The organism is Cryptosporangium minutisporangium, assembly GCF_039536245.1.
Taxonomy (GTDB): domain Bacteria; phylum Actinomycetota; class Actinomycetes; order Mycobacteriales; family Cryptosporangiaceae; genus Cryptosporangium; species Cryptosporangium minutisporangium.
In genome coordinates, this window is the sequence record NZ_BAAAYN010000008.1 from 6,223 (window position 1) to 61,488 (window position 55,266).

Consider the following 55,266-nt stretch of genomic DNA (forward strand, 5'->3'; position numbering starts at 1 on the left):
TCTCTCCTGGGACACATCGATGGAGCCGCGTACCGGGTGCCCGTTCAGTACGGGCACCACCGATGCGTTTCCCGCCGGCCGCGCCGACCGGTGTTCCCACCGATCGGCGCGCCGACTGACCTTCGCCGACTGTCCTTCGCCGACTGACCTTCGCCGACTGTCCTTCGCCGGCTGTCCTACGCCGGCTGTCCTACGCCGGCCCGGGGCGGTGGGTCAGCCCGTCGCCGCCAGACGACGCCCGTCCCGGGACAGGACTCCGGTCGGCACCTGCACCGGCTGCCGCGGCGCCGAGAGCTCGAAGCGCGGCTTGCTGTAGAGCAGCTCACGCGCGACCGTGACGAACTCGGTCGGGGCGTTCACCGCCACCACACCGACCAGGTCCTTACCTCGGTAGTGGCAGGTCAGCACACCCGTACGGGCGGGCTTGCGGTGCCCCGGCCGCCGGTCGAGCCGACGGACCTCGGTGTCGTTCCCGATGTCACCGCAGACCTGGATCCGCAGGCCCAGCTGCTGCGTCCAGTACCGGGGCAGCAGGATCGCGGACTCGGTGGGCGCGTCGCCGGCGAGCAGCGAACGAGCCGCCGCCTGCCCCTGCTCCAGCGCCGCGATCCACTGGCCGCACCGGCTGTTCTTGCCGTTCATCCAGCGGTTCGGCCACTTCGCCAGCGCCCCGGCCGCGACGACGCCCGGCACGACCGCGCCTTCGTCGTCGAGCACGCGGAGGGCGTCGTCGCAGACCACGCCGTCGGAGATGTCGATGCCGGTGCCGGCGAGCCAGGCGATGTCGGGCTTCTCGCCGGCGGTCATCACGACCATGTCGGCGCGGATCCGGCTGCCGTCGTCGAGGGTCAGCGTCCAGTTGGCGCCGATCCGGTCGGCTGCCTTGACCCGGCGGCCCAGCCGCAGGTCGACGCCGTCCTCGGCGTGCTCGTCGGTCATCAGCTTGGCGGCGACCCCGTCCAGGACGCCGTTCATCAGGACGTCCCGCGGGTGGATCAGCGTGACGTCCTTGCCCATACCGCGGATGCTGCAGGCCAGCTCGCAGCCGGTGAACCCGCCACCGACGATCGCGACGCGGTTCGCGTTACGCAGCCCGCGCCGGATCTCCCAGGCGTCGTTGATGTCGTGGACGATGTGCGGAACCGCCGCGCCCGACCACATGCTGTTGAGCATCGGGCGGGCACCGTTCGCGATCACCAGACCGTCGAACCGGAAACCCTCGCCGGTCTGTGCCCAGACGACCCGCTCGTTCATGTCGCAGGCGATCGCGGTGCGGCCGAGGCGCCAGTCGATCTCCCAGCGCTTGTCGGTGACGCCGATCCGCGCGTCCTTGGGGCGCTGGGCGCCGGTGATCAGGCCCTTGGAGCAGGCCGGCCGGTCGTAGGAACCGCCCGGGTCGGCGCAGAGCAGCTGGATCTGGCCGCGGAAACCGAGTCGCCGCAGCTCCTCACCGGCCGCGGTCCCGGCGGGGCCACCGCCGACGATCACGATCCGGTCTGCTGGTCCCAGGGTCGCCAGCGACCTCTGGGGCGCGAGGCGGGTGATGTTCGCCGCTCGCCTCTGCATCAGGCACCTCCTCGCGGGCGAAGCCCGGTGACGTTGTCGTATCGGTTGGGTTCTGCGCCGATGCCCTTGCGGGGGCGGGCGCCTTCCGGCCGGTTGGGCACCGAGCGCAGCGGCGGCGGGGGCGGTGGTGCCACCGGCTGGCCGTGTCGGCGCCCGGGGCCGCCCGGCGGGAACGGACCGAGCCGTCCGGTCGATCGTGGTGCACCGGGACCACTCTGGACGCCCGCCGGGACCGGGGTCGGGCCGGTCGGGATCGCCGGGCTGGTCGGGATGTTCTGCGGTCCGGTGACCGGGGAGACCGGTGCCAGGTGCGGCACCACGGTCGTCTCCCGGTTGTCGGCGGCGGGGCTGACCGGACCGGCGACCGGTGCGGGGCCCACGCCGACCGGGGCGCCGGTCTCCTGGGCGCCGGGCGGGACCGTCAGGTCGAACGGAACGCCAGGGCCCGTCATCGAGATCGCGCGGGCCGGGCAGATCTTGATCGCCGAGTACACCTGGTCGACCTCGTGCGGTTCGACCGTCGTGCGGTAGGCGAGCCGCCCGTTCCCCTTCAGCTGGAACACCTCGGGCGCCTCGTGCTCGCAGAACCCGAAGCGGGCGCAAGCGTGCGGGTTGACGTTGACCGTCGTGGTGCTGGCCCGCTTGTCCGCGATGTCCATCGCGGCAGCACCGACCTGCTTGCCGAACTTGCCGCTGGTGCTGAACCAGAGACCGATGATGACGAGCCAGCTCGCGACGACCGCCCAGGTCACCCAGCCCTTGACCTCCGAGCCGGCGAAGATCAGGTGGCCGGCGGTCACGGTGTAGGCCATGTACGCGGTGGAGTGGATCATCCGCCAGCGAGCGTGGCCCAGCTTGCGCTGGATCGGGACCGAGAGCGCGATCGCGAGGAACATCTGCAGGCAGAGCGTGCCGAGCCCGACGCCGATCGGCTTCGTCGGGTTCAGGAACGGAATGAACTGGTCGATCCAGCGGACGTAGGTGCCGGGTGCCGCCAGCTGCGCCAGACCGTGCACGATGCCGAGCGCCAAGCCGCCGATCGCGAACGTCATGTGCAGGTTCTTCAGCGACGTGTGCTTGATCCACGGCAACGACCACGAGCGGCCGAGCACGATGCCGATGATGATGCTCAGCCACAGCGCGATCGTCGAGGCGAAGCCCACTGCTGCCGCGACGACGTGTACCGCTGCCGCAGCTGCGGCGTCGTCAGCGGCTGCCGCCAGAGCGGGTTCCATTCACGTCCTCCTCGTTGTCCCAACCGGGATGCTGAGCACTCTGAGCGCCGTAGCCCTCGGACCGACTCCGGCCGACCGGACTGGCGTCCGATCGGCCGGGGCGTCCCGATTCGCTCGGGCGTGCGCACCGTCCTATCCGTGTGACGGGTGTGGTGGCGCGCCGGTTCAGAGGTTTTTTCTCAGCAGCGACGACCCGTGTTGATGCACTGCACCATGCGGTTCATCACGTTCTGCGGGATGAGGTTGAAGAAGTCGTTGTGCGAGCTGCTCGGTTCGTGGGTCGACTCCGGGAAGCTGTCCAGACGGAACGTCGGGCCGGGCTTCACGTTGTAGGTCAACGTGATGACGAGCTTCGGCACGACGACCGGGTTGCTCGCCGGGCAGTTGCCCGCCGCGTCCGGGTAGACGATGTGCGTGCGGTGGTTCGCGCTGTCCGTGTTCTTGCCGTCCCAGCAGCTCGGGAACTCCGAGATGTGGGTGAAGCCACGGCCGTTCGGGCAGAGCGTGTACTTGTCGACCGAGATCCGGTTGGTGAAGCCCTGGCAGGTGAACGCCGACTTCTGGTTCGCGCCACCGTTGACCGGCGCCTTCGCGTCACCGGCAAGGACCCGGATGTTCTGCGGCATCGCGGCCACCTTGGCGCGCGGGTTGCCCTCGAAGCGGATCGTGAACCGCGGCTTCAGCAGCGCACCAGTGTTCAGGTCTTCCTCGAGCTCGCCGGGGAAGCGAGCGGTGGTCTCCTGGGTCACGTCCCGGTACACCGGCCAGAAGTACGCCGACTTGTCGCCCTGGTTGCAGGTGGTGCCGCCGGCCGCGAGGCTCTCGTCGGTGGAGTTCGCGTCGGTGGTGGTGTTGCCGACGTAGTCGTGCACGTGGTGCGCGGCGTTGACGACGCCGGGCGCGGCGATGAAGTTGTCGGAGTTGTGCCGGTCCTGGAGCGTGCAGCGGATGCTGTTGAACGATCCGCGGGAGCCGCTACGGGCGAAGCGCGGGGCCCGGGTCGTCGGGACCTGACGGATGTTGATGTAGTCGGTCTCGTCGATGCCGTTGTCCGGTGCCTCGGTCTCCTCGCCCTCGCCGGGCTCCTCGCTCTGACCGGGGTCGGTGGCCGACGGGTCCGCGCTCGCGGTGTCGGAGGGGTCGGCGCTGGCCGTCTCGCCCGGCTCACCGCTCGTGGTGGCCGACGGGTCCGCGCTGGTCGTCGCCGACGGATCGGCGCTCTGGCTGCCGTTGTTGTGCCCGTGCCGCCCGGACGAGTTGCGCCACCCGTCCCGGCCGTCCCGGTCGCCGCGGAGCCCGGCGGACGCGGTGCCGACCCCGAGGGCAACCACCATCGTCGTGAAGACCGCCATGATGATCAGCGATCGGCGACGGAACTGGTTGGGGGGCCGCTTGTGCCTCTTCGGTCCAGTCATGCGGGTGTTGTCTCCTCGGTTGGGGCGGGCAGGGACGTTCCGCTATGCCCACCAGGTCGGTTCACAGGCCCCTCGTAGGTCTCGCCCTCACTACGCTCCGCAGGCTCGACCGGTTCAGCGCTATCGGCGCTGTACACCAGCCGAAGCGCGCGGGGCGCTCGATGGCGACCGCCGTCACCGCTGCTCAGAGGCGTGCGGCGGGCAGAGTATTCAGGTGCGCCGACGGGCGGCGCGGCGGCGTCCGTGGCCCAGCCGGCGTCGAGCTGGGCCTCGTCCGGCCACGGAGCGTCGTCCGACCACGGCGCGGCTGCAGCCGGCTCGGCCGTGGCGGGCTCCGGCGTGGTGTGCTGCCGGGCCAGGTGCGCGCCGTGGCGGCCGCGGGGGGCGTCCGCCCGCCGGGCCTCGGCGGCGAGCATGCTCGCCGCCCACGCCCCGGCGTCCACGTGCTCGGCGGCCGGTGCGTCGTCGGCGCGGGCGTCGTCGTTCCACGACCCGCCGGTCCAGGCTTCCTCGGTGAGAGCCCGATCGCTGCTGGGCCGCTCGGCCCGGGAGGCCGTCTGCACCCGGGCGACGCCGACCCAGGCGCCGGACGCCCGGGGAATCCGTGACCGGGTTCGCCACGCGCCGGGGTCGGAGAACTCGTTCACGGGGCTACTCACCTCGCCGCACTCGACGGATGCTGACCATGCCGATGAGTGCGGCGGCAGCGAGCATCGCAACGATCAGGACGGTCCGGACGCCGGGCATCTCCTCGGAGGCGTTGGAGCCGTTCGAGGACGCCTGGGAGAGCACCGGGGCGGGCAGATCGTTGAAGGTGACAAGCCCGGTGCTCTCCAGCAGCGTCATGTGCCGCATCACGACGAGGTTCGCGATCTGCGCGTACTGCCGGATGATGGGGTTCCGGGTACCGGTGCGAACCTGGGCGATGACGTTGAAGACCGCGCCGTGGGCGGCGCGCAGCCGGTCGGCGAACAGCCGGTCGTAGTCCGCACCGCTCGCGCGGGACAGCTCTTCCATCCAGCCCAGCTGCGCCTCCGAGGCCGTGCTCGGGAGGATGACGTCGAGATCAGCGGCGAGTTTGCGGACGGAGTCGTCGAGCTTGCGGTGATCGGCGGCGAGCTGCCGGCCGACCGCCTTGACGATCGGGCTCTCCGCCTTCTGCTGGGCCTGCTCACCCGTGGGGATCTCCCACAGGCCGGCCTGCCGGACCTTGATCAGCAGCTGCTTGTCCGCCTCGGTGAGGGGGACCGACCGCGCGGTGGTCAGGTCGGGCAACGGCGGGGACGGCTCCGGGCTGGCGCTGGTGACCACCGCGTCTTCCGGGCTGTCCTGAGTGGTGTCCCGCACCGAGCCGGTGCCTTCACCGGCGTCCGTGCCCTCGCCGGCGTCGGTGCCCTCGCCGGCTTCGGCGCTGTCCGTACCCTCGCTGGACTCCGCAGCGGGCACAGCGGCGAAGTTGCCCTGGTTCGTGCGTAGCGCGGGGTCGTTCACGCCGAGGTCGGCCGCGACCGCGGCGGAGCTGCCGCCGGGCCACCCGCCGAACGCGGTGGCCCCGATCGCGATCGCGCCAGCGGCGATCAGCGCGAGGAAAACCGTGAGTGATTGCCCTGGCAGCGCCTCGGCGACAGTGCTCAGCACCCGCCGGTCGCCCGGAGCCTTGTCTTTCCGACCGGTCATCGACCGCTCCCGAAACGTCGCGAAGAAAGAATCCCGTCCGTCCCGGAAGCTCCATCCGTGCGCGACGGGTGGTGCTAGCGGGACTCGATCAGCGCGACGGCGCGGAAGGAGGGCCAGTTCACCGCTCGGCGATCGTTAAGCCACAGATAACGTTCGGCTGACCCGCGGTTAAAGGCCTGCCGGTGACCCGGAACTTTCTCCGTCGATTCTGAACCGGCTGTCCTGCTCGTCCGTGTTCTCGGTCGCGGCTCACCGGTCGCCACACGATTTCTGACGCCGGACACTCGCCTCCGATACACGGGAGACCAGACCATGAACGCGAGCATCCGCTCGGTCACGACACGCTCCGCCGCGGCGGCCGCCGGCCTGCTCCTGGCGTGCGCGCTGACAGCGTGCGGCTCGACGTACTCGGCCGACCCGCAGAACGCCGCCGCCACCGGCGACCCGGCGACCGCCGCTCCCGCGGCCGAGCCGGTCGAGGCCGCCCCGGCCGCCCCGGATGTCCAGGACTCCGAGGCCGCGGGCGACGCCGGCGCCGCGGACGACGTCGGCAAGAAGCCGACGACGCTGAAGCGGGTCCGGACCCCCAAGATGGGCGACGTCGTCACCGACGAGCGGGGATGGATCCTCTACCGATTCGACAACGACACCGCGAAGCCGCCGAAGTCCAGCTGCAACGGTGACTGCGCCAAGGTGTGGCCGCCGGTGATCGCGGACGACCAGGAGATCGTGGGTCTGGACGCCGCCAAGGTCGGCGAGGTCACCCGGGACGACGGCTCCAAGCAGGTGACGCTCGGCGGCTGGCCGCTCTACTACTACCTGGGCGACAAGAAGCCCGGCGCCTGGACCGGGCAGAACGTCGGCAAGGTCTGGTTCGCGGCCGCGCCGGACGGCACCAAGAACATCACCTGTCTTCCGGAGAACCCGCCGGCACCGCCGAAGCCTCCGGCCGACGCCGAGTCGGACGCCGAGACCGGCGGCGATGCCGGCGACGGTGGCTACACGAACTGATAGGCCACCCCACCACTGTCGGAGTTCGCCCTGGCGGCTCGCACCCGGTGCTGGCGCGGACTCCGGCCCAGCCCACCCGATCGCCGAGTCGACTCGCGGTCGGGTGGGCCGCTGGCTCGGTGACGCCACCACCGGGCTCGGGTCAGGGATAGTCCGAAGGGGATAGCTGAATGGCGCGGAAGAACATGTGGTCGGCCACCGCAGCGGTGGGCGACGCCGAACTCCGGGGTCTGCCGGAGGGGTACGCGCCAGAGCGTGACGGCACGATGGAGCTGCCGAGGGCGCTGCCGCGGCCGTCGTCCAACGTGTACACGGTAGGACGCCTGGGCGGGGCCCACCGGCGCAGTGAGCGCAACCCCAAGGGCGCGAGCCCGAAGGGTTCGCCCCCCACGGGATCCAAGAAGCCCGGCCGGTCGTCCCGGGACCAGGAGCCCGCCGACGAGTGGACGAGCATCTGGCCGGACGAGCAGCCGACGGTCGAGCGCACCTCGCCACTGCCCCGCACCGCGCCGCCGCCACACGCCGCCGCCGATGACCGCTGGACGACCACCGGAGGCCGGATCGGATACGACGTGGGCCCGTCGGCCTACGATGCCGGTCCCTCCGCCTACGACGCGGGCCCGTCGGCGTACGACGCCGGTCCCGCCGCCTACGACGCCAGCCGGCCGACGTCGGGGAGCCGCCCCACCTCGGGCAGCCGCCCCACCTCGGGATCGCGGACCGGCGCCAGCGGCGGCCACGCGGCGGGCAAGCGACGCCGCACCGGCTCCCGGCGCAGCCCGTCCCGCCCGATGCGCTACACCGGCGCGCGCCGCAAGTTCTCCAGCTGGGCGCCGCTCGCGGGCGGCGTCCTGATGCTCGTTCTGGTGCTCGGCGCCACGATGCTCGCCGAGGCCGACCGCTACACCGGCTCCTCCAGCTCGGCGCTGGACAGCAGCGCCCCGGCCAGCCAGCCCGCGGTCGGCACGGATCCGCCCAGCGCACCGTCGGACACCCGCTCGTCGGACCAGGCGAGCCGCAGCGGCGGCGCGGACGCGCCGGCGGCCGAGGCCGTCGCCGCGGCGATCAACAAGGAGCTCGACCTCCTCGGCTGCGGCCGGGTCAAGGTCGACCAGTCCCTCGTCACTGCCGCCAGCGACCACGTGGACGACATGCTGTCGCGGGGATACTTCGACACCGCCTCGCCGGACGGGGGGGATACGCTGACCCGGGCCAAGAGCGCCGGCTACCCGGGGAAGAAAGTGGTGGAGTCGGTGGTCTCCGGCGCGGGTAACCCAGCCGAAGCCGCGCGCGCTGCGTTCCCCGGCCCGGAGTCGGCCGCCGCTCTACCGGCCACCGTCAAGGTGGTCTCCGGTGGCAAGCTGACCTGCGGCTGGACCGCCGTCGGGGCGGAGGCGCGGATGAACAGCAAGAGCGTCGCCTACTGGTCGATCGTGATGGGCCAGTGACCGTACGAGAAAGAGGAGAAGGGTTTCACCCCGGTGGCGGACCGCACTACGTTGTGCGTCCGGCCGACTGGGTTCGTGCCGTTGACCGTCAGTGCCTTCGAAGTCGGGGCTGAAGGAAGTTTTGGTTCGGGCTGAACCGGCTCCGGAAGGCGTGCGTGTGAGAGTTGGGGCTCGTGTGCGACCCGATAAAGGATCACGGTCGGAGGCGTCAGTGCACATAGCTGTTCCCGCTTCGCGGTTACCCGGAGCGGCTGTTCCGCCAGGCCGGACGTTCGGTGGTCCCGACGTCCGGCAACGCACTGCATCCGGACCTCGGGACGGAGTGGGGAGCGGGCCGGGACACGCGCCGCCGGTCAACGGTGTCGCCGGTGCCGAGCGGGCATCCGCGGCCGCCCGACAGCTTCCACCCGCTCAGGGTGAGGAGCTGATTCGCCAGATTTACGTAGAACACGGTCGTGCGCTGCTGGCCTACGCGACCCGGCTCACCGGAGACTCCGCGGCCGCCGAGGACGTGGTCCAGGAGACGCTGGTCCGAGCGTGGAAGCACAGTGAAGCGCTTTCTGACGGATCCCGGTCAGTTCGAGGCTGGCTCCTGACGGTCGCGAGGAACATCGTGACCGACCGGGCACGTGCGCGCCGGGCTCGTCCGACCGAGGTCGCGGAGAACCCCGCGACCCCGCCGATGGAACGGGACCACTCCGACGGGGTGGTCGACACGATGGTGGTGCTCGACGGCTTGGGAGCACTCTCCGCCGAGCACCGGAGGGTACTGATCGAGGTTTATTACCGTGGACGGACGACTGCCGAGGCAGCTGAAGTGCTCGGCGTGCCGGCAGGCACCGTCAAGTCACGGACTTACTACGCGCTGCGCGCTCTCCGCGCGGCGCTCGGAGATGTGGTCGGGGTGACACGATGACCGAGATACGCTGCCGCGAACTCGTCGGCGCCTACGCGGTCGGAGCACTCGAGCCGCCGGAAGCCGCGATGCTCGCCGATCACCTGCTGACCTGCACCCGCTGCCGGCACGAGTTGGACGAGGCCGAGCAGACCGCCGCCGCGCTGGCCGCAGTGCCGCCGGAGGCGTTCATCAACGAGCCCGCCGACCCGAACGACGCACTGTTCATGCGGACGCTGCACGCGATCCGCTTGGAGGCCGCAGCGCCGGCTCAGGCGTCCGCGCCTCCGCCTCCGCAGCTGCGTTCCGTGCGCGGCGCCGAGCGTCCGGCTGGTGAGCGGACGCCGGACGGCGGCTTCCCGGGCTGGTCCGGGCGGACGGCCCGGTCGCACCGCGCCCGTCCGCGGGCGTCCAGCGCCACCCAGCAGCGACGTCACCTCGCCTACGCCGGTGCGGCTGCCGCCGCGGTCCTGGTGCTCGGTGGTGGGGTACTGCTCGGGTCGAACCTGAACGACAAGGACACGACGCGCACCGAGCCGGTGGCCGAGAAGACCATCGCGCCGACCGGTCCCGCGTCGCCGAGCCTCGCGCCGGCGAACAACGTGCTCAGCAGCGACACCACGGTGTCCGGGCCGGTGCTGCGGGTCTCGGCCACCGAGCTGGACGGCGACTACGTGCGGCTGGACATCGAGGCCAGCGAGCTGCCGCCCGGCGTCGAGGTCGAGGTGGTCGGGACGACCGAATTGGGCGAGCCGGTCGTGGGGGACCGCCGTGTCAAGGCTGACGGGTCCGGTGTCATCGACGACTCGGTCGTCGTGCCGCTGGATCAGGTCGTCACCGTGGCACTTCGTACGACGGCCAGTCAGACGCTGGTGACCGCGAAGAAGTAGTCCTGACCCCGCGGCGCCGCCCAGACACCTCCGCATCCGTTCGAGGGTGGGTGGGGGCGTAGGGCTGGAGCCGATGGCCGGGCAGCGGCACTCCTCGGGTTGTGGGGATCGGTGGTTTGTCGCGGCCCCCGTACGGGCCCCGTACCGTTTCGACGGTGCGGGGCCCGACGCGTTTCCGCCCTGTTCACCACCGTTGACGGATGAACCGGGTGCGGCCGGGAGCCGTCTGGGAAGTATGAGCCGACCGCAGTCCGCGTACCCCCAGCAGGCTGGCCGCCGTCCAGCCGACTCCTCTCGTGCCCCCAGTGGCTACCGCGACTATCCGGGGGCCGACGACCGGGACCCGCCCGGCCGGTACCCGGGTTCCGGGTCCGGCGGCCCCGGCGCTCCCCGTCGCTCGAAGCGCACCGTCGTGCTGGCCACCGCGGCCGCTGCGGTGGTCGGTGGTTCGGTCCTGGGCTTGGCCGGCGCCGAGTGGTACACCAGCCGGAACGCCGAGCCGGAAACGGCACCGGTCCGTTCGATGAACGAGATCGCGGACAAGATCGGCTGCAAGCCCGCGGACGTCCACAAGAACAGCGAGTTCCAGCAAGCCGCCTGCGTGATGGGCGACAAGCGGATGACGATCCTGACGTTCATCTCGAACCAGAAGATGTACGACTGGATCAAGGAGGCCGAGGGGTACGGCGGCGCCTACCTGGTCGGCACGCAGTGGCTGGTCACCTCGAGCAAGGCTGAGACGCTCGACCCGCTGGTCGACGAGCTCGGTGGCGAGATCATGCTCGACTCGCACTACTGATACTCGAACAGCAGGGTCGGACATCCCGCGTCGCCGTTCCGGCGGCGCGGGTTCGTGCTTTCGGGGTCCCTACGACTCGAGCTGCTCAGCAGATCCTGCTGCTCAGCGAGGACGGACACCCGGCGCGAAGTGTGGCGAGGCCGGACAGCTGAACGCGCGGGCAACCGCTGCCCGCGTCGCGTCCAGATTGTGCAGTTGAAGCAGTGCAGTGCGGGAGCTGGGCCGTCAGCGGCCGCAGCTGCGGGTCCAGCGACGCGCACTGCGGGCAGCGCGCGCGGGGCGCGCGCCCAGGACCAGCGGACGGGGACTGACGCGGTGGGTCTCGGTGACCGGCTCGACGAGCACCGACGGGGCGGGAGGTGCGCTCGGCACCGGCGCCACCCGCCGAGATGGCGGAGCGGCCGACGGGAGCCAGGGTAAGCCAGCGGGGGCGGCCGACTCGGTGGCGCGTGCGCCGCTGGCGGCGCGGCGGTCGGCGCCAGCGCCCAGGCCACCACGGCGTCCGAGCCGCCCCGGGCGGAGCGCGGCGCGGCCCAGGTTCCCGCGGCCGATCGTGCTGCGGACGGAGGCCGCACGGTTGGCGCTGTGCATCGTCGCCCGACCGAGCACGGTCAGGGAACCGGTGGCGACGACGACCGCGGTGCCGGCGCCGTGCACGATCCGGCTACCGGCGTGGACCATCGAGCGACGGTCGGCGACCGGGGTCCAGCCGTTACCCACCGGGGCGACGCACCGAGACGAGGCGAGCTCGCCACCGGTCAGCGGCTCCTCGTCCACGCGGAGCTCGACGACGTCCAGCAGTCGGGCGTCGGCCGGGATCAGGTCGCCCTGCGCGAGCAGCACGATGTCACCGGGGACCAGGTCGACGGCCGGGACCATCAGCACCCGGTCGGAGCGGAGCACGCGGGCTTGGAACTGCTGCCGCCCGGCCTCGACGTCGGTCAGCGTGTGGTCCGGCGCGGTCCGGCGGCCGCGAACCGCGTCGACCATGGCCTGGACGCCGGTCCACTGGGCCAGCACGACCCACCAGGGCTGCGCGGCGGCGGCGGTGTCGGCGGGGGCGGGATCGACCAGGTTCGGGCCGAGCGCACCACGGCGACGCGCCGCCTCCTCCACGGTCAGCCCGGTCAGCGGGTTGACGTCGAAGCGACGGAGGACCTCTTCGTGCGGATAAGTCCACGGGTGGACCGAAACCGGACCGCGGGTCTCGGCGGGGGCCGGGCTCACAGCTGGGCGCATGGCCGTCTCCTGTCAAAGGTCGGGTTGGGCACTGTCAGCGCTGTCGGTCCGTTACGACGAGGCCTGCGGCGGCTGACCTTAAGTTCGGCTTGTGTGTTCCTGTTGCTAGGACGGCTCGTCGCGGGGGATGGTTCAACACCGGTCCGGCGAGGTTGACGATGTTGTGGGAGGGGCTTTTGTGACGGATGTGCCAGGGGTGCCCCCGAGATGGCCATCCCCGCGCCGACCGGGCACGATAGGCCTGCGATGACGCTCACCGACCTGCTGCCCGCCGACACTGTGCCCGCTGGGCCCGACGCGATTTTTGACGCGTTCGCCACCTGGGCGGAGAAGCAGGGCCTCACCCTGTATCCGCATCAGGAGGAGGCGCTGATCGAGATCGTCTCCGGCGCGAACGTGATCCTGTCCACCCCGACCGGCTCCGGAAAGAGCATGGTCGCGGCCGGTGCCCACTTCGCCGCGCTGGCGGGTGGGCGGCGCACGTTCTACACCGCGCCGATCAAGGCGCTGGTGTCGGAGAAGTTCTTCGCGCTCTGCGAGATGTTCGGTCCGGAGCAGATCGGCATGATGACCGGCGACGCCGCGGTGAACGCGGACGCGCCGATCATCTGCTGCACGGCCGAGATCCTCGCGAACATCGCGCTCCGCGACGGCGCCAGCGCCGACGTCGGCCAGGTCGTGATGGACGAGTTCCACTTCTACGCCGAGCCGGACCGCGGCTGGGCGTGGCAGGTGCCGCTGATCGAGCTACCGCACGCCCAGTTCCTGCTGATGTCCGCGACGCTCGGCGACGTCACACGGTTCGTGGACGACCTGACCCGCCGGACCGGACGGTCCACGGCGGTGGTCAGCTCGGCGGAGCGCCCGGTGCCGCTGTTCTACGAGTACGTCACCACGCCGCTGCACGAGACCCTGACAGAGCTGTTGGAGACTCGGCAGGCGCCGATCTACGTCGTGCACTTCACCCAGGCCGCGGCGCTGGAGCGGGCCCAGGCCCTGATGAGCATCAACGTCTGCACGCGGGCGGAGAAGGACGCGATCGCTTCGGCGATCGGCAACTTCCGCTTCAGCACCGGGTTCGGCAAGACGCTGTCCCGGCTGGTCAGGCACGGGATCGGCGTCCACCACGCGGGGATGCTGCCGAAGTACCGGCGGCTGGTGGAGACGCTCGCGCAGGCCGGGCTGCTCAAGGTGATCTGCGGAACCGACACGCTCGGCGTCGGGATCAACGTCCCGATCCGCACCGTGCTCTTCACCGGGCTGTCCAAGTACGACGGGGTTAAGGTCCGGCTGCTCAAGGCACGCGAGTTCCACCAGATCGCCGGGCGCGCCGGGCGCGCCGGGTACGACACGGTCGGCACGGTCGTCGTCCAGGCGCCCGAGCACGTCGTGGAGAACGAGCGCGCGCTGGCGAAGGCCGGCGACGATCCGAAGAAGCGGCGCAAGGTCGTGAAGAAGAAGCCGCCGGAGGGTTCGGTCGGCTGGGGCAAGCCGACGTACGAGCGGCTGATCTCCGCGGAGCCCGAGCCGTTGACGTCGTCGTTCACGGTGTCGCACGCGATGCTGCTCAACGTCATCGGCCGGCCGGGTGACGCGTTCGCCGCGATGCGTCACCTGCTGACCGACAACCACGAGGACCGCACCGCGCAGCGCAAGCACATCCGGCGCGCGATCGCGATCTACCGCGCGCTGCTGGCCGGCGGCGTCGTCGAGAAACTGCCCGAGCCGGACGAGGAGGGCCGGCGGGTCCGGCTCACCGTCGATCTGCAGCTGGACTTCGCGCTCAACCAGCCGCTCTCGCCGCTGGCGCTGGCCGCGATCGAGTTGCTCGACCGCGAGTCGCCGAGCTATGCGCTGGACGTGCTGTCGGTGATCGAGTCGACGCTCGACGACCCGCGGCAGGTGCTCTCCGCGCAGCAGTTCAAGGCGCGGGGCGAGGCGGTCGCGCAGATGAAGGCCGACGGGCTGGAGTACGACGCCCGGATGGACGCGTTGGAAGAGGTCACCTACCCCAAGCCGCTTCTCGAGCTGCTGGAGGCGGCGTACCAGACCTACCGGCGGGGACACCCGTGGGTGGCCGACCACGAGCTGTCGCCGAAGTCCGTCGTGCGCGACATGTACGAGCGTGCGATGACGTTCACCGAGTACATCTCGTTCTACTCGCTGGCGCGGTCGGAAGGCCTGGTGCTTCGGTATCTGGCCGACGCCTACCGCGCGATGCGGCAGACCGTGCCGGAAGAGGCCCGCACCGAGGACCTGTCCGACCTGATCGAGTGGCTGGGTGAGCTGGTCCGCCAGGTCGACTCCAGCCTGATCGACGAGTGGGAGCGGCTGACCAATCCGCAGGATCCGGCCGTGGAGGTGGTGCCGATCGACGAGCGGCCGCCCGCCGTCACCCGGAACACCCGGGCGTTCCGGGTGCTGGTGCGCAACGCGCTGTTCCGGCGCGTCGAGCTGGCTGCGATCCGGCAGTACTGGCAGCTCGGCGAGCTGGACGGGGACTCCGGCTGGGACGCCGAGGCGTGGGAAGCGGCGCTGACGCCGTACTTCGAGGAGTACGACTCGATGGGCACCGGGCCGGACGCGCGCGGGCCCGCGCTGCTGAGCATCGACGCCGAGCCGGGGCGGTGGCTGGTTCGGCAGACGTTCGACGACCCGGCCGGTGACCGGGACTGGGGGATCTCGGCGACCGTCAACCTCGACGCGTCCGACGAAGCGGGCGTGGCCGTCGTCGAAATCACCGACGTAGGCCCCCTCACGGGCTGACCCCGGGTACGCGGGCCGTAGCCCGGGGCGCGCGCCGTTGCGGGGGCGGTTTTCCCGAAAGGCCGCCTCTGCGGCGCGGCTGAGAGGTGGTCTTCCCGAAAATTCGCCGCGCCGCCGCGGCGTTCGCTACCCGGCCGGCAGGAGTACGGCGAAGAGGCAGCGGAACGCGGTCACGCCGGCGAGACGGCCGCCGCGCAGCTCGTCGACGCGGAGCCCGGCCACCCGCCCGCCGGCCGGGTTGTAGATGAGCACACGGTCGTCCCGGTGCGCGACGACCAGCAGATAGTGGGCCGGGTAGAGGTTCCCGACCAGCAGCGGCACGGGGCGGCCGGCGTCGACCGCTGCGAGCACCCGGTCGACCGTCCGTGCGCGGGCCCGGCGGCCGGTACGGATGGTCCAGCGGACGACGTAACGGTCGCCGGTCTCCTCGGCCAGCCCGCGCCGTACACCCCACGGAGTCGTGCCGAGCGCCCGCGGCCAGACCGTGTTCGTCCGGTGCCGCACCCGCAGCTGCTCGGTGACCAGGCGCTGCCCGAACGCCTCGGGACCACCGCCGGAGGTGAGTTCCCGCGCGTACTCCGGATCGGCCAGCACCCGGGCCAGCAGAATCGCGGTGGTGCCGCAGGTGGTGCCGTCCGTCTGCGCGAACGGCCGTCCGGCGTAGGTGACCGGACCCACCCGCAGCGGGTCGAACCACGCGTCCACGGCCGGCACCTCCTCGTCCTCGTTCGCCCGCCGTCGTCCCCGCGGCGTGGCCCGGCTCAGCCGGCCGGTGGCGACAGCGTGCCTCCCGGTCCGAGCCGGACGGCCGTCTGGCCGAAGTCGGCGGCCGACACTCGCCGGACCAGCGTCAACGCCCTGCGCTCCGGGTCGCGGGCGGGCAGCCCGCCGCGCACCAGACGGGTGCTGACCAGCGTCCCGCCCACCCAGCTGCCGTCCGCGCGCAGCTCGACCCGCACCACCCCGCCGACGCCGAGCGGACCGGCGGTCGACAGCGTCCGGTACCCGGCGAAGTTCCCGGTGCTGTACGCGATCAACCGGCCCCGGTAGAACTCCATGCCGCGCAGGACGTGCGGGCCGTGGCCGACGACCAGGTCCGCTCCGGCGTCCACCACCGCGTGGGCGAACCGGATCGGGTCGCCGCGCTGTTCGTCGAGGAACGTCTCCGGACCGGGCCGCACGTGGGTCCGGTCGGAGCCTTCCGCGCCGATGTGCATGTTCACCACGACGACGTCGGCCCCCACCGCCGCGCGCCGCACCAGCGCGGCGGCGGCCCGGACGTCGAGCACGCTGTTGGTCCAGCCGTAGGGGGAGAACCCGAGCACCGCGACCCGGACGCCGTTCGCCGAGACCCGAGTGATCTGGCCGGCGAAGCCGGTGTGTGCGACACCATGACGGCGCAGCGCGGCGGTGGTGTCGTGGAGGCCGCCGGTGCCGTAGTCGCGGGCGTGGTTGTTGGCGACGTTCAGCACGGTGAACCCGGCGTCCGCGAGCCAGCGGGCGTAACCGGGCGGTACCCGGAACGCGAAGCAGCGGTTCGGCGGCTCGCTCGGCTTCGCCGTGGTCTTCGACGACGAGGAGGACGACGGCCGCGCGCACTTCGCCGAGTACGTCCGGTCGGTGAGCGGGGACTCCAGATTGCCGGTCACGACGTCGCCGGTCAGTACCGGGCGGACGTCGTCGAAGAAGGTACGGCCGCCGTCCGGCGGCAGCTTCGGCGTCGAGCCGAGGATGACGTCGCCCACCGCGGCGACCCGGACCGTCGGCTCCGGTGGCGCGGTGGACGCGGCGGGAGCGGCCAGCCGAAGGAACGTCCCGTCGTCGGTGCCGCTCGGGCCGGACGTCGTGACGCCGGCGGCCACGCCGAGTAGCGCGACGGCGACGCTGAGAGCGCCGATCGCGATCCACCGGCCCCGGACCCCGGTCTTCACAGCCGGAACAATAGGGAACGTCGGCTAGTCTGCCCGGGACTTCGCCGAGGTCAGCGCGTCCCAGTAGGGTCTCGGTCGCCCGCCCTGTCGGCAACCCGTCTCGGACCGATCGGCGCCGGACCGCGGGCTATACACTCCAGCGGCGGACGACTGGGCGGACGCCTGAGTGAACGGATCGAGCGGGGAAGGGGAGCGCAGCCACGATGAGCGGCTGGTCGAGCGACCCCGGCCGGACGCCGTCCGGCGGGCACAGCAGCGGCACCGAGGGCGGCCCGACGCTCACCGAACCCCAGCTGGTCGTCGGCCGGGCGGTGCGGTTACCGGTCGGCACCGGGCCGGACGTCCGGATCCTGCTGCGCGAGCGCATCTCGAAGAACACCGGTCAGGCCACCGTGTTCATCGCCGAGTTGCTCGATCCGCTGGCCGAGGCCGGTGAGCCCGGTGACCCGGTCGCGGTCCGGGTCGTGCTGGAGCGGCGGGGGCGGCCGGATGTCCTGCAGCGCATGCGCCGCGAGCAGCGGTACGCGACCGCGCTACGGCACCCGTTCCTGCTGCCGGTGTTCGCGCAAGCCGAGATGCCGGAGTTCCGGCGCGAGTTCGACGGCGTCTGCCTCGCGCTCGTCCAGGTCATGCCCCTGTGCGAGCTGGAGGACCTGGAGGACCAGGTCGTCAAGGCCAATCCGCCGCGGCTGACCGCGGACCAGCTCCTCTTCGACCTGGTCGGTATCGCGGACGCACTGCACCATCTGCACACGCCGACCGGCCAGCGCGGCGTCCTGGTGCACCGGGACGTCAAGCCGGCGAACATCCTGCGCTGGGACCGCCGCAGCGTCCTCGGTGACCTCGGGACCCTCCGCGACCCGCAGACCGGGAACCCGACCGGCGGTGTCGGGACCATCCCGTACATGCCGCCGGACGAGGGCACCAGCCCGACCCCGGCCTGGGACATGTTCAGCTTCGGTGTGGTGCTGGCCGAGCTGCTCACCGCGCGGCGTCCGCACGACGTCGCGGAGAAGACACCGCTGGCCTACCTGCAGGCGCACCTGCGGCACAGCCTCCGTCCGGACCTGGACGAGCTGCTGGCGGCCGAGGTCGGGCCGGAGCGCGGCCGGGTGGTCGCGAGCTTGGTGCGGCGCTGCACCGACCCCGAACCTCAGGGCCGCCCGACCGCGGCTGCGGCACGGGACGAACTGCTGCCGCTGCTGGTGCCCGAGGAGCAGCTCCGGCTGCACGAGCTGGTGGCGTTCGACACCGTTCCGGCGCTCGACGTCATCGCGGTGTCAGCGCTCGGGCTCTACGGCGATCAGCACCCGGTCACCCGGTCGGCGGCCGAGCGGCTGGCCGCGACGCTGGTGGCGTCCGCGGCCGGGCTGATGGAGGAGGGCAGGCCGACCACGGCCAAGGACTACCTGGAGCGGGCGCGGCGGATCCAGGCGGCGCTCGCCGAGGGCGGGCCGACGCCGATCGAGCAGTCGACCGACGAGCCGACCCGGGCCCAGCACTGGGCCCGGACCCACCCGGCTCCCGCGGTGCTCTCCGCCCCGCCGGCGGCGCCTGGCCCGTCGGCCGCGTCGGTCTCCGGTGCGGCGGGCACGTTTCCGGTCTCGGGGACGCCGGTCTCCGGCTCCTACCCCGTCTCCGGTCACCCCGTCTCGGGGCACCCGGTGTCGGGGCACCCGGTGTCGGGGCACCCGGTGTCGGGGCATCCGGTGTCGGGGCACCCGGTGTCGGGGCATCCGGTGTCGGGTCACCCGGTGTCGGGTCACCCGGTGTCGGGTCACCCGGTGTCGGGTCACCCGATCTCGGGCAGCCCGCACTCGCCTGTCACGCCCTGGCAGAGCAACCCACCGGGTGGCCCGTTCGTCTACGGCGCGCCCTATCCGCCCGCGGGGAGCGGCGCGGTTGCACCGGCCCCGCCGAGCGCGTCACCCGCCCGGCGGCGTCGGCCGCTGATCGCCGCCCTGGCGGTGGCCGTCGTCCTCGCGGTGGTCGGTGCCGGCGTGTTCTGGCTCCGCGGCATCGGGGGCGGAACGTCCGGCGAGGACTCCGCCACGCCGCGCGTCACCGCGACGCCGCTCGCGATCGGCCCGTCGCCGGCGATCCAGCACAAGTTCTCCGGGCACACCCAGTGGATCAACGCGGTGGCGTTCAGCCCGGACGGTCGGAAGATCGCGTCCGGCAGCGGCGACAGCACGGTGCGGCTCTGGGACGTCGAGTTCCGTAGCCAGATCGGCGACCCGCTCAAGGGCCACACCGGCACCGTCTACCGAGTTCGGTTCAGTGTCAACGACCTCCTCGCCTCGGTCGGCGGCGACGGCGCGGTCCGGCTGTGGAACGCCGACACCGGCACCAAGGTCGGCGTGCTCACCGGCCACGCCGGCGACGCCTACGGGCTCGCGTTCTCCCCGGACGGGATGGTGCTCGCGTCGTCCGGCGGCGACCGCACCGTGCGGCTCTGGGACGTGGCGAAGCAGAAGGAGATCGCGGTGCTCAGGGGGCACACCGACGAGGTCTACAGCGTCGCGTTCTCCCCGGACGGCAGGACGCTGGCCACCGGTGGCGCCGACGACACGATCCGGCTCTGGGACGTCGAGACGCGCAAGCAGATCGGTGACCCGCTGCAGGCGACGCCCGGTGACATCGACTCGGTCGCGTTCAGCCCGGACGGGCGGCTGGTGGCCGGTGGGGGCTCCGACAAGGTCGTGCGGCTCTGGGACACCGAGACCCGGGCTCTCCGCGACGGTCCGTCGGCGCTGCGCGGCCACACCGACAACATCTACAGCCTGGCGTTCAGCCCTGACGGTCGGACGCTCGCCACCGCCAGCATCGACGACACCACCCGGCTCTGGGACGTCGCGTCGGGCAAGCAGATCGGGAAGCCGCTGAAGGCCGGCGGCGACGTGGACGCGGTGGCGTTCAGCCCGGACGGTCGGACGCTCGTCGACGGCGGCGACGAGAAGGTCGTCCGCCTCTGGGATCTCGACGCCCGGCCGGTGCCGACGCCCAGCAACTGACCTCGCCGGGTGCCCTCGGGTGCCACAGTGGGTCGGTGAACTGGTCGCCGTCGGGTGGAACGTCGTGGTTGGAAGGCCTGTCGGCGTTCGCCGTACTCGCGTTCTTCGTCGCGAGCTGGGTCCGGTCGCGGCGGCGCCGCCGCCGGAACGACAACCGAGCGCCGGACTGACCCCGGCGACGCGCGGCCGATCGCGCGGGGCCGCGGCGAGGGCGGGCCGTCGACGCGGCCCGCCCCACCCGAGCGACTCAGCGTTGCGCGGAGAGTCCCCACTCGGTGTTCGCCGCCGTGTCCTGCGAGCCGAGGAAGCCCTCGCTCGGATTGAACACGTCCTCGCCGAAGTCGACGTCCAGGTCGTCGTCCGTGCCGCCGTGCCCGTCCTCGCCGACCCCCCAGAGCATCGCGAAGTTCCCGCCCTGGTCCATCAGGTCCGAGGTCTCGTCGAACGCCGCGGTGTGCCAGCTGCCGAAGAAGTGCCCGGCCTCGTGGGCGACCGCGTTACCCACGGCCTGACCGACGAACCGCACCCGGTCGCTCTTCGACGTCAAGTACGCCACCAGTGACGGGTTCGCGGTGTTCCGCGCGCCGCCGGGGTTCGACAGATCGTCGAGCAGGACGAGCGCCGACTCCTCGGTGTCGAAGTTGCCGGGGTCGACCGACTGCGAGATACCGACGGTGGACAGGCCGGACTCGTCCGCGGTGCCCCCGATGACCACCCTGCTGACGTTCGGCTGGCCCCAGGAGTCGCGGTTGTCACGGCTGTTCAGCACTCGGATCGCGACCCGATCCCCGAAGTCGTGTTCCAGGTTCTCCCGCACGGTCCGGACGACCGCGTCGAGCGCGGCGTTCTCCTCCTCGCTGCGCAGGCCCCAGCGGCCGAGGAACGCGCGGAACGGGGAGAGCGTCCGCACCCCGGTACCGCCCCAGATGCGGGTGTTGACCTGGGCTCCGTCGAAGTCGAGGAAGATCGTCTGGACCGTGCTGGCCCCGCGCTCCTCCGGCCCCGGTCGGTAGACCTGCAGGGTCAGGTCGTAGCGTCCGGCGCCGCTGCTGATCGCGATCGTGTGCGGGCCGGCGGCGTCGGCGACGTGCGCGAGCACCGCGTTGCCCCCGCCGGGCAGCGGCGAGGTCGGCGGGTAGATCCCCGACTGGTCCTGCCGGGAGGTGAGCCGGAGGTGGTGTTCGGGATCACGGACCGACAGCTCGCGCCCCGACCCGGTGATCGACGCGCCGAGGACGTCGCCCGGCCGGAGGTCGAGCTGGTAGAAGTCGACGTCGTCGGCGTCGAGGCCGAACGTGATCGAGTACGCGCCCTCGGAGCCCACGCCGCGTCCGCTGCCGGAGTCGAACGGGTCTTCCGGGACGGCGGAGTCGTACGCACCGACCGAGATGAAGTACTCGCCGTCGGCCGGGATGTTCACCGCGAGGCGGCTGTCGAGCGTCTCGCCGTCGTCGTCGTTGAGCGCGATCGCCTTACCGGCCTTGTTCCAGAGGACGACCACCGAGTCGAGCTTCGCCACCGTGGCATCGTTCGTGCTCGGCGTGTCCAGGTCGACGAGCAGCCGTTGACCGGCCCTGGCGGTGGTGATCCGGTAGAAGTCGAAGTCGCCCTTCTTGTCCCCGGCCGAACCGTGCGGGCCGTCACCGATCCGCCCGGTGGTGATCCGGCGGGTCTGCGGGCCGGGCAGCACCACGAGCGCGGCCTTGCCGATCGATCCGTTGTCCTCGGCCGGCGGGTCGAACTGGACCGCGGCCGGACCTTCGGCGAGGGTGCCGACCACCCGGGCCGACGGCACCCGCCCGTCGGCCGTCCCGAACCGCTCGAGCTGCTCGGCCGTTCCGATCCGGTCGTTGCCGCCGAGGGTGCGGGCCGGCTCTTGCTCGTCGACGAACACCGGTTCGACGCCCTGCACCGCGATCGCCCGCGGGTCAGCGGGGCGGGAGTTCTTCAGCCCGGCCGCTCGGCGCTTGCCGTCGGCAGCCAGCTTGCCCCGCCAGTAGGACCAGTCGACCTTCTGGGGCTCCGGCACCAACCCGAGGTACGGGTTCGCGCCGCGGCCCGGATGTTCTCCGTGCGCGTTCTTGGCTACCTGCGGCAGGCCCAGCTGTTGGGCGGCGTTCGGCTCCGGTGGGCCCGACGGGGAGTCCGCACCCGATGCGGCCGTCGGCCCGCTCAAGAGCAGCGATCCGGCCAGTGCACCCGCGGTGCCGAGGGCAGCCCAAATCCGACGATGTCTCATGTCCCGGTTCCCCGTTTCCCGTTCGTATGCGCCCGGTGCACACACCGCGGCACAGGCTCGAACAAAGGGAACATAACGTATTAATCGTTCATAATGACTCGTTACCCCCCTGGTGGCGGTCGGTCGAGCTGTGATCGACGCAGGAGCCGTGAGCGGGGTGTGACCTGCCCCACTCAGGTGGCAGACTGCAGCCGACGACCAGCCCTCTCTGTCCTGTGGAGACGTCGATGAACGAGGCAACGGCGCCCGATCGTCCCTTCGCGGCCGGGATGTACGACTACTTACTCGGCGGAACAGCGAACACCGCCGTCGATCGGGCGACGGTCGAACAGATGATCAAGGTCCTCCCCGAGATGCGGGAGGGAGCCTGGGCGAATCGCGGTTTCCTTCAGCGCGCGGTTGCCCGGATGGCGGGCGAGTGGGGCATCAACCAGTTCCTCGATCTCGGAGCCGGGTTACCGACCCAGCGACACACCCACGAGGTGGTGCGTGAGCTGCGCCCGGACGGCCGGGTCGTCTACGTCGACATCGACCCCAGGGTGATCGAGCGCGGGACGAAGCTTCTCGCCGACGAGTCCGGCGCGGCGGTCTTCCAGGCGGACATCCGGGACGCCGAGCGGGTACTGGCCGCTCCGGAGACCCGTGCGCTGATCGACTTCGACCGGCCGGTCGGGCTTCTCATGGTGGCCGTCACCCACTTCCTCAAGGACGAGGACGATCCCTGGGATCTCGTGCGGCGTTACGTCGACGCGGTTCCGTCCGGCTCCTACCTCGCGATCTCCGCACCGACCGCCGACAAGCAAGCGGCCCGCATCCGGGATGCGATGCTGGCCGGCCTCGCGAAGACACCGACGCCGGCCGTCGAGCGGAGCATGGAAGAGTTCAGCCGGTTCCTGGACGGTCTGGAGATCGTTCCGCCCTATTCCGGTGCGGATCCGGTCGTCGCGCACATCGGACAGTGGGGCGCGGAGGACCCGGTCGAGGCCGACGACGACGGATCACGGTGGTGGTACGCGGCTGTTGCGCGCAAGCCCTGAAACGAGCGCTAGCCTGAAGCATGTGTCCGTACCTCGAAAGCCGACCGTCCAGGAGTTGCGTATCGACGTCGCTGCGCAGAGCTGGCAGCGTTCGGGCTCCGGGCGGGGATCGATAGAGGTCGCGTTCGCCGACGCCATCGGCGAACAGTGGGTGTTGATGCGGGTCGCCGGGGACCCGGAGGAGCGAGTGCTGGTCTACGACCGGTTCGAGTGGGAGTGCTTCGTCGACGGAGTACGCAACGGTGAGTTCGACGACGCGATCTGACGGTTCCGGGGCGGCATCGGCTCCGCCTCCACGAGTGACACGGTAGTACCCCCGGTGAGCGAGCGATGCTGACCTGTGGAGGAGCGGAGTGACCACGTACGGCGCGACCGTCGCGAAGCGACGTCTGGCGCGCCGACTGGTCGAACTGCGGGTGGAGAACGGTTACACCGCCAACCAGGTCTGCGACAAGCTGAACTGGGGCCGCGGGAAGGTGGGCCGGTTCGAGGCGAACGTCTGGAAGCGGCCGGAGATGAGCGACGTCCGCGACCTCCTGCGGATCTACGGCGTACCGGACGCCGAGCGCGAGGAGCTCGAGGGCCTCGCGATGCTCGCCCGGGGCCGCGCGTGGTGGCGTGAGTACGGTGACGTGTTCGAGGACGGCGAGTACGCGGGCTTCGAGTCGGACGCCGAACGCATCTCCGTCTACATGCCCCTGATCCTTCCCGGCCTGCTCCAGATCTCGGCGTACACCGAGGCGCACATGCACGTGGGAACGAAGTCGGCGCAGTGGCGGGCCCGCGCGCTGGAGGCGCGCCAGCGGCGTCAGCAAGTGCTCGAGCCGAACGAAGACGGACCCGGCGTCGAGCTGGTCGCGGTGCTCACCGAGGCGTCGCTGCTCTACCGCTGGGGTACCCGCGACCAGCGGCGCGCCCAGATCGCCCACCTGGTGGCGATGAGCCAGCGGCCGAACGTCGAGCTGCGGTTGCTGCGGTTCGCCGACGGACCGCACCCCGGGATGAGCAGCCTGATCAGCATCTTCGACTTCCCCGGTGACGAGCCGGGCATCGCCTTCCTGGAGAACGACGCCGCGGTGCAGCAGATCGATTCGGTCCCCGAGGTCGACGTCTACAAGAAGATTTTCGCGGACATCCGCTCCGCCGCACTGGAGCCGGCCGCGACGACGTCGTACCTCACACGGCTCGGCGACACGCTGGACTGACGTCCGGCAGGGCCTCGCGCTGGCGGACGGAGCAGGCTCAGCGGAGGTGGGCGACCGCCGCGAGCATGCCGGCGAGCGGCTGTCCGGCCGACTCCGGACCCGACGACGCGGGGTGCCAGCGGTCGACCGGGACCAGGCCGGGGCTGACCAGGCGGAGGTCGCCGATCGCCCGGCGCAGTTCGCTCTCGCTGCGCAGGGTGAGCGGCGTCAGCGTGCAGTCGTAGATCAGCCGGACGATCGTCGTCTGATCTGGCGCCGTCGGCCGGTACGTTTCCTGCGTGCGCGTCCGGCCCACGGGGGCGGGGGAGACGGGGGAGGGCAGTGTCGGCGCGTCCGCGGATATCGGTGCGGCCGCCGTCGCGTGGGAGAACGCGAACAGGCTCCCCGGCGCCGCCGTTCGCCGTAGCGGCCCCAGGACGCGGTGCAGCTCGCCCGGCACGAAGTGCAGGACGGCGAGGCAGAGGATCGCCACCGGCCGGTCGAAGTCGAGGAGCCGGCGCGTGACCGGGTGCTCCAGGACGCCGACCAGGTCACGAAGATCGGCGTGCAGGGCGCCGACCCGGTCGGTCAGGCCGGACGCGCGGACGGTCGTCTGGACCTGAGTGACCACCCCGGGATCGATGTCCACCGAGACGACGCGGCACTCCGAATCCAGGGCCAGCGCGACGTCGGGCAGCCCGTCCGCTGACGCGAAGCCCGAGCCGAGGTCGAGGAATTGGGTGACGCCGTGGCGTACCGCGTACTCGACCACCCGGCGAAGGAACGCGCGGTTCTGCCGGGCCACCTCCGCGACGTGCGGCACCGCATCGAGCAGCGCGTCGGCGGCCTCCCGGTCGGCGGCGAGGTGGTTGGAGCCGCCCAGGTAGTAGTCGTACATCCGGGCTGCGCTCGGGCGGAAGCTGTCGACCTCGGTCGGCGTCCGTGGGTGCAGATCACGAAGAGCGGAATCAGGCATGGCGGTTCGCCTCGCTGTGGGTCCACCGATGGTGCGGCCAACTCGGACGCTCGCCGCAGGCGGTGCAGTTCACGGCGCCGCCGCAGCGCGGGCACCACGCGTTGATGCTGCGCAGGTACCAGCCGGACGCCACGCCAGCGAGCAGACCCGCCAGTGCGACCAGGACGAGGAGGACAGCCAGCCCACTCACCTCCTTCAGACGCGCGACTCCGGATCTGTGAAACACAGATTATGAAGCTCTGCTCGTTGGGGCAACACCCTGCCGAGACATCGCCGAGAATTTGTGTCGCTATTACCCCCAGGCGGGAGCGAGCGTGTTTCGCGGCGCGAATTGCCGCAGACCGCGGCAGATCGCTGCTTATTCGGCCCCGATCAACCGATCGAATGCCGAGATCGATCGTGCGCGTGAATTCAACGAGAAAATGCACGCGGCGACACCGAATCAACAGTGCCGCCGCGCTCGTGAAGAGAAAGTGCTCAACCGGTCAGAGGTCGTACCGGCCCGCTTTCACGTCGTCCAGGAACGCGGCGAACGCGCTGCGGCTGACGACGTGAGCGCCCCCCTCGGGCCGCTTGCTGTCGCGTACTGCCGCCACTTCGGGCAGGTTGGGGGCCACTTCGACGCAGCCCGTGTTGGCGCCGGTGCTTCTTTTGGCTTTCCGCCAGTGTGCGTCGGACAGGTCGGTCACTCGATCGTTCCGCTGGTGCTGTTTGCCGCTCATGAACGTCACCGCGCCTTCCTTCTTGACACGTATCACAATCCACCATACGCCTGTTCAATCTGTGATTCACAGGCGCGTGCGCAAATAGCTATCTAGTGTGAATTGACAGCCGAATCCCGGCACGCCGCCCCGATGTTCGCCCCGTATCCCTCTCTGCCGCCTGCGTCGACGTGCCTACGACGACGCATGACGGACACGGCACCGGGTACGCAGGAACCGGACAAATCGAAGGGGGCGCAACCATGCACGGGGACGACATCCATGCCCTGGCAGCGCCGCTGGGCGACGCGGGCGACTTCGACCCGCTGCTCGATCGGATCGGGGACGCCCGGGTGGTGATGCTCGGCGAGGCCAGTCACGGCACCCACGACTTCTACCGGTGGCGCGCGGAGCTGACCCGGCGACTGATCGACGAACACGGGTTCTCGTTCGTCGCCGTGGAGGGGGACTGGCCGGACTGCGACCGGATCGACCGAGCGGTGCGCTGCCGCCCGGGTGGCGGTGACCCCCGGGACGCCCTGAAGGCGTTCGACCGGTGGCCGACCTGGATGTGGGCGAACGAAGAGGTCTCCGACTTCGTGATCTGGCTGCGGGACTGGAACCTCCGCCACGCCATGGCCGATCTCTGCCCGACCACGCCGCCGGAGCCCTTCTCCGGAACGACGGCCCCGGAGCCTTTCTCGACAACGGCGCTGGAGCCCGCCCGGGACGAGGCTGGCGTCCCCGCGCGAGGCCGCCGCGACCTGTCTGTTGTCTCAAGGCCTCGCGCTCGCCTGTCAGCCTCGCCCCCTGGGCGGGCCGTGCACCCCGTGGGGTTTCATGGGTTGGATGTGTACAGCCTCTGGGAATCGCTCGCCGAGATCCTGGGCTACCTGCGCGAACACGATCCGGACGGCGTTCCGGCCGCGCTCGCCGCGTTGCGCTGTCTGGACCCGTACGCGCGGGACCCACAGCGCTACGCGTTCGCGACCGTCATGGGCTCCACCTGCGCTCCGGCCCTCGTCGAGCTGCTCATGACGGTCCGGCAACGCGCCACCGCGGGCGACTCGTCCGCGGCCGGTGACGTCGTCGCGGCCGCCGACCCGTTCCGTGCCTTCGCCGCCAGGCAGAACGCCGAAGCCGCGGTCGGAGCGGAAAATTACTACCGCGAGATGGTGGGCAACGGGCCGGACTCGTGGAACGTCCGCGACATCCATATGGTCAACACGCTCGAGCGGCTCCTCCAGTACTACGGGCCGTCTTCGAAGGCCATCGTGTGGGCGCACAACACCCACATCGGGGACGCGCGGGCCACCGACATGGCCGACGCCGGCATGGTCAACCTCGGCCAGCTCGGCCGGGAGCGCTGGGGCGCCGACGCGGTCGCACTGGTCGGCTTCGGCTGCCACCGTGGCGAGGTGCTCGCCGGCCCCGCCTGGGGCGACCTGGTCGAGGTGATGCCGGTGCCACCGGCGCGGGCCGGTTCCCTGGAGGCGGTACTGCAGGCGACGTTGCCGGAGCCCGCGCTGTTCGTGTTCCCGCCGGGCGTATACGCGTCCGGCCACACCGGTGCGCGACCGGCCTGGATCGCCGACGTCCTGCCGCACCGGGCGATCGGCGTCGTGTACCGGCCGTCGCGGGAGTCGTACGGCAACTACGTACCGACCCGACTGGGGGACCGGTACGACGCGTTCGTCTGGCTCCCGGAGACGACCGCGCTGCGGCCGCTCGAAGCGACCCCGGTCGGCGGCGAGCTGCAGACGTTCCCAGCTGGCGTCTGACCTCCCGCTCGGAGGCGCCTCCCCAGCGTCCGCGGCGCCGCCGACGGGTCGCCGGGAAACCACCTGTGGCGGGCCGCTGACGGGCGATCTTCGGGAAGTCCGGCTCGCCGGGCTGCGGGCGCGGGCACCGGCGGGCGTCCGCCATGGGGAGAGCCGCACGCAGGGCGCGGGCACCGGGTGCCCCTGCGGTGGGAACTACGCTGACGCGGTGAGCGCCACGTTGGTCGTCAAGGACCTCTCCGCCGGGCACGGCGATCGAACCCTGTTCTCCGGTCTCGATCTGGTGGTCGCCCCGGGCGACGTGATCGGCGTCGTCGGGGCCAACGGCGCAGGCAAGTCGACGCTCCTGCGGCTACTGGCGGGTCTGGACAGCCCGGAGACGGGGATGGTCCGCCGTACTCCGGTCAGCGCGACCGTCGGGTATCTCCCGCAGGAGTCCGAGCGACGTCCCGGCGAGACCGTCCGGGACTTCCTCGACCGACGGACCGGCGTCGCCGCCGCCCAGGCCGCCCTGGACGCCGCCACCGAAGCGCTCGGCGCGGAGGCGCCGGGCGCCGACGACGCCTACGCCGACGCGTTCGACCGCTGGCTCGCACTGGGCGGCGCCGACCTCGCCGAGCGCGCCGAGACCGTGGCCGACGACCTGGGCCTCTCGATCGACCTGGACGCCCCGATGACCGGCCTCTCCGGCGGGCAGGCCGCCCGGGCGGCACTTGCGTCGCTGCTGCTCAGCCGGTACGACGTCGTGCTGCTCGACGAGCCGACCAACGACCTCGACCTCGCGGGCCTGGACCGGCTGGAGCGGTTCGTCACCGGCCTGCGCACCGGCACCGTGCTGGTCAGCCACGACCGCGAGTTCCTGGCGCGCACGGTGACCGCCGTGGTGGAGCTCGACTACGCCCAGCAGCAGATCAACACGTACGGCGGTGGCTACGCCGCCTACCTGGAAGAGCGCGAGGTCGCCCGGCGGCACGCCCGGGAGGCCTTCGACGAGTACGCCGATACCCGGGCGGCGCTGGTGGAGCGGGGCCGGGCTCAGCGCGCCTGGATGGAGAAGGGCGTCAAGAACGCCCGCCGGAAGGCGCCGGACAACGACAAGGTCGGGCGGAAGTTCCGCTCCGAGGCGACCGAGAAACAAGCCTCCAAGGCCCGGCAGACCGAGCGCCTGATCGAGCGGCTGGACGTCGTCGAGGAGCCCCGCAAGGAGTGGGAGCTGCGCATGACGATCGCGACGGCACCCCGGGCCGGTGCGGTGGTGGCGACCCTGCGCGGTGCGGTCGTGCGCCGCGGCGACTTCACGCTCGGCCCCGTCGACCTCCAGCTCGACTGGGCCGACCGGGCGGTACTGACCGGGGCGAACGGCTCTGGCAAGTCGACGCTGCTCGGCGTCCTACTGGGGAAGATCAGCCCCGACGAAGGGTCGGCCGCGCTCGGGCCGGGTGTGGTCGTCGGCGAGATCGACCAGGCTCGTGGTCTGTTCGCCGGGGAGACCACGGTGGTGGACGTGTTCGGGGCCGCGGTGCCGGAGCAGAATCCCGGGGAGATCCGGACCCTGCTGGCGAAGTTCGGCTTGAAGGCCGCGCACGTGCACCGGGCGGCGGGGTCGCTCTCACCGGGGGAGCGGACCCGCGCCGGGCTGGCGTTGTTGCAGGCGCGCGGGGTGAATCTGCTGGTGCTCGACGAGCCGACGAACCACCTCGACCTACCGGCGATCGAGCAACTGGAATCCGCGCTGGCGACGTACCCCGGGACGCTGCTGTTGGTGACCCACGACCGCCGGATGCTCGAGACCGTGGAGACGAACCGGCGCTTCCACGCCGACGCCGGAAAGGTCACCGAGCTCTAACTCTCCACGATGTCCTTCAGCGGCGTCGCCTGCAGGATGCTGGGCGGCGCGTTCCACTTCTGCAGCGTCGACCCATCGCACTTCGCGACGACGATCTTCGAGATCTGCTGGCCGATGGAGTACAGGTCGGGGTTGTCGGCGTTCGGGTCGGTGGGCGACAGGCAGTACCCGGACTGGTCGACGATCGTGTAGCTCGTCGCGTACGTACCGGTGTTGCCGAAGAACCGCCAGCGCAGTTCCTGGGCGGTCGACGTCGTGCTGCAGCTGACGATCCGCACGTACTGCCCTCGCACGGTCGAGCGCGGACTGCGCAGGCAGTACAGACCGCCCTTGTTCGTGGTGACCAGCGACTCCACTCCGGTGGTGTTGTCGACGATCGTCGGTGTCGTCCACTTCTGGTTCCACGCCACGTTGGCCGGGTTCGGGGCCTGCTTGCACTGCCACGAGATGAGGTGGTCGGCGTCCGTCTTCTGACCGGTGACGTCGAGGCAGCGTCCGAACTGTTTGAAGTTGACCAGCTGGCTGACGGCCGCGCCGGCCGCGCCGGCGCCCGCGGTCGCTTCCGGGAAGAAGGACTGCACGTTGCTGTTGCTCACCTGGCACTTCGAGCCCGACGCGGATCCGAGCACGACGAAACTGCCCGCGACGTTGGGCGTCTGGACGTTGAAGCAGTAGCCGTTGAGCGTCGAACCGTTCGACGTGCCCTCGAAGTTGGCGCTGTCGTTGTAGCTCCACTGCTGCTGCGGCTGCGTGGTCGTCGCACACGGCTGCACGTACACGACTTTGCCGACGGCCTGTGGGGTCCCGGCGTCCAGGCACATGCCGAGCGGCATCGTCGGTGTCCTCGACGACACCAGGCTGAGCGTCAGGTTCGTGTTGTACGCCCACATCTGTGCGACGCTGCCGGCGCTGCACGGCCGCATGGTCAGCGGTGTTCCCGCGGCCGGTGAGCCGGAGCCGGCGTCGAAGCACAGGTCGGTGGTGCTGGCGGTCTTGTAGACGTGGACGAGCCCGCCGGAGATGTTCACGTCGCTGGTCTTGAACGCGTAGGTGCCCCGGAGCGTCCGGATGGTCTTCCGGGTGGAGATTTCGGAGTTCGGTGTGTACGTGCCGGTGGACCGCAGCAGCGCGTAGGCCGGCGTGCTGAACGCGCCGGCGCCGCTGATGCAGCGGATCGTGTTGGCGGCGAGCCACGCCGCCGACCGGTTCTGCGGATCGACCGGGTAGTAGTCGATCTCCACCGTGTACGAGGCCTTCGCTGCCGCGCTCACCGCGGCGACGGTGCCGGAGAGATCGACGCAGGGGAGCTCGGTCAGCACCCCGGTCGCTTTCCCGTCGTTCGCGGCGCGGATGTGCGCGAGCGCGACGTCCAGGCCGGTCTGGGCGGCGTTGAGCGCGGCGACCCGGGCGATCTGGCTGCGGGTGTTCGTGTTCTGCGCGATCACGGTATTGACGAGCAACGTCGAGAGCAGCACGCCGACCATCGTCACCAGCAGCGCGACCGGTAGCGATCCCCGCTCGTCCTGTCTCACGAGACCCCCCGCCCCTCCGCGCACGCCGTGGTGCTCGACGTGGTCAGCGTCGTGTTCAGCGCGGTGAACGTCGCGCTGAACTGCCGGGTGGTGGACCTGGCCGGGCCGCCGGCCGTCGCGGTCAGCGTGATGCCGAGCCGCTGGAAGTTGTGCGTGGCGTCGGCGGCCGTCACGGTGAACGGCGTGGTGGCGGAGACCCCGTTCGCCAGCTGGGTCCACGGGGTCGGGGCGAGCGCCCCGGTGCCCTGTACCCAGGTGCGCTGCTGGAGTTCGCCGGTGGAGGGCCGCAGCCGCAGCTGCGTGCAGACCGGTACGCCGGTAGAGGTGGTGAGGAACTCGACGTAGGGCTCGCCGTTGACCACACCCGGGGTGCTCACCCCGGACGCGTAGCGCACCTGGCGGTCGAGCCGTCCGAATGCGATACCGAGCTGCTGCTGGGCGTCGGCGATCGCCTGCGCCCGGTTCGCCGACGAGTACAGCGAGAGGATGCTCGTCGTCGAGACGCCCATGAACACCGCGGTGATCACCATCGAGACCACCGCTTCGGCGAGCGTGTACCCGGAGTCGTCGGCCAACCGCGGAAGCCGGATCATGTCACCGTCCAGACGAACATCCAGTGCGACTTCTTGCTCGCCGTGTCGGTCGCCGTGAGCTTCGTGAGGTACGTGCCGGCCGCGGTCGGGGTACCCGAGACCGTGCCGGAGGCCGGGTTGATCGACATGCCGGTCGGTAGGCCCGTCGCCGACCACGCCTTGGCTCCTGTCCCCCCGGCGACGCCCGGCGAGAACGAGTCCGCCGTCCCGACCCGCGTCGAGCGAGCCGTCGGGGCCGTCGTGATCCGCAGCCCGGTACTCGTGGTGACCGTGGTGACGATCTGGAGCTGCTCGAAGTTGCCCTTGGTGTCGGTCACCCGGAACGTGACCAGGAACCGGCCGGCCGCCGCGAGGACCCCGTTGACCTGGCCGGTCTTCGGGTCGTACGAGACGCCATCGGGCAGGTCGGTCGCGTACCAGGTGTAGGGCGGGGCGCCGCCGGTCGCGCTGGCCGGCACCGCGAAGACTGTGCCCAGGCCCCCGGACTGGTCTCCGCGCGGCCACTTGACGTACGGGCCGACGGTCCAGAGGAACTGGGTGCTGGCGGTCTTGCCCGCCGCGTCGGTGACCGTCACCTTGACGACGTACTCGCTGGGGTACGTGGGCGTGCCGGTGATGATGCCGGTTGTCGCGTTCAGCGTCAGCCCGGGCGGTAGACCGGCCGTCTGCCAGAACCCCACGCTGCTGGGCACACCGGCCGCCGAATACTTGTACGGGGCGACGCCGCCGGAGGCCACGAGCTGCAACGGGGTGGCCGGACGATTCGTCAGCGTGGACTGGTCGGCGGGCGTCGTGATGCTCAACGCCGGCTTGACCACCCAGGAGAAGGTCGTGGCGGCGGCCTTCCCGAACGTGTCGGTGACGGTCAGCGTCACCGACCTGGTGCCGACCGTCGTCGGCGCGCCGGAGATCGTGCCGGTGGCGGCATCGATCGAGAGGCCCGGCGGCAGCCCGGCCGCTACCCAGGTCATCGGCGACGTCCCGCCGGCCAGCGTCGGCGTGAACGTCAGCGCGGTACCGGCGATGCTGGTGATCGTGCCGGGGTTGGTCAGGGCGGGGAGGGCGGCGATCACCCAGGAGAACGCCGCCGAGCCGGTCAGGCCGAATCCGTCCGTGGCGCTGGCCACGACGGAGTACGTGCCGGCCGTCGTCGGTGTGCCGGTCACGATGCCGCTGGAGTTCATCGTCAGGCCCGGCGGCAGGCCGGAGGCGTTCCAGGTCAGCGGCGGCGCACCACCGATCGCGGTGACCTCCAGCCGCACCGGAACGGTCAGCTCACCGTTCTGCCGCCCGGGGTTGACGACCTGCGGCGCCTGGGCGGTCTCGTTGGTGTTGAAAATCGGGTCGGTCGCCGCCGCGCTGACCAGCGTCGCGGCCACCTGGCTGCAGCCGCGGTCCGGGCAGCCGGTGCCGGCCCAGGTGACCACGACGACCACCCGGTAGAACAGCACGGCGTTCGGGAGCGAGGCGGCCGTGCAGTCGCCGCCGAGTAGCGGCTGCCAGCAGCGCCCGACGTACCAGCTGCGGGCGAACCTCATCCGGTTGAGTTCGATCAGCTCCGATGCGAGAGGCAGTGGGGCTACCTCCTCCGGAGCCACTTGGTCGTCCCAGGTCTGCTCCATCGTGCTCAAGTACGGGTGGACGGGGGAGTCGGCGGTGACCGCCGACCACTGCGCCTCCGCGCTGGCCCGGTCGCGGCCGGTGGTGACCGACGATCCCCGGAGCGCGCGGACCCGTTCCAGCCCGTCGCTGATCAGCTGGATCGCCGTCTGGGTGTTGCTCTGGACGTTCGTCGCGCGGACGCTGTTGGTGAAGAAGCTGGTGAGAGCGGCCATCACGACACCGATCAGCGTCATCGCGGTCATCAGCTCGATCAGGCTGAAACCGGCTTCGCCGTCGGCGGAGCCGACCCGGGCGCCACCGTCCGGGAGGCCGGCCCGGGGAACATCGGGAAGGCGTCCGCGCATCAGTCCGTCGTCTGTGTGCTCGTGGTCAGTGCGGAGCCGGCCACCGTCGGCGCCACGAACGCCCGCATGCCGAGCGTCAGGAGCACCGAGCCGCGCAGCGAGTTGCTGGACTCGTTGGGCACCGCGTTGGTGGTGCTGACCAGCACCGCCCGCGGCTGGACGCGCTGCAGCTGGTTCACGAAACCCTCCAGCTTGGACGCCGATCCGGTCGCGGTGATCGTGAGCGGCAGCGCGTAGACCGTCGCGCCGGCCGCGCCGTTGACCTGGGTCGGCGCGCCGACGATCAGGCCTTCCACCGCGACGCCCGCCCGGGTGGCGGAACTCTGCACGTCCCGCAGGAACGTGGAGAGCGCAAGGGTGGTGGGCAGCGCGGCGCGGGCGGCCTCGTACTCGCTGCGGTACTCGGCGAGGCGGCTGTTCTGGCTCCGCACCTCTGCCAGCCGGGAGCGGAGCGAGTCGACGGACGCCTGCGCGGTCTCGGTCTGCGCCCGCAGCTCCTCGGTCCGGGCGTTCTGCGGTCGGATCAGCAGGAACCCGCCGAGCGCGATCAGCAGCAGCGCGCCCACGACGCCGCCGGCCACCCAGAGCCGAACCGTATTGCCGCGGAGCGCGGCGGCGTCGAACAATCCGCTCGGCGCCCGGCTGCTCAGCTGGCTGAGGACCATCGTCGTCTCCGCTCAGTCGCTCTCGGACGTGTAGTGGTGGCTCAGCAGCGTGGGGGAGAGGTCAGCGCGGAGCGTGAAGTTGGACCCGTCCTCCTGGTCGGTGACGCCGGCCAGCAGGACGTTGCCGACCCCGGAGACCTTGCCGAGCGAGTCCACGTACCCGGCGATCGCGGACTTCGTCGTGCTGGTGCCGTTGATCGTCAGCGAGCCGATCGGGGTCTTGCCGTCGCTGCTGGGCAGACCCGACGCGGTCGTCGTGGAGCTGCCCCCGGTGGTCGGGTCGGTGAGCGCGATCGAGACGCCGGTCAGCTCCAGCCCCCGAGGCGCGGCCGCGCGCAGCCTGGCGAGCAGCGTCGACCACTGGACGTCGGTGGCGAGCAGCGTCGACAGCTGGTTGTTGATCTGCGTCGACTGGGTCTGGGCGTTGATCAGTTCGCTGTAGGCGCGCATCTGCTGGCGCAGCCCGATCGCCTCGGTCTCGGCCGCGGCGAGCTTCTCCTCCTGTCGGGCGGACTGCCAGTGCGCCAGCGCGTACCAGGCGGCCAGAAGCACCAGGACGGTGCCGAGGGCGGCCAGCACGATCAGGCGGATCCGGCCGACCTGGCGCTGCTGCACCACCTCGGGCGGGAGCAGGTTGGCGCTCAACGTGAGCAGCCGGTGTGCCGAGCCGTCCGGCACCGTCGGGGTCTCCACGGTCGTCATCGGGGTGCTCCTCCCGGCCGCGGACCGCCCGGCCGCCGGTCGCGCGGCCTCACGCCGCCCCCAGCGTCAGGCCGATCGAGATCGTCGCGGCGAGCGGAACGGTGTTCACACCGTCGTGCCGCGTCCGGCGGGTCCGACGCAGCCGCGACAACGGATCGGCCTGCTCGACCTGGAGGCCGAGCTGGTCGGCGAGGGTGTCGGTCAGGCCGGGTAGCTGGCCGCCGCCGCCGGCGAGGACCAGCCGGGCCACCTGGCTGTGCCGCCCCGCCGTGCTCAGATAGGCGAACGATCCGCGGATCTCGTTGAGCAGCGGCCGGATCGCCTCGCGCACCGTGTCGGCGACCTCCGGCCCGTGCTCCGTCCACAGCCCGATCCGGCACTTCAGCGCCTCGGCCTCCGGCAGCGGGACGCCGAGCCGGGTGGCGAGCGCCGAGGTGATCTCCGCGCCGCCCCGCGGGATCGTGCGGACGATCAGCGGGACGCCGTCGGAGTGCACGACGACCGTCGTGATCTGGGTACCGACGTCGACGATCGCCTCGACCTGGTCGTCGAGGCGGGCGGCGGCGCGCAGCAGCGCCAGTGACGCGAGGTCCACGCGGAGGACGCTGAGCCCGCCGTTCTCGACGGCCTCCACCGCGGCGAGGATCGGCTCCTTCGGCGCGGCGACGAGCAGGCCGCGGATCGTCTCGCCGCGGCCGGGCTCCTCGAGCGGCAGGAAGTCCAGCACCGACCGTTCGACCGGCAGCGGCAACAAGTCGCGAACCTGAAACGGTAGCGAGGCCCGGAGGTCCTTGGCCGGCAGGTTCGCCACCGTCATCTCGCGGACGACCGCCTGCATGTTGGTCACGCCGAGCACGACCTGCTTGGTCTTGAACGGCGCGGCGGCCCGCAACTGCCGGACCGCGAGCGTGACGACCTTCGGATCCTGGATGACGCCGCTCTGCACGGCGCCCGGCGGGAGCAGCACCTCGGCGTAGTTGGTCAGCAGCGGGCCTTCCTTGCCGTGGCTGGCCTCCACCGCCCGCATCGACGTGCAGCCGATGTCCAGGCCGATGATGGTTGCGACCGCCATGCGCTGCTCCTTCGGTCGGTCGGCCCGCTCAGCCGGCCACGTAGACGACGGACGCGTACCAGTTCGCGATCGGCGGGGCCGCGAACACCGCCAGCAGCCCACCGGCCAGCATCGACGGTCCGAACGGGATAGGGGTCTTCCCGGTGGCCCGCCGGGTGGCCAGCAGGATCACGCCGACGGTGCCGCCGAGCAGGAACGCGGTGAACGTCCCGACCCAGACCGAACTCCAGCCCAGCCAGCCCAGGTAGAGGCCGAGCAGACCGGCGAGCTTGACGTCGCCGAAGCCCATGCCACCCGGGTAGGCGAGGGCCATCAGCCAGTAGGCGCCGTAGAGCACGGTCATCGCGGTGATCGCCCGGGTGGCCGCCGCCCAGTCGGAGCTGAGGGCGGCGGCGGTGAGCAGCAGCGCCGCTCCGACTCCGTACGACGGCAGGACGATCCGGTTCGGCAGACGCTGGACGTCCAGGTCGATCAGCGTCAGCGGCACCGCGATCGCGGCCAGGTACAGGTAGGCGGGGAGCGCCCACGTGACACCGAACCGGGCCGTGATCGCGACGAACAGCAGCGCGGTGCCGAGCTCGACCAGCGGGTAGCGGACGCTGATCGGAGTGCGGCAGTCGGCGCACCGCCCGCCGAGCACGAGCCACCCCACCACCGGCACGTTGTGCCGGTGGCGGATCGGCGCCTCGCAGGCAGGGCAGTGCGACGCCGGGCGGAGCAGCGACTCGTCGCGTGGCACTCGATGCACCACGACGTTCAGGAACGAGCCGACCGCCAGCCCGAGCACTCCGGCCAGGACCAGGATCATCGTCGGGTCAGCCGTTGGCCGTCAGGCAGGCGTCGACGTCGGTCGCGCTGGACTTCGCCACCGACTTGCTGGTCGACGAGTTGTACGAATAGACGGTCTTTCCGTCGGTGTTCTGGCCGCAGATTACGTAGTACGTGTCGTTGTTCTTGACCGCGAGGATGTTGTTGCTCGAGACCGTGACCGTTCCGTTCGTGCCGGTGCCGGTCTTGGGCTCCAGAGTCAAGTTCTGTCCCGCACTGCCCTTCACGTCCTTGGGGTACTGGTTGCCGTTCGCGGTATAGAACTGCTCGACCGCGCTGATCGCCCCACGCACGTCGGAGGACGCGGACGTATTCGCCGCGCCCTTCTTGTAGTTCGAGTACAGCGGAACGGCGATCGCGATCAGGACGCCGATGATGACGACGACGACCAGCAGTTCGATCAGGGTGAACCCGCGGTCGCGGTCCTCGTCCTGGCCCGGCCGGCGGCGGAGCAATGCGGTCATACGAATGTTCTCCTGCGATAGGAACGGATGTCGGTGCCGGCGAGGGACCATGAGGAAACGTTCGGGCCCCGGCATGCGCCCAGATAGGGACGCTGCGCAATGGCCGGCCGCACTGTCTCTCACTACTGGGCGCCTTGAATGTTTTGGTAAATCGTGAACATCGGCAGGTAGAGACAGATGATCATCGCGCCGACGATGACGCCCATGAGCAGCACCATGATCGGCTCGATGGACGCGGTCAGGGAGTCGGCCGCGGTATCCACCTCGCGATCGTAAAAATCGGCAACTTTATCCAACATCTGACTGATCTGACCGCTTTCTTCGCCGACCTCGATCATCTGCGCGACCATGCGGGGAAACACCGCGTGCTGGCTCAGTCGGCTGGACATCGGTTGGCCGTCGCGCACCGCGTTCTGCAGGTCGGTCATCGCGTTGGCGACCACGGCGCTGCCGGTGGTGGCACCGACGACGTTCAGCGCCTGCAGCACCGGGACGCCGGCGCCGAGCAGCGTCCCGAGGTTGCGGGCGAACCGGCTGATCGCGATCTTGGTGAACAGTCCACCGAAGACCGGCATGCGCATCTTCGCCTTGTCGAACGTCAGCTGCAGGGACGGGCGTCGGCGCAGCTCCCGGCGGGTCAGGACGACGCCGACGACGAGGACGGCGATCGTCAGTGGGGCCGACCAGACGAGCGTGTGGCTGACGTTGACGATGATCTGCGTCGGCAGCGGGAGCTTCCCGCCGAGCTGGGTGAACATGCGCTCGAACACCGGCACGATGAAGATCAGAACGGCGGCGATCATCACGATCGCGAACAGCAACACCACGACCGGGTAGGTCAGCGCGCCCTTGATCTTGCCGCGCAGCGCGTCGTCCTTCTCGAAGTTCGCGGCGATGCGCTCGAGCGCGGCGTCCAGGAAACCACCGGTCTCGCCCGCGCGGACCATCGCCACGAGCAGCATCGGGAACACCCGCGGGTGTCGCTCGAGCGACGCCGAGAGCGCGACGCCGCCCTCGACGTCGATCCGCACCTCGGCGATCGCCCGGCGCAGCGTGGCCTTCGTCGTCTGGTCCTCCAGCACGGCCAGCGACCGCAGCAGCGACATGCCGGACGCGGTCATCGTCGCGAACTGGCGGGCGAACACGGCCAGATCGCGCTGCGTGGTCCGGCCGGTCAGACCGGGGATCCGGATGTCGCGGTTGAGCCCGGTGCCTGCCTCGGTGACCGAGAGCGGCACGACGCCCTGCTGGCGCAGCAGCTGGACCGCCGCGTTGGCGTTCGGGGCGGCGATCTTGCCCCGGGTTCGCTTCCCGCCGGGATCGACGCTCTGGTAGTCGAACGTCTTCGTGCCGGCGTGACGCCCGGTCGGGACCCCGACGCCTGCGTAGCTCGTCAACCCCGCACCCCGCACTTCGCGCGATCGCTCATCGTCGGCCCGCCAGCCGCGCGTACTCCTCGACCGAGTGGCAGAGCGTGAGCCCCTGCTCGAACGTGATCACCTGCTGCCGCACGCGCTCGGCCAGGTGCTGGTCGAACGAGAGCATGCCCTCACCGGCTCCGGCCTGCATGAACGACGAGATCTGGTGGGTCTTTCCCTCCCGGATCAGGTTCCGGATCGCCGGGGTGAGCGACATGATCTCGGTGATGATCGTCCGGCCGTTCCCGTCGGCTCTGGGCGCGAGCGCCTGGCTGATCACGCCCTGCAGCGCGGTGGAGAGCTGGGCCCGGATCTGCGGCTGCTGGTGCGGCGGGAAGATGTCGATGATGCGGTCGATCGTCTGGGTGGCGCTCTGCGTGTGCAGTGTGGCCAGCACCAGGTGACCGGTCTCCGCCGCGGTCAATGCGGTGGACGTCGTCTCCAGGTCGCGGAGCTCGCCGACCAGGATGATGTCCGGGTCCTGTCGCAGCGCGGCCTTGAGCGCGTTGGCGAACGAGTCGGTGTCGTCGCCGACCTCCCGCTGGTTGACCAGGCTGCGACGGTGCGTGTGGAGGAACTCGATCGGGTCCTCGATCGTGACGATGTGCGTCGAGCGGGTGCGGTTCGCCAGGTCGACGAGCCCGGCGAGCGTCGTCGTCTTGCCGGAGCCGGTGGGGCCGGTGACCAGCACCAGACCACGCGGTAGCCCGGCGAACCGGGCCACCGAATCCGGAACGCCGAGCTCTTCCAGCGGCTTGATCACGTGCGGAATGGCGCGGAACGCCGCCGCGCACGACCCGCGCTGCGTGTAGAGGTTCACCCGGAACCGGGAGACACCCTCGACGCTGTACGCGAGGTCGAGCTCGTGGTCGCGCTCGAACTTCGCCCACTGGACATCGTCGGTGGCCGCCCTGGCGAGCGCCGCGGTGTCGGCCGGGGTCAGGTCGTCGTAGCCCGGGAGCGGGCGCAGCGTGCCGTTGATCCGCCCGGTCGGCGGGGCGGCGACGGTCAAGTGCAAGTCGGATCCGCCCGACTGGACGAGCGTCACGAGCATCGCGTTGAGGGACTCGCGGTCCTGGTCGGCGGCGGTCGGCGCGAAGTCCCGCCGGAGCGTGCCGACTGCGTCCACCACCGATGTCCACCCCCCGTCCGCTCTGATCGGCGTCCGGCCGCGGATGCTGAGCGAAACCCCTCAGACGGTCACGCGGAGCACCTCGGGCAGCGACGTCTGGCCGCTGCACGCCTTGCTGAACCCGTCGACCCGCAGGTCGCGCATGCCTTCGGCGTCGGCGACCCGGTGGATCTCGCGGGCGGACGCGTGGTCGACGGTCAGCCGCTCGATCTCCTCGGTCACCGGCATCACCTCGTGCACCGCGATCCGGCCGCGGAACCCGGTCCCGGCGCAGTTCCGGCAGCCGACCGGCTTCCAGAGCATCTCCGGCGCCCCGAGCTCCTCGGTCGGCCAGGCCGCGCCGGCGAGTTCGGACTCGGTCGGCTGGTACGTCTCCTTGCACCAGTCGCAGAGGCGGCGGGCCAGCCGCTGGGCGACAACACAATCCACCGACGAGCCGACCAGGAACGGTTCGATGCCCATCTCGGTCAGCCGGGTCACCGCGCTCGGCGCGTCGTTCGTGTGCAGCGTGGACAGCACCAGGTGACCGGTGAGTGCGGCCTCGACGGCCAGCTGGGCGGTCACCCGGTCGCGGATCTCACCGATCAGGATGATGTCCGGGTCGGACCGCAGGATCGCCGGCAGGACCGCGGCGAACGTCAGCCCTGCTTTCAGGTTGACCTGGATCTGGTTGACGCCGGGCAACCGGTACTCGACCGGGTCCTCCACCGTGATGATGTTGACGGTCGGCTTGCTGATCTCGGCGAGCGTCGCGTAGAGCGTCGTCGACTTGCCGGAGCCGGTGGGGCCGGTGACCAGCACCATGCCGTGCGGCTTGCGGTACGCGGTGGCGAAGCGGGTCATGTTCGCCTCGGTGAAGCCCAGCGTGCCGAGCTCCAGCTCCATGCCGCCGCCGGTGTCGAGCACCCGGAGCACGACCTTCTCGCCCCAGACCGTCGGCAACGTGGCGGTCCGCAGGTCGACCGCGCGGTTGTTGATCTCCACCGTGATGCGCCCGTTCTGCGGTACGCGCTTCTCGGTGATGTCGACGCCGGACATGATCTTCAGCCGGGACACCAGCGCCGCCTGGACGTTCTGCGGGACGTTGTCGATCTCGTGCAGCACGCCGTCGATCCGGAACCGCACGCGCATGTCGTGCTCGGTCGGCTCGAGGTGCAGGTCGGAGGCGCGGCTCTGGATCGCCTGCCCGATCATCGAGTTCACGTACCGGACGATCGGCGCGTCCTGGTCGCTGCTGGTCAGGCTGGAGACGCTGGCCGGCGTCGGTGCTTCGGCGCGGAGGGTCTCGGCGACCTCCCCGAGGTCGTTCTCCTCGCGCTGCAGCTTCGAGATGATCTTGCGCAGCTCGGTGCGGGCGACCATGACCGGGCGGACGACCATGCCGGTCGCGGCCCGGACGTCGTCGAGCGCGACGATGTCGCTGGGGTCGGTGATGCCGACCGTGATCTCGTCGCCGTCGATCGACAGGCCGAGGACGCGGTGCCGGACGACCAGCCCGATCGGGATCTTCGCCAGCGCGACCGGGTCGATCGGGTAGTTGACGAGGTCGACGCTGTTCATTCCGTAGACGTCGGCGGACGCCGCGGTGAGTTCGGCCTCGGTGACCACGTGGTCGTTGATGAGGATGCCGCGCAGCGACCGTCCGGATCGTTCCGCCTCCGCGGCCGCCCGGTCCAGTGCGGCAGGGTCCGCACCGCGTCCCTTGAGCGCATCGATCAGGGGGCGGAACGTCTGGTACATGGTGTCCTTCGCGACGGCGTCGAGAGCGCTGAGCCGTCTCCGGCGTCGCGGACACGGCTCAGGTCCGTCTTATCGGCGGGGCGCGGCGATTCCTTAGCTCTCCCGTCGCCCGAGCCCGCCCCGCGCCCCGCGCGCCTCGTGCTGGGTCAGGCGGGGACCGGGACTGCGGAGAGGGCGGCTAGGTCGTCCAGCAAATCCACCACCTCGGGGTGGATTCCGCCCAGCGCTGACCGCTTGATCCACAGCGCCGCCTGCAGCCGGCGGCGGCTCAGCGCGGGCTCGGTGTCGGCGTGCAGCAGGGCCAGCCCGTGCAGGCAGACCGCGACGTCGTAGTGCTCCGGCCCGGAGTGCCGCCGGTAGGTCGCGAGTGCCCGCTGGTAGAGCGCGTTGGCCTCGGCCCGCCGGTCGAGGGCGGCGAGGACGGCCGCGAGCGCGACGGCGTCCCCGGCAGCTGCGGGGCTGTCGGCGCCGACCGCGCGCTCCCGCCGGGCGAGCGCCGACCGCGCGTCCGCCTCCGCTTCGGCGAACCGCCCGTCGGCGTAGGCGTAGGCGGCCGCGCCGCGGTGCCGGTCGGCTTCGGCGTTCCAGCGCCGGCGTGACTTCCACATGTGAGCTGCTCCTTCGGCGTGCCCCGCCGATGCTCATGCTTCTCCGGTACCGCCAGCGGAACCACGTAAAAGTGCACTCAGCGCCCCTCGAGCATCAGCCCTTTCTCACCGGCGGTGAGGCGGAGCGTGCCGCTCTCGAGGGACATGCGCACGGTGCCGGCGTTCAGCACGGCCAGGACCGCCCGCTCGGTCGCGTCGGCGCCGCCACCGCACGCCATCTTCGTGGTCACCACCGGCCCGAACCGGACCTCGGCGGACTCGAGGGCCACCGACCCACTCAGCCGGTTGCAGCCGGTCGACCCGGTCACCCGGTTCTCGTCGAACGTGAGGAACGCCTCGACACCCGCCGGGACGCTGCCTACGCTCTCGCCGCTCACCAGCCCGGTGACGACCCATCGGGTGCCGATCACCGGCGGCGACGTCGACTCGAACGGTGCGAACCTGATCTCCGTCCGGTCGGTGGCCAGCACCAGGTCGCGGGCGGCCAGGCGCCAGGTGGGCGTCGCCCGGAAGAACGCGGACAGCCACTCGTCCTCCGCCATCCGCGGCGGGTCGCACCCCATCTCCGTCGTCATCAGGTCGCCGACCCGCAGCCGGTCGCCGTCGATCGTGACCGGCCCGCTGATCTGGTTGCAGGCGGCCTGGACGTTGATCGTGCGGTCGGTGCCGAACCGCAACGTGATCGGTACGTCGGTGGCCAGCGGCCGGTCCGCGCCGTCCTCGGTCACCGCGACCGACCGGAACACCTTCCCGGCGAGCGGGTCGTCGGGCCGGTCAGTGGCTGGCGACTCCGAGCCCTCGGCGGGGCCGCACGCGGCGACGAGCAAGAGCACGAACAGCAGCGCGAGTCTGGTCATGACCGGTTGGACGCGGCGGAGCCAGCATTGGATCCCACGGTTTTACCCCGATCTGTACGGTGAACGCCAGGCGGCGGAAGGTGATCTGATGACCAGCTCCGACCAGTATCTGCGGCTCGGCCCGGAGTTCTACGCCGATCCGCACGCCGATTACGCGTGGCTGCGCGAGGAGCGTCCGGTCGCCCGGGTGATCACACCGCTCGGCAACCCGGTCTGGCTGATCACCCGGTACGACGACGCGCGCGGCGCGCTCACCGACCCCACTCTGCACAAGGACAGCGAGGAGTTCCGGCAGCTGATGGAGGCCCGGTACGGGCCCGGCCGCCGGACGTTCGAGGACGCGATCAACGCGCACATGCTCAGCGCCGACCCGCCGTCCCACACCCGGCTGCGCAAGCTGGTCGGCAAGGCGTTCACCGGCCGGGCCATCGCCGCGCTCCGCCCCCGGATCGAGCAGATCGCGGCCGAACTGCTGGACGCGATGGAGGCCGGCCCGGACCGCGTCGACCTGCTGGACGCGTACGCCGTCCCGCTGCCGATCACGGTGATCTGCGAGCTGCTCGGCGTCCCGAAGGACGACCGGGACGACTTCCGCTCCTGGTCGAACACGATCCTGCAGTTCGGCGACGAAGAGACCCACACCGCCGCGGGCGCCGCGATGGCCCGCTACCTCACCGACCTGGTGGACGCCCGTCGCGAGCACGCAGGCGACGACATGCTCGGCGCGATCGTCCAAGCCAGCGAGGACACCGACCAGCTGTCCCGGCACGAGGCGATCTCGATGGCGTTCCTGCTGCTGGTCGCCGGCCACGAGACCACCGTCAACCTGATCGGGACCGGCACGTTCGCGCTGCTGCGCCATCCCGAACAGCTCGCGGCGCTGCGTGCGGACCCGGCGTTGGTGCCCGGTGCGGTGGAGGAGTTCCTCCGTTGGGACGGACCGGTACACCTGGCCACGGTCCGGTTCACCACGGAGCCGACCGTCATCGGCGGCGTCGACATTCCGCCCGACGAGGTGGTGCTGGTATCGCTGAGCGCGGCCAACCGCGATCCGCACCGCTATCCGGACGCCGACACGCTCGACGTCCGGCGGCAGGCGAGCAGTCACCTGGCGTTCGGGCACGGCATCCACCACTGTCTCGGCGCTGCGTTGGCGCGGCTCGAGGGCGAGGTGGCGTTCACCCGGCTGCTGGAGCGGTTCCCGGCGTTGGCCCTGGACGCCGAGCCGGACGAGCTCACCTGGCGCCCCTCCACGCTGATCCGCGGCCTGGATCGCCTCCCCGTACGCCTCCGCTGAAAATCTGTCCCGATTCCGACGTATGCGGGCCGCGTGACACGTCGGAAGCGGGCCAATAATCTCAGCGTGTGCCGCCGACGCGGCGGCTGATCTCGGCCGCGGTGCGGCGGACCTGCGGGGCGAGCGTCGCCGGGTCGCCCTCCGCCACCGGGTACGTGACGGCTATCGCCGCGACCGGGTGGCCCGCGTGGTCCCGCACCGCCGTCGCCACGGACGCGAACCCGGGCGTCACCTCGCCGTCCTCGGTCGCGTACCCGGCGCGTCCGGTGTCGCTGAGCAGGCGGCGCAGTTCTGCATATGTTGTCGGCCCCAGATCGTGGCGGCGGACGAACGCCGCCGCGTCGGGGAACAGCGCGCGCACCGCCGGGGCGGGGAGCGCGGCGAGCATCGCCCGGCCACTCGCGGTGAGCTGCGCGGGTAGTCGCACCCCGACGTCGGTGACGAGCGGGGGCCGACCGGGTGCGCGCTCCTCGATCACGTAGATCACCTCGCGGCCGTGCAGGACGGCCAGGTGGGCGCTCTGCCCGACGCGGTCGACCAGCGCCGCCAGCGGCACCCGCGCCAGCCGCTGCAGCGGCGCCTGCCGGGTGTAGCCGGTGCCCAGCTCGTAGGCGCTCACCCCGAGCGCGTACCGCCGCTCCTCAGGCAGGTGGACGACGAAACCGGCGTCGGTGAGCGTCGTCAGCAGGTGGTAGGTGGTCGAGCGGGGAAGCCCGAGATCCCGGGCGATCGCGGCCGCTGGAACGGGCCCGGCCTGCCGAGCGAGGTACCGCAGGATGGCCAGCACCTGCGCGGCGGCGGGGACCTGGGAGGAACGCGGCGGTGTCGACTCGGGGGCACGGGACGCCTCGGCCATGCGTCGACCCTAGCCTCTTGTCTGGGATACCAGACAAGACCCGGCCCGGCGTTCTGTCCTCCGGCGACGCCGGTGGTGTCCCATGGACCCATGGGTGATGCGGTGCTGGTCGGTGCAGGTCCTCTCGATGCGGACGACGTCGTGGCGGTGGCCCGCGCGGATGCCCCGGTCATGCTGGCGGCGGAGGCCGAGCTGGCGATCGTGGCGAGCAGCCGGGTGATCCAAGAGCTGGCCGACGACGACACGCCGCACTACGGCGTCTCCACGGGCTTCGGTGCGCTCGCCACCAAGCACATCCCCACCGACCGTCGCACCGCACTGCAGCACAGCTTGATCCGCTCGCACGCCGCCGGCTCCGGCCCCGAGGTCGAGCGGGAGGTGGTCCGTGCGCTGATGCTGCTGCGGCTGGCCACGCTCGCCACCGGGCGTACCGGCGTCCGGCTGGAGACCGCGCAGGCCTACGCCGGGCTGCTCAACGCCGGGATCACGCCGGTCGTCCACGAGTACGGATCGCTGGGCTGCTCCGGCGACCTGGCGCCGCTCGCCCACTGCGCGCTCGTCCTCACCGGTGAAGGGTTCGTGACCGACGCGCTCGGTGTTCGCCGCCCGGCCGCGGAGGCGCTGGCCGCGGCCGGGCTCACTCCGGTCGCGCTCCGGGAGAAGGAGGGGCTGGCGCTGATCAACGGCACCGACGGCATGCTCGGGCAGCTCCTGCTCGCCGCCGCCGACCTGCGCCGGCTGCTGCGCACCGCCGACCTCACCGCGGCGATGAGCGTCGAGGCGTTGCTCGGCACCGACGCGGTGTTCGCCGCCGACCTGCAGGCGTTGCGTCCGCACCCGGGCCAGGCGGCCAGCGCCGCGAACCTGCGAGCGATCCTCGCGGGCTCGCCGATCATGGCCAGCCACCGTGACCCGCATGCCTGCACTCGCGTGCAGGACGCCTACTCGCTGCGGTGTGCCCCGCAGGTGCACGGCGCCGCCAGGGACACGCTCGCGCACGCCGAGGCGGTCGCCGGTCGCGAGCTGGCCGCCGCGGTCGACAACCCGGTCGTCACGGTCGACGGCCGGGTGGAGAGCAACGGCAACTTCCACGGCGCCCCGGTCGGCTACGTGCTCGACTTCCTCGCGATCGCGGTCGCGGACCTGGCGTCGATGGCGGAGCGCCGCACCGACCGGCTGCTCGACGTCGCCCGCAGTCATGGTCTGCCGCCGTTCCTGTCGCACGACGCCGGGGTCGACAGCGGCTACATGATCGCGCAGTACACCCAGGCCGCGATCGTGTCGGAGCTGAAGCGGCTCGCCGCCCCGGCGAGCGTCGACTCGATCCCGTCGTCGGCGATGCAGGAGGACCACGTCTCGATGGGGTGGTCGGCCGCCCGCAAGCTGCGCCGAGCGCTCGACGGCCTCACCCGGGTGCTCGCGATCGAGCTGCTCACCGCCGCCCGAGCCCTCGACCTGCGCGCACCGCTCGCCCCGGCGCCGGCGACCGGTGCGGTTGTCGCGCGGCTGCGGAACACCGTTGCGGGCCCGGGACCCGACCGTTACCTCGCGCCGGAGATCGACGCCGCCGTAGCGCTGGTCGCCGACGGAAACGCGCTGACCGCCGCCGAGTCGGTCACCGGCCCACTGCACTGAGCCGAGCGCTTCGTTCACACCGAAGCGCTCCCGGCCCTCGTCCCCGCGGATCGCTCGATCCGCCAGCAGGAAGGATCGCCCGATGGAAGGCGCCCGACCCGTCCGCGCCGCGCGCGGCACAGCGCTCACCGCCCGGTCGTGGCAGACCGAGGCCCCGCTGCGGATGCTGATGAACAACCTCGACCCCGAGGTGGCCGAACGCCCGGACGACCTGGTCGTCTACGGCGGCACCGGCCGGGCGGCCCGGAACTGGACCAGCTTCGACGCGATGGTGCGCACGCTGACCACGCTGAAGGACGACGAGACGATGCTGGTCCAGTCCGGCAAGCCGGTCGGCGTGATGCGGACGCACGAGTGGGCGCCGCGCGTCCTGCTCGCGAACTCGAACCTGGTCGGCGACTGGGCGACCTGGCCGGAGTTCCGCCGCTTGGAGCAGCTGGGCCTGACCATGTACGGGCAGATGACCGCGGGCTCGTGGATCTACATCGGAACACAAGGCATCCTGCAAGGCACCTACGAGACGTTCGCGGCGGTCGCGGCCAAACGATTCGACGGAACGCTGGCCGGGACGCTCACCGTCACCGGTGGCTGCGGTGGCATGGGCGGGGCCCAGCCGTTGGCGGTGACGCTCAACGGTGGCGTCTGCCTGGTGATCGACGTCGACGAGACCCGCCTGCGACGACGGGTGGATCAGCGCTACCTGGACGAGGTCGCGCCCTCCCTGGACGAGGCGATCACCCGCGCGCTGGAGGCGAAGCAGGACCGCCGCGCCCTCAGCATCGGCGTCGTCGGCAACTGCGCCACGGTGCTGCCCGAGCTGCTGCGGCGCGGCGTCGCCGTGGACGTCGTCACCGACCAGACCAGCGCGCACGACCCGCTGTCGTACCTGCCGGAAGACGTCGACCTCGCGGACTGGCGAACCAGGGCCGAGAAGGACCCGGTGGACTTCACCGCGCGCGCCCGCGCGTCGATGGCCAAGCACGTCGAGGCCATGGTCGGGTTCCTCGACGCAGGTGCCGAGGTGTTCGACTACGGCAACTCGATTCGGGACGAGGCCAGGCAGGGCGGGTTCGACCGGGCGTTCGCGTTCCCCGGCTTCGTACCCGCGTACATCCGGCCGCTGTTCAGCGAGGGCAAGGGCCCGTTCCGGTGGGCGGCGCTCTCCGGCGACCCGCGGGACATCCACGCCACCGACGAGGCCGTGCTGCGCCTCTTCCCGGAGAACGACCACCTGCACCGCTGGATCCGCGCCGCGCAGGACCGGGTCGCGTTCCAGGGGCTCCCGGCCCGGATCTGCTGGCTCGGTTACGGCGAGCGGGACAAGGCCGGCGTCCGGTTCAACGAGATGGTGGCGTCCGGTGAGCTGAGCGCGCCGATCGTGATCGGGCGGGACCACCTCGACTGCGGCAGCGTCGCGTCGCCGTACCGGGAGACCGAGGCGATGGCCGACGGCTCGGACGCGATCGCCGACTGGCCGCTGCTCAATGCGCTGGTCAACACCGCGTCCGGAGCGTCCTGGGTGTCGATCCACCACGGTGGCGGTGTTGGTATCGGACGGTCGATCCACGCCGGGCAGGTCACGGTCGCCGACGGGACCGCGCTGGCCGGGCAGAAGATCGAGCGGGTGCTCACGAACGACCCCGGCATGGGCGTGATCCGGCACGTCGACGCGGGTTACGAGGACGCGGTCGACGTCGCCGCGACGCGCGGGGTGCGGATCCCGATGCAGGAGGGTGCGTGAGCTTCGAACAGCTCTGGTCCGACCTGCTGCCGGTAGGACGGGCCGACTCCGGCGGCTACCGCCGCTTCTCCTGGACGCCCGCCGACACCGAGTGCCGCTCCTGGTTCGTCGACACCGCGCGCGGCCTCGGGCTGGACGTCGAGACCGACCGGAACGGCAACCAGTGGGCGTGGTGGGGGTCGGGCGACGACGCGGTCGTCACCGGGTCCCACCTGGATTCGGTGCCGGACGGCGGTGCGTTCGACGGGCCGCTGGGCGTGGTGTCGTCGTTCGCGGCGGTCGGGGCGTTGAAGGCCAGGGGTGTGGTGCCGCGGCGCCCGCTCGCGGTGGTGAACTTCGTCGAGGAGGAGGGGGCGCGGTTCGGCGTCCCGTGCCTGGGCTCCCGGTTGCTGACCGGTGCGGTGGACCCGGCCCGAGCGCGCGCGTTGCGCGACCCCGCGGGCGTCACTTGGGCGGAGGCGATGGACGCCGCCGGGCTGGACGCCGGTGGGCTCGGCGCCGATCCGTCGCGGCTGGCCAGGATCGGGACGTTCGTCGAGCTGCACGTCGAGCAGGGGCGTGCGCTGGTCGATACCGGGGCGGCGGTCGGCGTCGCCAGCGCGATCTGGCCGCACGGACGGTGGCGGTTCGAGTTCGCCGGTGCGGCCAACCACGCCGGGACGACCCGGCTGGCCGACCGGCGCGACCCGATGCTGACGTTCGCCGCCACCGTGCTCGGCGCCCGTGAGCAGGCGGCGCTGGCCGGTGCGCTCGCGACGTTCGGCCGGGTGACCGTCGAGCCGAACGGCACCAACGCGATCGCCTCGCTGGTCCGGGCATGGCTGGACTCGCGGGCGCCGGAGTCCGCGGTGCTCGATCGGGTGGTCGAGCAGATCACCGCGCTGGCGGCCGAGCGTGGCGACCGGGACGGCGTGACGGTGACGGTCACCGCGGAGTCCGAGACGCCGATAGTCGAGTTCGACGGCGGCCTGCGCGACTCGCTGGCCGCGCTGGTGGGGGCGTCCGCCCCGGAGGGTGCGTGCTCGGTGGTCCGGGCGGACGGGACCGCACCGATCCTGCCGACCGGAGCCGGCCACGACGCCGGGGTGCTGTCCGCGCACGTCCCGACCGCGATGCTGTTCGTGCGCAACCCGACCGGGGTCTCGCACGCACCCGACGAGCACGCCGGGCCGGACGACTGCCTGGCCGGCGTCGACGCGCTGGCGTCCGTGCTCGAACACCTGGCGACGCGGTGACCGGGCCGGGCACCGGCGCCGCTGCGGACGTCTACTGGGCCGAGGTGGCTTGGCTCCCGGACGGTGCCGCGGAACGCGTCCGGATCGACGTGACCGACGGGCGGATCGCCGCGGTGACGCCGGACGCCGAGGAACCGGTCGGCGCTACTCGGCTGCCCGGCCTGACGCTGCCGGGGCTGGCGAACGCGCACTCGCACGCGTTCCACCGCGCGCTGCGCGGACGCACGCAGGCCGACCGCGGCACGTTCTGGACGTGGCGCGAGCAGATGTACGCGCTGGCGGCCACGCTGACCCCGGACAGTTACTACACACTCGCGCGGGCGGTCTACGCCGAGATGGCGCTGGCCGGGATCGTCTGCGTGGGCGAGTTCCACTACCTGCACCACGGCCCCGGTGGGACGCCCTACGCGGACCCGAACGCGATGGGCGCGGCGCTCGTCGCGGCAGCGGCCGACGCCGGTATCCGGATCACACTGCTCGACACCTGTTACCTCGTCGGCGGGCTCGAGCCTGATGGGGCGACGCGCCCACTGGACGGGCCGCAGCTCCGCTTCGGCGACGGCGACGCGGAACGCTGGGCGTCGCGGGTCGCCGCGCTGACTCCGGCGAACCACGCCCGGGTCGGGGTGGCGCTGCACTCGGTACGCGGGGTCCCGGCGGAGCAGATCGGTGCGGTCGTGCGCTGGGCCGCGGAGAACGGTGCCCCGCTGCACACCCACCTCTCCGAGCAGCCGGCCGAGAACGAGGCGTGCCTCGCGGCGCACGGGGTCACCCCGACGCGCCTGCTCGCCGACGCCGGTGCGCTCGGGCCACGTACGACCGTGGTGCACGCGACCCACCTCACCGCCGCGGACGTGGCGTTGATCGGCGGCTCGGCCACGACGACCTGTGCCTGCCCGACGACGGAGCGCGACCTGGCGGACGGCATCGGTCCGATTCGGACGCTGTTCGATGCCGGGTCGCCGGTTTCGCTCGGCAGCGACAGCCACGCGGTGATCGACCTGTTCGAGGAGGCCAGAGCGGTGGAGCTGGACGAGCGGCTGCGGACCCGGGAGCGTGGGCACTGGCGGGCGGCCGAGCTGCTCGGGACCGCGTTCGCGCACGACTCGCTCGGCTGGCCGGACGCCGGTGCCCTGCGCGTCGGTGCCCGGGCCGACCTGGTCACGGTGGCGACCGACACGGTGCGGACCGCCGGATTCACGCCCGGCACGGCCGCCGAGACCGCGGTGTTCGCTGCCGGGGCCGCGGACGTGCGCTCGGTGATCGTGGACGGCCGGGTGGTGGTGGCTGACGGTGCCCACACCCGGGTCCCCGAGGTCGGTCGCGCCCTCGCGGACGCGCTCCGGGGCCTCGCATGACCGCGCGGACGCCTCGGCTCGGCGCCGCCGCGGGAAGCACGGTGATCACCGGGATCGGGATGCTGGTGACCCAGGATCCCGACCTCGGCACGCTGCACGACGCCGCGCTCGTACTGGAGAACGGCCGGGTCGCCTGGGCCGGGCCGTCCGGCGCGGCGCCCTCCGCCGACGTCGCCGTGGACGCCGCCGGGCGCGCCGTCGTCCCGGGCTTCGTCGACAGCCACAACCACCTGGTGTTCGCCGGTAACCGCTCGGCGGAGTTCGCGGCCCGGATGGCCGGGACGCCGTACGCCACCGGGGGCATCCGCACCACGGTCGCCGCGACCAGGGCGGCCGGCGACGACGAGCTGCGGACCCGGCTCCGGACCCTCGTCGACCAGGCCCACCGGCAGGGCAGTACGACGCTGGAGATCAAATCCGGCTACGGCCTGTCGGTACCGGACGAGGAACGGTCGCTGCGGCTGGCGCGCGAGGTCACGCCCGAGACGACGTACCTGGGCGCACACGTGGTGGCGCCCGGCGCCGACCCGGGGGAGTACGTCGACCTGGTGTGCGGCCCGATGCTCGACGCCTGTGCGCCGCACGCGAAGTGGATCGACGTGTTCTGCGAACGTGGCGCGTTTGATGCGGACGCCACCCGCGCGGTGCTGTCCGCCGGGGTCGCGCGCGGACTGGCGCCCCGGGTGCACGCCAACCAGCTCGGCACCGGACCGGGGGTGCAGCTGGCGGTCGAGTTCGGTGCCGCGTCCGCGGACCACTGCACGCACCTCTCCGACGCCGACGTCGACGCGCTGGCCGCCTCGGACACGGTCGCCACGCTGCTGCCGGGCGTCGAGTTCTCGACCCGGTCGCCCTACCCGGACGCCCGGCGCCTGCTGGACGCGGGGGTGACCGTGGCGGTGGCCACCGACTGCAACCCCGGGTCGTGCTTCACGTCGAGCATTCCGTTCTGCGTCGCTCTGGCCGTGCGGGAGATGCGGATGACGCCGGCGGAGGCGCTGTGGGCGGTCACCCGCGGCGGGGCGGCTGCACTGCGCCGCGACGACGTCGGGCATCTCGGCGTCGGTTCCCGCGCGGACGTCGTCCTGCTCGACGCCCCTGATCCGGTCTACCTCGCGTACCGTCCGGGGGTACCGCTGGTCGCCGGAGTTTGGAAAGCGGGCATTCCAGTCACATAGCCACCCCGCGTTGGTTAAATCCTTCCTTAGTGACGCTCAGGCGTGGACGGCGTCCATACGCTGACGCTGTGGAGTGGAGCCGCGAGCGCAGGCTGGCCAATGTTCTCTCGTTGCTGTTCTGCGGAGTTCTGGCCGGTGTCGTGTTGGCGGCTGTCGCCTTCCCGGTGGTCGGGGCGACCGGTTGGACGGCGAAGTCGGCCTCCGACTCGTTCCGCAATTTACCGACGGAGATCAGGATCCCGCCCCTTCCGGCGGCGTCGACTCTGCTCGCCGGCGACGGGCGGACCGTGCTCGCGACGTTCTTCGAGGAGAACCGGCGGAGTGTGCCGCTCAAGGACGTCGCGCCGGTGATGCGCCAGGCGATGGTCGCCGCCGAGGATCTGCGGTTCTATGAGCACCACGGGGTCGACGCAAAGGGAATCCTGCGCGCCCTCGTCCGCAACCAGGCCTCGGGTGAGGTCACCCAGGGCGCCTCGACGCTGACCCAGCAGTACGTCCGGTCGGTGTTGAAGTACAGCGCAACGAACGAGAACCAATTGCGGGCCGCCACCGAGGAGACGGCGGCCCGGAAACTGCGCGAGATCCGGTACGCGGTCGCGTTGGAGGAGGGGCTCTCCAAGAATCAGATCCTGGAGAACTACCTGAACATCACCTATTTCGGCAACGGCGGCTACGGAATCCACACCGCGTCCTGGGTCTATTTCGGCAAGAAGCCCTCGCAGTTGACGCTCCCCGAGGCGGCGATGATCGCCGGCCTGGCCCAGGATCCGACGCGCTACAACCCGGTCGAGAACAAGCGGTACGGGACGAGGCCGGCGCTCGAGCGGCGCTCGTACGTCCTGCGTCAAATGGTGAAGATGAAGTACCTCACGCCGGCGCAGGCGGACGCGGCGGAGAAGGCGCCGCTCACGCTGAACCCGCAGTCCAACGTGCAGGGCTGCCAGTACAGCAGGGTGAGCTTCGGGTTCTTCTGCGGCTGGTTCGTCGACTGGTGGAAGGCCAACCCGTCGTTCGGGCTCGCCAAGGCCGAGCGACTGGCTGCGCTGAAGCGGGGCGGCTACCGGATCGTCTCCTCGATCGACGTCCGGATGCAGAAGGCAGCGCAGAAGCAGGTCGACAGAGGACCCAGCGCCTACAGTCGATTCGCCACCGGGATCGTCATGGCGCAGCCGGGTACCGGCCGAGTTCTGGCGATGGCGATCAACCGCAAATACGGCATCACGAAGAATCCGGGTGGTAAGACGTACCCCTACACGGAGAACCCGTTGCTGAGCGGGTCGACGGTCTCCCCGGGGTACCAGGCCGGATCGACGTTCAAGATGTTCACGATGTTGGCCGCACTGCAACGGGGCATTCCGCTGAGCCACACGCTCTACGCGCCGCGGCAATTCGTATCGCAGTACGTCGGCGGCTGCAGATTCGGCAGGTACTACTGTCCCCGCAACGCGTCCGGCTCGATGACCGGCGCCCATACGATGTCCAGCGGATTCGGTGAGTCCGCCAACACCTACTTCATCCAGCTGCAGCAGGAAACGAGCGTGAAGGCCGCCGTCGCCGCCGCGCAATCGGCCGGCGTGGTGTTCCGTGGCTCGAAGGACCTGCAGAACATCAAATGGGCCAAGAAGAGCGATCAGGCCTGGGGGTCGTTCACCCTGGGAACGGCTCAGGTGACCCCACTCGACATGGCGAACGCCTACGCGACGGTGGCGGCTCGGGGGAAGTACTGCCGACCGACGCCGGTCCGATCGATCACCGATCAGGGTGGTCGTCTCTTACCGGTGGGAAATCCGTCCTGTAGACGGGCGTTCAGCCCGCAGGTCGCCGACGCCGCGAGTGACGCGGCCCGCTGCCCGGTGGGGGACAGCACTCTGTCCGGTGTCTCCTGTACACACCCCGGCGGTGGCGCCACCGCGACGAGCGTCGGCGGAGCGATCGACCGGCCGATCGCCGGGAAGACGGGCACCACCGACAACAACAACGCGGGGTGGTTCGTGGGCTACACGCCGAACCTCGCGGCCGCATCCTTCATCGCCAATCCGGACAAGTACTACGACACTGTCCCGAACAGTCAGCTCCCGATCCAGATCGTTCGGGAAACCTTCGAGACCGCGTTACGCGCCATGCCGGTGAAGCAGTTCGTCCCGGCGCCCAGACGGTTGTCCTGGGGCACGATGCTCGTCGTTCCCGACGTGAAGGGCGAGACGACGGACGGCGCGATCTACCGGCTCCGGGCGGCGGGCTTCAACGTCTCGATCAACTACCAGGCGGAGGACTCCGACCAGCCCGCCGGCCGGGTCTCCCGGACCGAACCGCCGGCCGGGAGCTACATCAGCAAGGGCAGCAGCATCCGGATCAACGTCAGCAACGGCAAGAAGTCGCCCCGGGATCCGCGGATCGAGCAGCTGTGCAAGCTCGAGCCGAAACTGCCCATCTGCGCGATCAAGCCCGGCGAACCCGGCTTCCCCGCCGCCCCCGGCCGCCCCTGACCCCAGGCGCCGCCCTCCGGGTGTGGGCACCGCTGGTGCCGCTCGGTGGGTGGTGGGCGCTTTTCCCGAAAGGCCACCTCTGGCGGCGCCCTCAGGGGTGCTCTTCCCGAAAATCCGTCCCGGGCGGTGCCCTCAGCGGTGCTCTTCCCGAAAATCCGCCCACTCGCGGCACGGTCGGGGCGCTCTTCCCGAGAAGCCCCGGCGCCGGCGGCGGGCACGGAACGCGAAAAGGAGCCCGCGTCGGCGGGCGGC

Annotated in this window: 46 protein-coding genes; 20 read left to right on the forward strand and 26 right to left on the reverse strand. The window is 71.3% G+C overall.

What is annotated here, in order from left to right:
- Positions 1-213: 213 nt before the first annotated feature.
- From ABEB28_RS07195 to ABEB28_RS07215, 5 genes are all read right to left on the reverse strand, one after another.
- Positions 214-1,566 (reverse strand): NAD(P)/FAD-dependent oxidoreductase, encoded by a 1,353-nt coding sequence (locus ABEB28_RS07195; RefSeq protein ID WP_345727198.1) that lies wholly within the window; start codon positions 1,564-1,566, stop codon positions 214-216.
- Positions 1,566-2,801 (reverse strand): 4Fe-4S domain-containing protein, encoded by a 1,236-nt coding sequence (locus ABEB28_RS07200; protein WP_345727199.1) that lies wholly within the window; start codon positions 2,799-2,801, stop codon positions 1,566-1,568. The genes ABEB28_RS07195 and ABEB28_RS07200 overlap by 1 nt, the downstream gene beginning before the upstream one ends.
- A gap of 179 nt (positions 2,802-2,980) precedes the next feature.
- A complete protein-coding gene (locus ABEB28_RS07205) occupies positions 2,981-4,216 on the reverse strand; it encodes a DUF1996 domain-containing protein (protein ID WP_345727200.1) in 1,236 nt (411 codons plus the stop codon).
- The gene (locus tag ABEB28_RS07210; RefSeq protein ID WP_345727201.1) at positions 4,213-4,875 is read right to left on the reverse strand and encodes a hypothetical protein; all 663 of its coding nucleotides are present in this window, start codon (positions 4,873-4,875) and stop codon (positions 4,213-4,215) included. Before ABEB28_RS07210 ends, ABEB28_RS07205 begins: the two co-directional genes overlap by 4 nt.
- Complete coding sequence (locus ABEB28_RS07215; protein ID WP_345727202.1) at positions 4,868-5,893, reverse strand: DUF4142 domain-containing protein; 1,026 nt, start codon at positions 5,891-5,893, stop codon at positions 4,868-4,870. Before ABEB28_RS07215 ends, ABEB28_RS07210 begins: the two co-directional genes overlap by 8 nt.
- A 312-nt stretch (positions 5,894-6,205) precedes the next feature.
- On the opposite strand from ABEB28_RS07215, the gene ABEB28_RS07220 reads away from it, so the two are divergent.
- From ABEB28_RS07220 to ABEB28_RS07240, 5 genes are all read left to right on the forward strand, one after another.
- Entirely contained in the window at positions 6,206-6,904 is a 699-nt protein-coding gene (locus tag ABEB28_RS07220) for a hypothetical protein (RefSeq protein ID WP_345727203.1), read from the forward strand.
- Positions 6,905-7,074: 170 nt separating this feature from the next.
- Entirely contained in the window at positions 7,075-8,352 is a 1,278-nt protein-coding gene (locus tag ABEB28_RS07225) for a CAP domain-containing protein (protein ID WP_345727204.1), read from the forward strand.
- 322 nt (positions 8,353-8,674) lie between these two features.
- A complete protein-coding gene (locus tag ABEB28_RS07230) occupies positions 8,675-9,268 on the forward strand; it encodes a sigma-70 family RNA polymerase sigma factor (protein ID WP_376981059.1) in 594 nt (197 codons plus the stop codon).
- Positions 9,265-10,137: a zf-HC2 domain-containing protein gene (locus ABEB28_RS07235; RefSeq protein ID WP_345727205.1), complete on the forward strand. Its 873-nt coding sequence runs from the start codon at positions 9,265-9,267 to the stop codon at positions 10,135-10,137. The genes ABEB28_RS07230 and ABEB28_RS07235 overlap by 4 nt, the downstream gene beginning before the upstream one ends.
- 235 nt (positions 10,138-10,372) lie before the next feature.
- Positions 10,373-10,936 carry a hypothetical protein gene (locus ABEB28_RS07240; RefSeq protein ID WP_345727206.1) on the forward strand — a complete coding sequence of 188 codons (564 nt, stop codon included), beginning with the start codon at positions 10,373-10,375 and terminating at the stop codon, positions 10,934-10,936.
- Between the two features lie 225 nt (positions 10,937-11,161).
- Here the strand turns inward: ABEB28_RS07240 and ABEB28_RS07245 are convergent, their stop codons facing one another.
- The gene (locus ABEB28_RS07245) at positions 11,162-12,175 is read right to left on the reverse strand and encodes a P-type ATPase actuator domain-containing protein (RefSeq protein ID WP_345727207.1); all 1,014 of its coding nucleotides are present in this window, start codon (positions 12,173-12,175) and stop codon (positions 11,162-11,164) included.
- Positions 12,176-12,421: 246 nt separating this feature from the next.
- Here ABEB28_RS07245 and ABEB28_RS07250 point away from each other — a divergent pair, with 246 nt between their 5' ends.
- The gene (locus ABEB28_RS07250) at positions 12,422-14,941 is read left to right on the forward strand and encodes a DEAD/DEAH box helicase (protein ID WP_345727208.1); all 2,520 of its coding nucleotides are present in this window, start codon (positions 12,422-12,424) and stop codon (positions 14,939-14,941) included.
- A gap of 126 nt (positions 14,942-15,067) precedes the next feature.
- Here the strand turns inward: ABEB28_RS07250 and ABEB28_RS07255 are convergent, their stop codons facing one another.
- Both ABEB28_RS07255 and ABEB28_RS07260 read right to left on the reverse strand, forming a co-directional pair.
- Positions 15,068-15,646 (reverse strand): hypothetical protein, encoded by a 579-nt coding sequence (locus tag ABEB28_RS07255; protein WP_345727209.1) that lies wholly within the window; start codon positions 15,644-15,646, stop codon positions 15,068-15,070.
- A gap of 56 nt (positions 15,647-15,702) precedes the next feature.
- Positions 15,703-16,872, reverse strand: coding sequence for a CapA family protein (locus tag ABEB28_RS07260; protein ID WP_345727210.1), 1,170 nt, complete (start codon positions 16,870-16,872; stop codon positions 15,703-15,705).
- A 203-nt stretch (positions 16,873-17,075) separates the two neighbouring features.
- Between ABEB28_RS07260 and ABEB28_RS07265 the strand changes: the two genes are divergently transcribed.
- Positions 17,076-19,886: a protein kinase domain-containing protein gene (locus ABEB28_RS07265; protein ID WP_345727211.1), complete on the forward strand. Its 2,811-nt coding sequence runs from the start codon at positions 17,076-17,078 to the stop codon at positions 19,884-19,886.
- A gap of 35 nt (positions 19,887-19,921) precedes the next feature.
- A complete protein-coding gene (locus tag ABEB28_RS07270; protein ID WP_345727212.1) occupies positions 19,922-20,056 on the forward strand; it encodes a hypothetical protein in 135 nt (44 codons plus the stop codon).
- Positions 20,057-20,133: 77 nt separating this feature from the next.
- On the opposite strand, the gene ABEB28_RS07275 is transcribed toward ABEB28_RS07270, so the two are convergent.
- The gene (locus ABEB28_RS07275; RefSeq protein WP_345727213.1) at positions 20,134-22,125 is read right to left on the reverse strand and encodes a hypothetical protein; all 1,992 of its coding nucleotides are present in this window, start codon (positions 22,123-22,125) and stop codon (positions 20,134-20,136) included.
- A gap of 227 nt (positions 22,126-22,352) precedes the next feature.
- On the opposite strand from ABEB28_RS07275, the gene ABEB28_RS07280 reads away from it, so the two are divergent.
- The 3 genes from ABEB28_RS07280 to ABEB28_RS07290 all read left to right on the forward strand — a co-directional run bounded on the left by ABEB28_RS07280 (position 22,353) and on the right by ABEB28_RS07290 (position 24,367).
- Positions 22,353-23,162 carry an SAM-dependent methyltransferase gene (locus ABEB28_RS07280; RefSeq protein ID WP_345727214.1) on the forward strand — a complete coding sequence of 270 codons (810 nt, stop codon included), beginning with the start codon at positions 22,353-22,355 and terminating at the stop codon, positions 23,160-23,162.
- A gap of 22 nt (positions 23,163-23,184) precedes the next feature.
- Entirely contained in the window at positions 23,185-23,427 is a 243-nt protein-coding gene (locus ABEB28_RS07285; RefSeq protein ID WP_345727215.1) for a DUF397 domain-containing protein, read from the forward strand.
- 88 nt (positions 23,428-23,515) lie between these two features.
- Positions 23,516-24,367: a helix-turn-helix domain-containing protein gene (locus ABEB28_RS07290; RefSeq protein ID WP_345727216.1), complete on the forward strand. Its 852-nt coding sequence runs from the start codon at positions 23,516-23,518 to the stop codon at positions 24,365-24,367.
- Between the two features lie 37 nt (positions 24,368-24,404).
- Here the strand turns inward: ABEB28_RS07290 and ABEB28_RS07295 are convergent, their stop codons facing one another.
- The 3 genes from ABEB28_RS07295 to ABEB28_RS07305 all read right to left on the reverse strand — a co-directional run bounded on the left by ABEB28_RS07295 (position 24,405) and on the right by ABEB28_RS07305 (position 26,044).
- Entirely contained in the window at positions 24,405-25,322 is a 918-nt protein-coding gene (locus tag ABEB28_RS07295) for an SAM-dependent methyltransferase (protein WP_345727217.1), read from the reverse strand.
- The gene (locus ABEB28_RS07300; protein ID WP_345727218.1) at positions 25,315-25,512 is read right to left on the reverse strand and encodes a hypothetical protein; all 198 of its coding nucleotides are present in this window, start codon (positions 25,510-25,512) and stop codon (positions 25,315-25,317) included. The genes ABEB28_RS07295 and ABEB28_RS07300 overlap by 8 nt, the downstream gene beginning before the upstream one ends.
- A 295-nt stretch (positions 25,513-25,807) precedes the next feature.
- Entirely contained in the window at positions 25,808-26,044 is a 237-nt protein-coding gene (locus ABEB28_RS07305; RefSeq protein WP_345727285.1) for a DUF397 domain-containing protein, read from the reverse strand.
- Positions 26,045-26,286: 242 nt separating this feature from the next.
- On the opposite strand from ABEB28_RS07305, the gene ABEB28_RS07310 reads away from it, so the two are divergent.
- Positions 26,287-27,804 carry an erythromycin esterase family protein gene (locus tag ABEB28_RS07310; RefSeq protein WP_345727219.1) on the forward strand — a complete coding sequence of 506 codons (1,518 nt, stop codon included), beginning with the start codon at positions 26,287-26,289 and terminating at the stop codon, positions 27,802-27,804.
- A gap of 208 nt (positions 27,805-28,012) precedes the next feature.
- Positions 28,013-29,650: an ABC-F family ATP-binding cassette domain-containing protein gene (locus tag ABEB28_RS07315; protein ID WP_345727220.1), complete on the forward strand. Its 1,638-nt coding sequence runs from the start codon at positions 28,013-28,015 to the stop codon at positions 29,648-29,650.
- Here ABEB28_RS07315 and ABEB28_RS07320 read toward each other — a convergent pair.
- From ABEB28_RS07320 to ABEB28_RS07380, 13 genes are all read right to left on the reverse strand, one after another.
- A complete protein-coding gene (locus tag ABEB28_RS07320) occupies positions 29,647-31,182 on the reverse strand; it encodes an RICIN domain-containing protein (protein ID WP_345727221.1) in 1,536 nt (511 codons plus the stop codon). The two genes, ABEB28_RS07315 and ABEB28_RS07320, sit on opposite strands and share 4 nt — an antisense overlap.
- Entirely contained in the window at positions 31,179-31,775 is a 597-nt protein-coding gene (locus ABEB28_RS07325; RefSeq protein WP_345727222.1) for a hypothetical protein, read from the reverse strand. Before ABEB28_RS07325 ends, ABEB28_RS07320 begins: the two co-directional genes overlap by 4 nt.
- Positions 31,772-33,742: a putative Ig domain-containing protein gene (locus ABEB28_RS07330; protein ID WP_345727223.1), complete on the reverse strand. Its 1,971-nt coding sequence runs from the start codon at positions 33,740-33,742 to the stop codon at positions 31,772-31,774. The genes ABEB28_RS07325 and ABEB28_RS07330 overlap by 4 nt, the downstream gene beginning before the upstream one ends.
- On the reverse strand, positions 33,742-34,407 hold the full coding sequence (gene pilO / locus ABEB28_RS07335) for a type 4a pilus biogenesis protein PilO (protein ID WP_345727224.1): 666 nt from the start codon (positions 34,405-34,407) through the stop codon (positions 33,742-33,744). Before pilO ends, ABEB28_RS07330 begins: the two co-directional genes overlap by 1 nt.
- A 12-nt stretch (positions 34,408-34,419) precedes the next feature.
- Complete coding sequence (locus ABEB28_RS07340; RefSeq protein WP_345727225.1) at positions 34,420-35,109, reverse strand: PilN domain-containing protein; 690 nt, start codon at positions 35,107-35,109, stop codon at positions 34,420-34,422.
- Between the two features lie 49 nt (positions 35,110-35,158).
- On the reverse strand, positions 35,159-36,181 hold the full coding sequence (gene pilM / locus ABEB28_RS07345; protein ID WP_345727226.1) for a type IV pilus assembly protein PilM: 1,023 nt from the start codon (positions 36,179-36,181) through the stop codon (positions 35,159-35,161).
- A 28-nt stretch (positions 36,182-36,209) separates the two neighbouring features.
- Entirely contained in the window at positions 36,210-36,989 is a 780-nt protein-coding gene (locus ABEB28_RS07350) for a prepilin peptidase (RefSeq protein ID WP_345727227.1), read from the reverse strand.
- Between the two features lie 7 nt (positions 36,990-36,996).
- A complete protein-coding gene (locus ABEB28_RS07355; protein WP_345727228.1) occupies positions 36,997-37,473 on the reverse strand; it encodes a type II secretion system protein in 477 nt (158 codons plus the stop codon).
- Between the two features lie 122 nt (positions 37,474-37,595).
- Complete coding sequence (locus ABEB28_RS07360; protein ID WP_345727229.1) at positions 37,596-38,870, reverse strand: type II secretion system F family protein; 1,275 nt, start codon at positions 38,868-38,870, stop codon at positions 37,596-37,598.
- Between the two features lie 28 nt (positions 38,871-38,898).
- Positions 38,899-39,945: a type IV pilus twitching motility protein PilT gene (locus tag ABEB28_RS07365; RefSeq protein WP_345727286.1), complete on the reverse strand. Its 1,047-nt coding sequence runs from the start codon at positions 39,943-39,945 to the stop codon at positions 38,899-38,901.
- 138 nt (positions 39,946-40,083) lie between these two features.
- Positions 40,084-41,763 carry a GspE/PulE family protein gene (locus ABEB28_RS07370; protein ID WP_345727230.1) on the reverse strand — a complete coding sequence of 560 codons (1,680 nt, stop codon included), beginning with the start codon at positions 41,761-41,763 and terminating at the stop codon, positions 40,084-40,086.
- A gap of 146 nt (positions 41,764-41,909) precedes the next feature.
- The gene (locus ABEB28_RS07375) at positions 41,910-42,371 is read right to left on the reverse strand and encodes a tetratricopeptide repeat protein (protein ID WP_345727231.1); all 462 of its coding nucleotides are present in this window, start codon (positions 42,369-42,371) and stop codon (positions 41,910-41,912) included.
- Positions 42,372-42,448: 77 nt separating this feature from the next.
- On the reverse strand, positions 42,449-43,228 hold the full coding sequence (locus ABEB28_RS07380; protein ID WP_345727232.1) for an META domain-containing protein: 780 nt from the start codon (positions 43,226-43,228) through the stop codon (positions 42,449-42,451).
- An 88-nt stretch (positions 43,229-43,316) separates the two neighbouring features.
- On the opposite strand from ABEB28_RS07380, the gene ABEB28_RS07385 reads away from it, so the two are divergent.
- Positions 43,317-44,525, forward strand: a complete 1,209-nt coding sequence (locus ABEB28_RS07385) for a cytochrome P450 family protein (protein ID WP_345727233.1) — start codon at positions 43,317-43,319, stop codon at positions 44,523-44,525.
- A gap of 61 nt (positions 44,526-44,586) precedes the next feature.
- On the opposite strand, the gene ABEB28_RS07390 is transcribed toward ABEB28_RS07385, so the two are convergent.
- Positions 44,587-45,381, reverse strand: coding sequence for an IclR family transcriptional regulator (locus ABEB28_RS07390; RefSeq protein WP_345727234.1), 795 nt, complete (start codon positions 45,379-45,381; stop codon positions 44,587-44,589).
- A 90-nt stretch (positions 45,382-45,471) separates the two neighbouring features.
- Between ABEB28_RS07390 and hutH the strand changes: the two genes are divergently transcribed.
- The 6 genes from hutH to ABEB28_RS07420 all read left to right on the forward strand — a co-directional run bounded on the left by hutH (position 45,472) and on the right by ABEB28_RS07420 (position 55,014).
- Positions 45,472-47,016: a histidine ammonia-lyase gene (gene hutH, locus ABEB28_RS07395; RefSeq protein WP_345727235.1), complete on the forward strand. Its 1,545-nt coding sequence runs from the start codon at positions 45,472-45,474 to the stop codon at positions 47,014-47,016.
- 82 nt (positions 47,017-47,098) lie between these two features.
- On the forward strand, positions 47,099-48,757 hold the full coding sequence (hutU, locus tag ABEB28_RS07400; RefSeq protein WP_345727236.1) for a urocanate hydratase: 1,659 nt from the start codon (positions 47,099-47,101) through the stop codon (positions 48,755-48,757).
- On the forward strand, positions 48,754-49,992 hold the full coding sequence (locus ABEB28_RS07405; RefSeq protein ID WP_345727237.1) for an allantoate amidohydrolase: 1,239 nt from the start codon (positions 48,754-48,756) through the stop codon (positions 49,990-49,992). Before hutU ends, ABEB28_RS07405 begins: the two co-directional genes overlap by 4 nt.
- Positions 49,989-51,350 carry a formimidoylglutamate deiminase gene (locus ABEB28_RS07410; protein ID WP_345727238.1) on the forward strand — a complete coding sequence of 454 codons (1,362 nt, stop codon included), beginning with the start codon at positions 49,989-49,991 and terminating at the stop codon, positions 51,348-51,350. The genes ABEB28_RS07405 and ABEB28_RS07410 overlap by 4 nt, the downstream gene beginning before the upstream one ends.
- On the forward strand, positions 51,347-52,528 hold the full coding sequence (gene hutI, locus ABEB28_RS07415) for an imidazolonepropionase (protein WP_345727239.1): 1,182 nt from the start codon (positions 51,347-51,349) through the stop codon (positions 52,526-52,528). Before ABEB28_RS07410 ends, hutI begins: the two co-directional genes overlap by 4 nt.
- Before the next feature lie 68 nt (positions 52,529-52,596).
- Positions 52,597-55,014, forward strand: coding sequence for a penicillin-binding protein (locus ABEB28_RS07420; RefSeq protein WP_345727240.1), 2,418 nt, complete (start codon positions 52,597-52,599; stop codon positions 55,012-55,014).
- The last annotated feature ends 252 nt before the right edge of the window (positions 55,015-55,266 follow it).

What these genes read in the sequence shown, in the direction of transcription:
- ABEB28_RS07375 (WP_345727231.1), bottom strand. Translation starts at nt 42,371, where the DNA reads ATGTGGAAGTCACGCCGGCGCTGGAACGCCGAAGCCGACCGGCACCGC.
- ABEB28_RS07295 (WP_345727217.1), bottom strand. Translation starts at nt 25,322, where the DNA reads ATGCCTGATTCCGCTCTTCGTGATCTGCACCCACGGACGCCGACCGAG.
- ABEB28_RS07380 (WP_345727232.1), bottom strand. Translation starts at nt 43,228, where the DNA reads ATGACCAGACTCGCGCTGCTGTTCGTGCTCTTGCTCGTCGCCGCGTGC.
- ABEB28_RS07265 (WP_345727211.1), top strand. Translation starts at nt 17,076, where the DNA reads ATGAGCGGCTGGTCGAGCGACCCCGGCCGGACGCCGTCCGGCGGGCAC.
- ABEB28_RS07205 (WP_345727200.1), bottom strand. Translation starts at nt 4,216, where the DNA reads ATGACTGGACCGAAGAGGCACAAGCGGCCCCCCAACCAGTTCCGTCGC.
- ABEB28_RS07215 (WP_345727202.1), bottom strand. Translation starts at nt 5,893, where the DNA reads ATGACCGGTCGGAAAGACAAGGCTCCGGGCGACCGGCGGGTGCTGAGC.
- ABEB28_RS07385 (WP_345727233.1), top strand. Translation starts at nt 43,317, where the DNA reads ATGACCAGCTCCGACCAGTATCTGCGGCTCGGCCCGGAGTTCTACGCC.
- hutH (WP_345727235.1), top strand. Translation starts at nt 45,472, where the DNA reads ATGGGTGATGCGGTGCTGGTCGGTGCAGGTCCTCTCGATGCGGACGAC.
- ABEB28_RS07330 (WP_345727223.1), bottom strand. Translation starts at nt 33,742, where the DNA reads ATGCGCGGACGCCTTCCCGATGTTCCCCGGGCCGGCCTCCCGGACGGT.
- ABEB28_RS07235 (WP_345727205.1), top strand. Translation starts at nt 9,265, where the DNA reads ATGACCGAGATACGCTGCCGCGAACTCGTCGGCGCCTACGCGGTCGGA.
- ABEB28_RS07370 (WP_345727230.1), bottom strand. Translation starts at nt 41,763, where the DNA reads ATGTACCAGACGTTCCGCCCCCTGATCGATGCGCTCAAGGGACGCGGT.
- ABEB28_RS07305 (WP_345727285.1), bottom strand. Translation starts at nt 26,044, where the DNA reads ATGAGCGGCAAACAGCACCAGCGGAACGATCGAGTGACCGACCTGTCC.
- ABEB28_RS07245 (WP_345727207.1), bottom strand. Translation starts at nt 12,175, where the DNA reads ATGCGCCCAGCTGTGAGCCCGGCCCCCGCCGAGACCCGCGGTCCGGTT.
- ABEB28_RS07200 (WP_345727199.1), bottom strand. Translation starts at nt 2,801, where the DNA reads ATGGAACCCGCTCTGGCGGCAGCCGCTGACGACGCCGCAGCTGCGGCA.
- ABEB28_RS07250 (WP_345727208.1), top strand. Translation starts at nt 12,422, where the DNA reads ATGACGCTCACCGACCTGCTGCCCGCCGACACTGTGCCCGCTGGGCCC.
- ABEB28_RS07365 (WP_345727286.1), bottom strand. Translation starts at nt 39,945, where the DNA reads ATGCTCGTGACGCTCGTCCAGTCGGGCGGATCCGACTTGCACTTGACC.
- ABEB28_RS07220 (WP_345727203.1), top strand. Translation starts at nt 6,206, where the DNA reads ATGAACGCGAGCATCCGCTCGGTCACGACACGCTCCGCCGCGGCGGCC.
- ABEB28_RS07240 (WP_345727206.1), top strand. Translation starts at nt 10,373, where the DNA reads ATGAGCCGACCGCAGTCCGCGTACCCCCAGCAGGCTGGCCGCCGTCCA.
- ABEB28_RS07350 (WP_345727227.1), bottom strand. Translation starts at nt 36,989, where the DNA reads ATGATCCTGGTCCTGGCCGGAGTGCTCGGGCTGGCGGTCGGCTCGTTC.
- ABEB28_RS07340 (WP_345727225.1), bottom strand. Translation starts at nt 35,109, where the DNA reads ATGACGACCGTGGAGACCCCGACGGTGCCGGACGGCTCGGCACACCGG.
- ABEB28_RS07325 (WP_345727222.1), bottom strand. Translation starts at nt 31,775, where the DNA reads ATGATCCGGCTTCCGCGGTTGGCCGACGACTCCGGGTACACGCTCGCC.
- ABEB28_RS07355 (WP_345727228.1), bottom strand. Translation starts at nt 37,473, where the DNA reads ATGACCGCATTGCTCCGCCGCCGGCCGGGCCAGGACGAGGACCGCGAC.
- hutI (WP_345727239.1), top strand. Translation starts at nt 51,347, where the DNA reads ATGACCGCGCGGACGCCTCGGCTCGGCGCCGCCGCGGGAAGCACGGTG.
- pilM (WP_345727226.1), bottom strand. Translation starts at nt 36,181, where the DNA reads ATGGCGGTCGCAACCATCATCGGCCTGGACATCGGCTGCACGTCGATG.
- ABEB28_RS07280 (WP_345727214.1), top strand. Translation starts at nt 22,353, where the DNA reads ATGAACGAGGCAACGGCGCCCGATCGTCCCTTCGCGGCCGGGATGTAC.
- ABEB28_RS07310 (WP_345727219.1), top strand. Translation starts at nt 26,287, where the DNA reads ATGCACGGGGACGACATCCATGCCCTGGCAGCGCCGCTGGGCGACGCG.
- pilO (WP_345727224.1), bottom strand. Translation starts at nt 34,407, where the DNA reads ATGGTCCTCAGCCAGCTGAGCAGCCGGGCGCCGAGCGGATTGTTCGAC.
- ABEB28_RS07390 (WP_345727234.1), bottom strand. Translation starts at nt 45,381, where the DNA reads ATGGCCGAGGCGTCCCGTGCCCCCGAGTCGACACCGCCGCGTTCCTCC.
- hutU (WP_345727236.1), top strand. Translation starts at nt 47,099, where the DNA reads ATGGAAGGCGCCCGACCCGTCCGCGCCGCGCGCGGCACAGCGCTCACC.
- ABEB28_RS07225 (WP_345727204.1), top strand. Translation starts at nt 7,075, where the DNA reads ATGGCGCGGAAGAACATGTGGTCGGCCACCGCAGCGGTGGGCGACGCC.
- ABEB28_RS07195 (WP_345727198.1), bottom strand. Translation starts at nt 1,566, where the DNA reads ATGCAGAGGCGAGCGGCGAACATCACCCGCCTCGCGCCCCAGAGGTCG.
- ABEB28_RS07275 (WP_345727213.1), bottom strand. Translation starts at nt 22,125, where the DNA reads ATGAGACATCGTCGGATTTGGGCTGCCCTCGGCACCGCGGGTGCACTG.